This is a genomic window from Mycobacterium gordonae, assembly GCF_017086405.1.
In the GTDB taxonomy this organism is placed as follows: Bacteria; Actinomycetota; Actinomycetes; order Mycobacteriales; family Mycobacteriaceae; genus Mycobacterium; species Mycobacterium gordonae_D.
The window spans coordinates 6,101,998-6,159,668 of record NZ_CP070973.1 but is presented as its reverse complement, the minus strand read 5'-3'; the positions used below and the strand labels follow the sequence as shown (position 1 = coordinate 6,159,668).

Here is a 57,671-nt window from a genome sequence, read left to right as displayed (position 1 = left end):
CCCGGTCGCTCCACCTTCACGACGTCCGCGCCGAGGTCGCCCAGCGTCATCGTGCAGTACGGCCCGGCTAGCACCCGGGAGAAGTCCGCGACAAGTAACGATGAGAGAGGTTGATTTGCAGTGAAATTCATTGGCGGCCCAGCCAGGGTTTCATAACCGCGCTCCATTCTGCTCGCAACCCACGCTATCGGTGTGCGGTATCGAGCGTCTATCAGAAGCTTTTGTACAGAAGATTGTCTGAGGCGCAAATCAACACATCTGGAAAGTTTCTTCTGCCAGGTGCAACTGACCGTTCGGAACCTTGTGCTGGTCCGTGACGGTTGCCACGCCTAACGTTGAAGATGGTTGGATAGTCCTGTCGGTATGGCGGTGGCAAATACGATGTCGTTCCTCACTGTGTCGTCTCAGGTGGTGGCGGCAGCGGCCGCGGATCTGTCCTGGATCGGTTCAATTGTAAACGAAGCCAACGCAATTGCAGCCGAATCGACGACCGCGATCAGGGCTGCCGCTGCCGACGAAGTATCGACCGCGGTGGCCGCGTTGTTCGGTGTCCACGCCCGACAGTTCCACGCGGCCGGCGCGCGGGTGGCGGCTTCCTATGACATCTTCACGCAATGCCTCAGCGGCGGTGCACAGGCGTACGCGTCGGCCGAAACGGGCAGTGTCGCGCTGCTTCAGGAGTTGCTCAATGCCGTCAATGCACCGGCACAAGCGTTGTTGGGCCGCCCGCTGATCGGCGATGGTGCCGACGGGGAGCCCGGGACGGGTGCGGCCGGGGGAGCGGGCGGACTGCTGTTCGGCAACGGTGGTAACGGTGGGTCGGGCGGGAGCGGCCAGAACGGTGGCAGTGGCGGGGCGGCAGGCATATTCGGTAGAGGCGGCGCTGGTGGCGCCGGTGGTTCGTCCACCACAGGCGCCGGCGGCGCAGGTGGCCGGGGCGGGGCCGGCGCGGTGTTCGGCAGTGGCGGTGCCGGCGGCGGCGGTGGCAGCGGCCAGATCGACGGCGGGGCCGGCGGTCCCGGAGGGTTCGGTGGGCTGTTCGGCACGGGAGGCGCCGGCGGGATCGGTGGACTCGGGGTCACCGGCATCGGCGGATCGGGCGGGACGGGAGGGGTGACACCTCTATTCGGCCATGGCGCCGTCGGTGGCACCGGCGGTCTCGGCGTGACCGGTACCGGCGGTGCCGGCGGTGCCGGCGGCCACGGCGGCTGGATCTTCGGTACCGGCGGGTCAGGAGGTGCCGGCGGCGCGGGTCGCGTCGACGGCGGCGGCGGCGGGTCCGGGGCGGCCGCCGGCCTGCTGTACGGCGCGGGCGGGGTCGGGGGGACCGGCGGTACCGGGGGTGCGGCGGGCGGTGACGGCGGCGCCGGCGGTCGCGCCGGCTTGCTGGCGGGAACCGGTGGCGCCGGTGGGGCCGCCGGTGCCGGCCATCTCGAGGGCGGAACCAGCGGCGCTCTCGGCGGTACGGGCGGAGCCGGCGGTATGGCCGGCTTGCTCTATGGAACCGGCGGTGCGGGTGGTGCGGGCGGCATCGGTCATCTCCAAGGAGGGCCGGGCGGTGGCGGCGGTGATGCCGGCATCCTGTTCGGCGACGGCGGGGCAGGCGGAGCCGGTGGGGCCAGCGGCACCAGAGGGGGGACCGGCGGCGCCGGAGGTGACGCCGGGCTGCTCTACGGTTTCGGTGGCGACGGTGGCGTCGGCGGTTCGGGCGGGTTTGCCGCCCCCGGCGCCGGTGGCGCCGGGGGAGTGGGTGGCAGGGCCGGCCTGATCGGCCCGGGCGGGGACGGCGGTGACGGGGGGACCGCCGCATCAGGCGGCGGCGGGGTCGGCGGAGACGGCGGTGATGCGCGCCTGTTCGGCAACGGCGGCGACGGGGGCGACGCCGGCTACGGCCCGGCATTCGGTTGCGACGGCGGTGTCGGTGGAATCGGCGGGAAACTGCTCGGGTTGCGCGGCGCCAACGGACTGCCGACCCTCTAGCGGTGGTAGAGCCACTGGCGACGGGTCGCGCCGCCGAACCCTGAGAACGTGGTCAAGCGCGGTCGACCGGCCGCGCCACGGGCAGCCGGTCGGAGTGACCGCGTGCTACGGACGCCACTTCCCCTCGGCATCACCTGAAAAATCCCGAGTAGCTCCCGCTTCCGGAGTTGAAGAGGCCCGAGGAACTGCCGGTGCTGGAGTTGAAGAAACCAGATGAAGGACCGCCGGAGGAATTGAAGAATCCGGGCCGCTGCTGAAAGTCGAAGCCGAATGTGAAGGGGCCGAAGGTGCCGGTGCCGGGATAATCGAGAACTTCGTGGATGAGGTAATCGATGTTCGTCGGCGACAGCAGCGTGCTCTGATCGATCGTCCAGCCCCCGAAGAAGCCTTCCTTCACCTTCTGGTCTCCCGCGAAGATGACGTAGTGAATCTCGTCGATCGTGAACGACGCCTGGGTGATTTCTCCGATGGTGCCGGTAATCGGCACCGAGATGTCGCTGTGAATGTGGTAGCGGTAGGGGATCTCGGGAATTGTGATGTGGTAGCCGATTCTGGCCAGTCCCTCGTCATCGCCCTGCCACAAGAAGCCGTTGTTGTCACTGCCGGTGTTGAACGCGCCGGTGTTGACGTCACCACTGTTGGCAAAGCCAGTGTTGAAATTTCCACTGTTGAAGAAGCCGGTGTTGAAGTTGCCCGAGTTCAGCGCGCCGCTGTTGTGATCGCCGGGATTGACGCTTCCGGTATTGCCGGAGCCGGCGTTGTAGAGGCCGGTATTGGCGGTACCCGCGTTGGAGATTCCCATGTTGGAGATACCGGCGTTGAACAATCCGCTATTACTTCTACCGGTATTGCCGATGCCGATGTTGTTGGTGCCGGAGTTGAACAGGCCGAGGTTGCCGGTGCCGGAGTTGCCGATGCCGATGTTGTTGGTGCCGGAGTTGAACAGGCCGAGGTTGCCGGTGCCGGAATTCAGCGCGCCGAAGCCAATCTGGTTGTCTCCCGTGAGGCCGATGCCGATGTTTCCGGTGCCGGTGTTGCCGAAGCCGATATTGCCATCGCCGAAGTTGCCCAGACCCAGGTTGTGGCTGCCGGTGTTGCCCAATCCGATATTGCGCAGTCCCGCGGTGAGCAATGTGCCGGAGTTGCCGAACCCCAGGTTGTAGCTGCCGATATTGCCGCTGCCGACATTGAAGCTGCCGATGTTGCCGCTGCCGACGTCAAAGCTGCCGATGTTGCCGCTGCCGATATTGAAGCTGCCGATGTTGCCGCTGCCGAGATTCGCCAAGCCCGTGTTGACGCTGCCCAGATTCAGGGCACCGACGTTCGCCAGGCCGCCGTTGAGTGTTGTTCCCAGGGCGCCGTCGCGTAACAGTCCGGCCAGGTTGGCGCCGATATTGTCGATACCCGAGAGCTGCGCCGGCGTGGCGAACCCCAGAGGACTCGCGTTCGCCAACCCCGAGACGCTGTTGCCCCAGTTTTCCAGGCCCGACTGCAACGCCCCCACATTTCTCAGGCCCGAATTGCCCAGGCTTCCGAACGATATGTTCTGGAAACCGGAATTGTTGGCACCGGTGTTGAAGAAGCCTGACGAACTGCCGTCGCCGCTGTTCCAGAAGCCCGATGAATGCGGCGAAGAGTTGAAGAATCCAGGGGTTGCCGGAATGTCGAGGAGCGGAATGCGGATCGGGCCGAGGCCACCGGTTCCGGCGATCTCGATCACCGTCGAACCATCGGGGTTGCCGATGTTGAGCACCACCGCGGGATTGGATATGTCGAAGGCGATCTGGGAGAACTTGAAGGGGCCGATGAAGCCGAAGACCGCGCCGTCGAGTGTCTCGAAATAGACCGGGTCGGCACCAAAAGCCTGGATATTGGCGGGGGAGGAGGACACGGTGATGGGGATGTTGATCGGGATCTTGACGTCGAAGAATCCGGGTATTTCGGGGATCGTGATGGTGTAGTTGGCGCCGATCAGGCCCTGGGAGTCGGCTCGCCAGAGGACACCGTTGTTCATGTCCCCGGTGATGAACGCGCCGGTGTTGATATCGCCGGTGTTGGCTATGCCGGTGTTGTAGTTGCCGGTGTTGGCCACGCCGGTGTTGTAGTCGCCGGTGTTGGCGATGCCCGTGTTGGTGTGGCCGGTGTTGTAGGCGCCGGTGTTGTAACTGCCCGGGTTTGCCAAACCCGTGTTGAACCGCCCAGCGTTGAGCATCCCGGTATTGGCGATCCCGGTGTTGCCGACCCCGGTGTTGTTGCTCCCGGAATTGAAGAGCCCGAAGTTGCCGGTGCCGGAGTTGCCGATGCCGATGTTGTTGGTTCCGGAGTTGAACAGGCCGAGGTTGCCGGTGCCGGAATTCAGTGCGCCGAAGCCTATTTGGTTGTCGCCGGTCAGACCGATGCCGATGTTGCCGGTACCGGTGTTGCCCAGGCCGATGTTGCCCTCGCCGAAGTTGCCGAGGCCGAGGTTGTGGCTACCGGTGTTGGCCAGGCCGACGTTGCCCAGGGCCGCGCTGAGACCGGGTCCGGTATTGGCGAAGCCGACGTTGGAGGTGCCGATGTTGCCGCTGCCCAGGTTGAAGCTGCCGATGTTGCCGCTGCCGATGTTGAGGCTGCCGACATTTCCGTTGCCGATGTTTGCATCGCCGCTGTTGCCGAAACCGAGGTTCAGCTGACCGAGGTCGCCGAGGCCGACGTTGAAGACTGTTCGCCCCGCACCCTCGTGCAGGACACCGGTGAGATCTGTGCCGATGTTCGCCAGCCCGGAGAGATGCGCCGGAGCGGCAAAGCCGGCGGTCCCCGTGTTGAACAGGCCCGACACGGAGTTGCCCAGGTTGTACATGCCCGATTGCAGGGCTCCGAGGTTTGCGGCTCCGGAGTTGCCGAGGCCGCCTGTCGCGACGTTCTGCCAGCCCGAGTTGTTGGCGCCGAAATTGCCGAAGCCCGAGGAGCTTCCGGTGCCTTGATTGAAGAATCCCGACGACGGCCCGGTGGTCGAGTTGCCGAAACCCGGGGTTGCCGGAATGTCGATCAGCGGGATGCTGATGGGCCCGACGCCACTGGTGATGTCGATGTTGATCGTGGAACCGGGTCCGCCGATCAGGCCGGTCACTACGGGCAGGCGGCCGAGGATGGGTCTCGGAATGATGATCGGGCCCAGTCGGATGCCGAAAAGGCCGAGCACGTCGATAAAGAAGGGTGGCCAGGTGAACCCTTGGAAATCGATGCCCCCGAGATCGATGTCGATGGGGATGTTGACGGGCACGTTGAGGGTCATGTTCAGCAGCGGTATCTCAGGTATGAAGATGCCGGCGCGCAGGCCGATCAAGCCCTGGTAGTCCTGTTGCCAGAACAGGCCATTGGAGTAACTGCCGGTGTTGAACGCTCCGGTGTTGACATTGCCTGAGTTCGCCATGCCGGTGTTGAAGTTTCCTGAGTTGAACGAACCGGTGTTGTAGTTTCCGGTGTTCGCGATCCCGGTGTTGGTGTTGCCCGCGTTGCAGATGCCGGTGTTGTGATTGCCTGCGTTGAGCAGTCCGGTGTTGACGTTGCCGGAGTTGAAGAGGCCGGTGTTGTAGTTCCCGGCGTTACCGATCCCGGTGTTGCCGTCGCCCGAGTTGCCGATGCCGAAGTTGCCGGTGCCTGAATTGAACAAGCCGATGTTGTCGGTGCCCGAGTTGAACAGGCCGATGTTGCCGGAGCCGGAATTCAGGGCGCCGAAGCCGACCTGATGCGCTCCGGTGAGGCCGAAGCCGATGTTGCCGGTTCCGTTGTTGCCGAAGCCGACGTTGCCGGTTCCCGTGTTGCCTAACCCGACGTTGCCCTCACCGGCATTTGCGAACCCACTGTTGGCGGCGCCTAAGTTGCCCAGCCCGAGGTTGTCGCCGCCGAGATTGCCCAGGCCGATGTTGTGGGCGCCGAGATTGCCGAGACCGATGTTGAAGGAGCCGAGGTTGGCGCTGCCGACGTTGACGTTGCCGATGTTGCCGTTGCCCAGATTGAGGCTGCCCAGATTGGCGTTGCCGAGATTGGGTCCACCGTCGTTTGCGAACCCCACGTTGAAGTGCCAGGGGTTGTGCAGCACGCCCGACAGCCGGCTCCCGGTGTTCGCGATACCGGAAACATCGGCGGTGCTGGCGAAATTCAGCGTGCTGGTGTTGAGGATGCCGGAGACGGTGTTGCCGATGTTCGACATACCCGATACCAGTTCGCCGAGGTTCTTGACACCGGAAAGTCCGGCGCTGCCGGCGGCGATATTGAGGAAACCGGAGAGATTGCCTCCGGCGTTGCCGAAGCCCGATGTGCTGCCGGTGCCCGTGTTGAAGAACCCCGACGACGGACCGATCGTCGAGTTCCCGAAACCTGTGGTGGCAGGAGAGTCGAAGATCGGAATTCTGATCGGGCCGATGCCGCCGCTGCCGCCGATTTCCAGGACAGTTCCCGCTCCGCCGATGGTGCCGGCGATGCCGGGAAGGTCGAACCCGAGCGTCGGGATTCTGATGGGGCCGACCGTCAGCGCGCGCGTTTCCCCGGTACCGAGGATGTTGATGCTCGCGCTGTATTGCGGAAGCACGAAAGTCGGCACGACGATGGTGTCGAGCAGAAACTCGAACGGAATATTTATCGGTATTTTTATGTCGAGGTGCACCGGGATGGCGGTATTGGGAATCACCAGTCCGAGATCAATTCCGAACAAGCCCTGGTGATCTCCTCGCCAGAGGATCCCATTGGAGTAACTGCCACCGATCAAGGCGCCGGTGTTCACGTTGCCTGTGTTGGCCACGCCGGTGTTGTAGGCGCCGGTGTTGAAGCTGCCGGTGTTGTAATCGCCGGGATTGAAGTCGAGTGTGTTGAAGTTGCCCGCGTTGAAGCTGCCGCTGTTGTAGTTGCCGGTGTTGGCGATGCCGGTGTTGGCGATACCGGTGTTGAAGAATCCGGTGTTGGTGCTGCCGGTGTTGCCGATGCCGGTGTTGTAGTTGCCGGAGTTGAAGAAACCGAAATTGCCGGTGCCGGAGTTCCCGATGCCGACGTTGTTAGTGCCGGAGTTCAAGAGGCCGATGTTGCCGGTGCCGGAGTTGAGGGCGCCGATGCCGATCTGGTGGTCGCCGGTCAGGCCCACGCCGATATTGCCGGTGCCGGTGTTGCCGAAGCCGACGTTGTCGCTACCGAAGTTGCCGAACCCGACATTGTCAACGCCGGTATTGGCTAGGCCGATGTTGCCTAGACCCGCGGTCAGTGCGGGTCCGGCGTTGGCGAAGCCGATGTTTGAGTTGCCGATGTTGGCAAGACCGAGGTTGAAGTCGCCGATGTTGGCGCTGCCCAGGTTGAGGCTCCCGATGTTGCCGCTGCCGAAGTTGAGGTTGCCGATGTTGCCGCTGCCCAGGTTGAGGCCCCCGATGTTGGCGCTGCCGAGGTTGAGACCGCCGAGGTTCGCCGGTCCGGCGTTGACCACGGTGCCGTTGGCGCCGTCGCGCAGTAAACCCGCCAGGTCGGTGCCGACGTTCTGAAACCCGGAGAGGTCGGCCGGCGACGACGTTCCGAGCGGGCTCGCGTTGGCCCAACCCGAGATACTGTTGCCCAGGTTGGACATGCCGGATTGCAGTGCGCCGATATTGGCCAGACCGGAGTTTCCGAAGTCGATATTGCGGTAGCCCGAGTTGTTGGCGCCGATGTTGAAGAAGCCCGACGAGGTACCGGTGCCGCTGTTGAAGAACCCGGAGGACGGTAGAGCGGTCGAGTTTCCGAAACCAGGTTGGCCGCCGAAGCGGACGATCGTCCAATCGACGGGGCCGATGCTGGCGAATCCGGTGATGTCGATCGACGTCTTGGGTCCGCCGATGAGGCCGTGTGGAGCCGGTACCCCGGGCGGATAGCCGACCACCACTTGGGGAATCTCGAGTGCGTTGACGACACCGGTGAAAGCCGGCACCGGGCCGATGCCGACGGTGAAGCCGAACGGAATGTTGGAAATGACCATCCCGCTGTAGATGGCGTCGGTGACCGTGGAGGTGATCGGGATATTGATGGGAATGGTTCCCACCATGTGCAGAGGGATCTCGGGTATGCGGATGGTGTAGTCAGACCCGTTGAGACCCTCGGAATCGCCCCGCCAGAAGAATCCGTTGCTGGTCCTTCCGGTGTTGAAAGCGCCGGTGTTGATGTCGCCGGCGTTGGCGGTGCCGGTGTTGTAGTTGCCGGTGTTGGCCAGGCCGGTGTTGTAGTCGCCGGTGTTGGCGATGCCGGTGTTGGTGTGGCCGGTGTTGTAGGCGCCGGTGTTGCCTGCGCCGGGGTTACCCAGGCCGGTGTTCAGGGTGCCCGTGTTGAGCAGGCCGGTGTTCGTTACGCCGGTGTTGAGCAGGCCGCTGTTGCGCGCGCCGGAGTTGAACAGGCCGAAGTTGCCGGTGCCGGAGTTGCCGATGCCGATGTTGTTGGCCCCGGAGTTGAACAGGCCGATGTTGCCGGTGCCGGAGTTCAGCGCGCCGAACCCGACCTGGTGGTCGCCGGTCAGGCCGATCCCGAGGTTGTTGGTGCCGGTGTTGCCCAGACCGATATTGCCGTCACCGAAGTTGGCCAGACCGATGTTATGGCTGCCGGTGTTGGCCAGCCCGATGTTGGCCAGGCCGGGGCTCAGTAGCGGGCCGGTATTGGCGAAGCCGACGTTGGAGTCGCCGATGTTGGCGCTGCCGATATTGAAGTCGCCGATGTTGGCGCTGCCCAGGTTCAATTTGCCGAGGTTGGCATTGCCGAGATTGAGGTCGCCGATGTTGCCGAAGCCGGCGTTGAGTTGGCCGAGGTCGGCGAGGCCTGCGTTGAACAGGGTGCCGGTGGGACCGTGCAGGACACCGGCGAGGTTGGCGCCGATGCTGGCCACACCGGCGAGGCCGGCCGGTTGGTCAAGGCCGGTGGTGCCGGTGTTGTAGAAGCCGGATATCGAGTTGCCCAGGTTGACGACGCCTGATTGCAGCGCGCCAACGTTGCGTAGGCCCGAGTTGCCCAGCGCCGCGGTTGACACGTTCTGCCAGCCGGAGTTGCCGCTGCCGAGGTTGCCGAACCCCGAGGCGCTGCCGGCGCCGGTGTTGAAGAACCCCGATGACGGACCCGTGGTGGTGTTGCCGAAACCGGGGCCGCCCGGAATGTTCAGGATGGGTATCGTCCGACCTTCGAGGGCGCCGGCGAAAGTCATTGCGATCGCGGTGGTCGGTCCGCCGATATTGATCGTCACGACGGGCAGGGTGAGGGAGGACGTGGGAATGTTGAGCGGTCCCAGGTAGAAAAACCCATTCAGAAAAGACGTCTGCGAGTAGTAGTAGCCGGGGATGGTGACGGTATTTCCGCCGAATTGCTCTACCTCGTTGATCGGGATGCTGTAGTTGAAATTGATCGGCACCGTCGGAATAGAAATCGCCAGGTTGATTCCGACCTGGCCGTGGTTGTCGCCGGTGACGAACATTCCATTGTTGAAACTGCCCGAGTTGAAGGCGCCGGTGTTTAGGTCCCCCGAATTGAACCATCCGGTGTTGTAACTGCCGGTGTTGAAGTCGCCACTGTTGTGACTCCCGGTGTTGAAGCTGCCCGTGTTGACGTCGCCGGTGTTGCAGAGTCCGGTGTTGTAACTACCCGGATTGACGAAGCCGGAGTTGACGGCGCCGGCATTGAGAATCCCGGTGTTGTAGTTGCCGGCGCTGATGAGGCCGAGATTTCCGGTGCCGGGGTTGGCGAACCCCCAGTTTCCGCTGCCGGCATTACCGATACCGACGTTTCCGTTGCCGGAATTGAAAAAACCTAGGTTGTTCGTGCCGGAATTGAATAGGCCGACATTGCCGTTTCCGGAGTTCAGACCGCCGAACCCGATCTGATTCGCGCCGGTCAGTCCGATGCCGATGTTGCCGGTGCCGGTGTTGCCCAACCCGATGTTGGCCATGCCACTGTTGGCGATACCCAGGTTGTTCATCCCGGCGTTGCCAAAGCCGATATTGCGGTCGCCTAGGTTGGCTGGGCCGAAGTTGTCGTTGCCCCGGTTGCCGGTGCCGATGTTGTTGCTGCCGAGGTTGCCGCTGCCGAAGTTGCCGTTGCCCAAGTTGCCGCCGCCGAGGTTGTCCGCGCCGATATTGGCGAGACCTACTCTGCCGAACGTGCTCAGCGGGTTTGGCGAATCACTCGGTCCCAGCAGGCCCAGCAGGCTGTGCACCCTCCCGGCGTCCTGCAGTGCCGCGGCCGCCGCTGACGCCCCCGCGTGGTAGTCGAACATGGCGGCCACGTCCTGGGCCCACATCTGCTCGTAGTGGGCTTCGGCCGCGGCGATCGCGGCAGTGTTCTGGCCCAGGAAGTTTGAGCTCACCAGTGACACGATTCGGTCGCGGTTGACGGCGATGAGCGCCGGGTGCACCGTCGCTGCCTGCGCCGCTTCGAACGCGGCTGCCGCAAGCTGGGCCTGGGTGGCCGCCCGCTCAGCTTGTGCGGCAGCCGAATGCAACCAACCGAGGTATGGTGTGGCCGCGTCGGCCATGGCCGCCGACGCCGCACCCTGCCACGTCGACCCGGTCAACTCGGTGGTCACTACGGCAAAGGAGGCCGCAGCAGAACCCAGCCGGTCGGCCAGCCCCGCCCAGGCCCCCGCCGCCTGGCGTATCGTCTCTGTGCCGGCACCGAGATACATTCGCGCCGAGTTGATTTCGGGCGGGAGCACCGCAAAACTCATCACACCGTCCTCACCTGATCCGAGGTCCTCACCTGATCCGAGGCCGTGACCATGGGTCGAACCAGGAGTCCTGGTGAGCACTGACGCCGCCACGGAGCGGGTGGTCTTCGGTCTGCGTTGTCAGCGAAACACCTCGCCCGCAGGGGAATTCGTGGCGGGAGTTCGCTGGTACGGTCACGCTAGGCGGCATGCGATATCTGCGTCTAGCAGAAGGTTGCGAACAAACTCTTGCGACAGACGCAAGCGGAAGATGCAGACCTATGTTGCGCAGTGCGCAAGATAAGTTCAAAAAGCTTCTACTGGACGCGATGAATGACCGTGGATAGCGTCGGCTCGAACGCACGCACAACGAAGGCCGACTGATGCGAACACAACGCAGATTGCTTCCTGGTCGCCCGGGCCCGAGCCGCCCCGTGGCGAGTTACCTTGCGGTGCAGGCACCGTGGCGTGTTGCGACCGGTCCAGGGTGGTGATTTGCGTGGAACTGTACCAACTGCGCTATTTTCAGACTGTCGCCGAAGTCGGGACACTGCGCGACGCCGCGGAGAAGTTGGCGGTGTCCCAGTCGGCGGTCAGCCGGGCAGTTGCGTTGCTGGAGCACGAGATCGGCGTCGAACTGTTCACCCGGCGCGGTCGGGCCAACGAACTCAACAAGTTTGGGCAGGCTTTCTTGCGGGCGACCCTGGCCGCTCAGCGCAACCTCGAGACGGCGGTTGCCAAGGTGCGTCAGCTCGCTGGCGTCGACGGCGGCACGGTGACCCTGGGATTTCTGAATTCGCTCGGGGTGGCCACGGTGCCGCGGTTGATCCGCCGCCACCACGACCGTCATCCCGGTGCCCGGTTCGAGTTGCGCCAGCGGGCGGGGCCGGCCCTGATCAGTGAGCTGGCCAACGGGGTTATCGACGTGTGCCTGAGCTATCCGCTGCCGTTCGACGAATCGCCCGGCGTGAAATGGCATCCGCTGTTCACCGAACGGCTCTACGCCGTGGTCGACCGGACCCATCCGTTGGCCCACCGGGAGATCGTCGGTTTTCAGGAACTCGCCGACCAACCGTTCGTCGCCCTCGACCGGGACCACACGCTGCGCAGAATCTTCGACGACGCCTGCCAGCGCCATGGCGTCACCCCGGAGATCGCGTTCGAGGGCACCGATATCACCACCCTGCGCGGCTTGATTGGGGCTCGACTGGGCGTCGGCCTGCTGCCCAGGGCGGCTGTCCCGTCGCCCGACATCGTCGAAATCGCGGTCGACGACCACCAATTGGTTCGGCCGATCGCGGTCGGGTGGATGACCAACAGATATCTGCCGCCGTCAGCTGCCTCATTTCGTGACACCGCGATCGCTGCGTGTGGGCTGCCCGAGTGAACAGCCGACTCGTGCCAATTGCGTGGAACGCAACGGTGTGATCGCAACCTTCTGCTAGACGATGCCTCCCGCGCCGCTTAGCGTCGGCATACCGCCCGAGGCTGTTCGTCGAGTGGAGGTAGGTCGGTGTCGTTCGTCAGGGTGAATCCGGAGTTATTGGCCGCCGCCGCTTCAGATCTGGGTGGAATCGGGTCGACTGTGGGCAGGGCTTATACGGCGGCGGCCGGGCCGACCACATCGCTCGCCGTCGCGGGTGCTGATGAGGTATCTGCTGCGATCGCAACGTTTTTCGAGGATCACGGGCGCGAGTTCCAGGCAATGAGTCGGCAGGCGGCACAACTTCACGACCGGTTCGTCGCGGCACTGAGTGCGGGTGCGGGGGCCTACGCCGGTGCTGAGTCGTCAAGTGCCGGACCGCTGCAGGGTCTGCTAGATGCGGTGAACGCACCAACGCAGATCCTCCTGGGGCGCCCGCTGATTGGCGATGGGGCCGACGGGGTGCCAGGGACTGGGGCTGACGGGGGCGCGGGCGGGTTGTTGTTCGGTAACGGTGGTGACGGCGGGTCGGGCGCCCCGGGCCGCAACGGCGGGAGCGGCGGTGCGGCGGGACTGATCGGCAACGGAGGAGTGGGGGGAACCGGAGGCGTTGGCGCAGCCGGGGGCAATGGTGGAACCGGTGGCGGCTTCTGGGGCAATGGGGGATCGGGCGGGTCTGGCGGCGCCGGCGGAGTGGGTGGCCGGGGCGGGGTGGCAGGGCTGGTGGGCTCCGGTGGTGTTGGCGGCTACGGGGGCACCGGAGCGGCCGCCGGCAGTGGCGGTAACGGTGGGTTGCTCTACGGCAACGGCGGCAATGGGGGCACGGGCGGTGCCGGTGCGGCCGGCGGTCAGGGCGGCACCGGTGGGGGTCTGATCGGTAACGGTGGCGACGGAGGCCAGGGTGGGGCTGCTTTGGCGGGTATGCATGGCGGGACCGCCGGACGCGGCGGCGACGGCGGCAACGGCGGCGGCCTGATCGGCTCGGGCGGCGCCGGCGGCGTCGGCGGCGCCGGCCTGGCCGGTTCGGATGCCGTGAACCCGACGGCTGTGCCGAATTCCGCGGTCGGGACGCCGGGGCAGAGTTACCAGGGCAGCAATCCCGCTGCCGGCGGAAACGGCGGCCCTGGTGCCGCCGGTGTGGGGAGTGGCGAGAGCGGTGGCGCCGGTGGTCGGGGCGGCGATTCGACTGCGACGGACTACCTCTCGCCTGGAACAAGGGGTGGCGCCGGAGGTAACGGTGGCGATGGCGCAGCCGGTGGCGGCAACGGTGGCCCAGGGGGTGCCGGGGGGCTCGGCAGCACGAACGGCGTCGGCTCGTACGGCAACGGGGGCAACGGCGGCAACGGCGGCAACGGCGCCGGTCCCGGCGGTGCGGGTGGGGCAGGCGGTGCCGGTGGCGATGCCGTTGGGTCGCAGGGGGCCGCATACGCCGGCATTGGAGGTGGCGGTGGCAACGGCGCGTCGACCGACATGGTCGCCGGCGCTGGCGGCACTGGCGGCCCAGGCGGCAACGGAGGGCACGCCGGTCTGCTGATTGGCAATGGGGGTGCCGGCGGCGTCGGCGGGACGGGTGGTGTCGGCGGCACCGGCGCCGCGGGTGGTGCCGGCGGCGCCGGAGGGGCCGGTGGCACGGCCACTGGCGACTGGGCGGCCCATGGTTACCCCAATGGCGGTCCGACTACCTCTGGCGGTCAGGGCGGTAATGGCGGTGACTCGCTTTCCGCTGGCGGTGGTGGCGGCACCGGCGGCCTCGGGGGCAACGGCGGAAATGGTGGCCGGCTCTTCGGATTCGGTGGAGTCGGTGGGGATGCTGGCAATGGCGGAGCAGGTGGCGTTGGCGGGACCGGCGGAGCGGGAGGAGCCGGCGGGCAGGGTGGTAGCGCCGGGGTTGGCACCGCGGACGGGCTAGGCGGTGACGGTGGTCCGGGTGGAAACGGCGGGAACGGCGGGGATGGTGGGAGGGGCGGTTCGCCGGGGTCCACTGGCGGTTCCGGGGGTTCGGGTGGGTTGATCGGGCTGGCGGGCGAGGCCGGTAGCAGCGGCGTTGGTGGCGCCGGAGGCGCCGGAGGCCACGGCGGCGCCTACGGCCCGGGCGGCGGAGGCGGCACCGGGGTCTTTGCCGGCAGTCAGGGTGCCCTTGGCCTGCAGGGCGAAGACGGGGCGCGGGGGCAACACGGCTGACGAATACCTTGCATATTGCGCAAGGAAATGTTCGGAAAGTTCTGCTGGACGCGACTATCGCAGCTGCCTACCGTCTGTGCTGTGACCCGGACCACATCGCCCGCGGTCGGTTTCAGCTGTTGGGAGGCAAGTCAATGTCGTTTGTCAGCGTGGCGCCTGAAGTCGTAGCGGCGGTGGCCGGAGACCTCGCCGGTATCGGATCGGCGATCCAGGAGGCCAGCGCAACGGCGGCCGGCCCGACCACTCTGCTGGTTTCAGCGGGAGCCGATGAGGTGTCGACGGCCATCGCGGCGTTGTTCGGCGGCCATGCTCAGGGCTTCCAGGCGGCCAGCCGGCAGGCGGCGTTGTTCCACGACCGGTTTGTGGCCGCGTTGAGTGCGGGCGCCGACTCGTACGCCGGTGCCGAGGCTCTCAACGTCGGTCCACTTCAAGGACTTCTGAACGCGGTCAACGCGCCCACGCAGACGTTGCTGGGCCGTCCCTTGATCGGCAATGGTGCTGACGCGGCACCGGGCAGTGGCGCCGACGGCGGCGCTGGTGGGTTGCTGGTCGGGAATGGCGGGGCCGGCGGCTCCGGCGCCCCCGGGCAGAGCGGGGGCAACGGCGGGGCCGCCGGGCTGATCGGCAGCGGCGGTGTCGGCGGCGCCGGGGGCGCAAGTGCCGCCGGCGGTACTGGTGGCGCGGGGGGCCTGCTACTCGGCAACGGCGGCGCCGGCGGTGTGGGCGGAGTGGGCGCATACTCCCCAGACGGCATCGCCGGGCCGGGGGGCATGGGCGGCCGGGGCGGGGCCGGCGGGCTGGTCGGAATTGGCGGGGCAGGTGGTGCCGGTGGCACCGGCGGCTGGTCCGACGGCTTCTCAGGTACGGGCGGCGCCGGCGGGGGCGGTGGGTTCGGAGGCACCGCCGGGCTGATCGGAACTGGCGGGGCAGGTGGTGCTGGTGGCACCGGCGGCGGGTCTGGCGGCAGCGAAGGCACCGGTGGCGCCGGCGGGTCCGGTGCGGTCGGAGGCGCCGCCGGGCTGATCGGATCCGGTGGCGCCGGCGGGCTGGGCGGGTCCGGTGGATTCGGCATCCAGGGTGGCGATGGCGGCAATGGTGGCCAGGGCGGCGCCAACGGCCATCTCTACGGCAACGGCGGCATCGGCGGAAGCGGCGGTGGTGGCGGAGGCGGTTACTTCGCAGGCGGCGGCGGGACCGGCGGCGACGGGGGCGCGGCTCGGCTCTTCGGTGTCGGCGGTGCGGGCGGCACAGGCGGAGTCGGGGCATCCTCTCAAAACGGTGCTGCCGGACCCGGTGGAGCCGCCGGGGCCGGCGGTGACGGCGGTTTGTTGTGGGGTGCCGGCGGCGCCGGAGGGGTCGGTGGCGTCGGTGGTTTCGATCGTGACGGAAACGCGGCCGCATCCGGCTTCAGCGGTAACGGCGGGGCCGCGGGCTGGTGGGGACGTGGGGGCGACGGTGGAGCGGGAGCGCTGGGCTCGGCAGGCGGCAATGGCGGTCGCGGCGGCCTGTTCTTCGGCGACGGCGGAGCGGGCGGCCAGGGTGGGGCCGGTGCGAATGGCGGCCACGGCGGCAATGGCGGTCGGGTGCTCGGCGACGGTGGTGACGGCGGTCAGGGCGGATCGGCACAGGCCGGTATCAACGGCGGCGCAGCCGGGCAGGGCGGGGACGGTGGCAACGGCGCGACTTGGTTCGGTTCGGGCGGCGACGGCGGTCGCGGGGGCGCGGGTTTGGTCGGTGCGGCTGGTGTGAACCCGACATCAATTCCTAATTCGGCGACCGGCGCGGCCGGGGCGACTACCGGTAGTCCGTCCGAACCTGCAGCCACTCCCAATCCGGCCGGCAACGGGGGAGATGGACCGCAGGGAAGCGCCGGGCAGGACGGCGGCGCGGGCGGTGCCGGCGGCAGCATCTTCTCGCCGGGTGACCCGCAGAACATTGCGATTGGCGGCAACGGCGGCAAGGGCGGTGACGCCGTCGCCGGCGCTGGCGGGATCGGTGGTAACGGCGGTGCCGGCGGGGCGGGCGGGTACGCCCAGGCCGACGCTTTCGCCGCGATCGGGGGTAATGGCGGCAACGGCGGCAGTGGCGCCGGATCCGGCGGTGCAGGGGGAGCCGGAGGCACCGGCGGTTCGAGCGCAGGGGGGTCAACCGCTGCCGAAGGCTGGGCCTCCTCCGGTATTGGCGGCGATGGTGGGAACGGCGCCACGAGCGGCATCTCCGGCGCCAATGGCGGGACTGGAGGCGCTGGCGGTAACGGCGGCAACGCCGGCCTGCTCATCGGCAACGGCGGCGCCGGCGGGGCCGGGGGGATCGGCGGTGTCGGAGGTGCCGGCGCCGCCGGTGGTGCCGGCGGAGCGGGCGGATCCGGCGGCGTTGCCACTGGCACTTACGAGGCGTACGGATACCAACACGACAGCGACCATCGTTCAGGCGGTCTCGGCGGCAATGGTGGTGACTCGCTGTCCAGTGGCGGCAACGGCGGGTCCGGCGGTTCTGGCGGCCATGGGGGCAACGCGGGTCAGTGGCTCGGTTTCGGCGGCGCCGGGGGTGCCGCGGGTGCGGGCGGGGCCGGTGGTATCGGCGGGGCCGGCGGTGCCGGCGGGGCCGGCGGCCATGGCGGTAACGCCGTGAGCTCAGGAACTCCCTCCCAAGCATTCGGGGGCGACGGCGGTGGCGGCGGTGACGGCGGGGACGGCGGGAGCGGCGGCGACGGCGGCGCTCCTGGGCTCACCGGCGGTACCGGTGGGCGAGGCGGTCTGATCGGGCTTGCCGGTGGTCACGGAGCTGCCGGCATGGCCGGTGCGCCAGGTCCGGGCGGGCCCGGTGGAGCGTTCGGACTCGGCGGTGATGGCGGCACGGTGAGCACCGGGGGGAACCCCGGTGGCGCGGGTGCCGACGGCAAGGCGGGTGCTGACGGAAGTGCCGGCCAACCGGGCTGACGACCACTGTGGTGAACTGGCCTGCCATGTTCGACGCCCACTTTCACGTCATCGACCCGACCCATCCCCTGATCCCCAACGAAGGATTCGTGCCCGAGCCGTTCACCGTCACGGACTATCTCGACCGCGTCGCGGACTACGGGATCACCGGCGGGGCGGTCGTGTCGGGATCGTTTCAAGGGTTCGACCAGGGCTACCTGATCGCCGCTCTACAGCAGCTGGGGCCGGGTTGGGTCGGCGCCACCCAACTGGACCCGGACACCTCTGATGCCGACATCGTCCGCTTGGATCGAGCGGGCGTCCGTGCGGTCCGCTTCACGCTCGCCCGCGGAGGGACGTTGGACGTGGCGCTGGCGTTGCGCGTGCACGACTTGTGCGGCTGGCACACCGAGTTGTACGTCGACTCGGCGCGACTGCCGGAACTCGCTCCGCGCCTAGCCCGCCTACCCCGGGTGAGTATCGACCACCTGGGGCTGACCGCGGCCGGTCTGCCCCATCTGCTCGCCGCGGTCGGGCGCGGCGCGCGAGTCAAAGCGACTGGATTCGGTCGCTTACAACTTGATATCCCCGACGCGCTGCGTCGTATCGACGCCGTCGATCCCGGGGCTCTGCTGTTCGGCACCGACCTGCCTGGCACCCGGGCGCCCCGCGCATTCGCCCCAACAGACTTCGACCTGATCACCGACACTCTTGGCGACACCGCTCTGCAAAGGCTTAGTGCTAATGCTAAAGCCTGGTACCTGCCATGACGATGTATTCGGATGCCTTCAGCAATGTTTGCGAAAGGCGCAAAGGTGTGTTCCGAAAGTTCTGCTAGACCCGGTTGAGGCGCCTCCCTAGCGTCCTGTGTGACCGAGATCACGCGGTCGGTGGCCAGGGAGGTTGCAGTGTCATTTGTCGGTGTGTCGCCAGAGGTGCTGGCGGCGATGGCGTCGGATGTAGCGGGCATCGGCACAGCCGTGAGTCAGGCCCGGGCGGTGGCGTCGGCGTCCACCACGGGGTTGGCGGCTGCAGGAGCCGACGAGGTGTCAGCGGTGATCGCGGACCTATTCGCCGGCCATGGTCTCGAGTTTCAGACGGTGAGCCGGCAGGCGGCCCTGTTCCATGATCGGTTCGTCGCTGCCTTGGCGGCGAGCGCGGGCGCCTACGCCGGCGCCGAATCGCTCAACGTCGGGCCGTTGCAGGGTTTGCTGAATGTGGTCAACGCACCGACTCAGGCGTTGCTGGGGCGCCCGCTGATCGGCAACGGCGCCGACGGGGCGCCGGGAACTGGCGCCGCCGGCGGTGCCGGCGGGTTGTTGTTCGGTAACGGCGGCAACGGCGGATCTGGGACGGTCGGGCAGGCCGGTGGCAACGGCGGCGCAGCCGGACTGTTCGGCCAGGGTGGGGCCGGCGGCGCAGGCGGCGACGCTGCCGCCGGGGGCAATGGCGGCTCCGGCGGGTGGCTCTGGGGCAACGGCGGTACCGGTGGAGCCGGCGGGATCGGGTCGGCGGGCGGCAAAGGAGGTGCCGGTGGCTACGGCGGCTCCGCTGGTTGGTTCGGGACGGGCGGAGTCGGCGGGGCCGGCGGTATCGGAGCCGCCGGTGGACACGGCGGCAACGGGGGCCTGCTGTTCGGCAACGGCGGGACCGGCGGCGAAGGCGGCGCCGGAGGCGACGGGGGCCGTGGCGGCAACGGCGGCCAGCTGGTCGGCAACGGCGGGGACGGCGGCCAAGGCGGTTCGGGCATCGCCGGCTTTCAAGGCGGCGACGCCGGGCGCGGTGGCGACGGCGGCAACGCTGCGGCGCTCTTGGGGTCCGGCGGCAACGGCGGTCACGGCGGTGCCGGCCTGGCCGGCGCCGACGGCAACTTCGGGCCGCCGCTGGCCAACAACACCGCGCCGTCGGACGGCGCACCCGATGGCAGTCCGGACGCTCGCGTACCCGGTACCGCTAAAGGGCAGGACGGCCTGGCCGGCGCTTCAGGCGCCCCCAATCAGAGCGGTGGCGCCGGCGGCTCGGGTGGAGATGCCTACGGAACCGGCGAAGCTGTCGGCGGCAAAGGGGGTGACGGCGGCCAGCCCGGCACCGGAGCGACCAGCGGCCCCGGTGGCAACGGCGGTCCCGGCGGCGCCGGTGGGCTTGCGGATGCCAGCGACTTCGGCAGCCCGGCCACCGGCGGAGACGGAGGTGCAGGCGCACATGGTTATCACCCGGGTGGTGCTGGTGGAGCGGGTGGTGACGGGGGCTCCGCCACCGCCGGTTTCGGTGGAAATGCCGTTGGCGGAAACGGCGGCGCCGGCGGTTCGGGTATTGGCACCAAGACGGTCGCCGGCCACGGCGGCACGGGCGGGGCCGGCGGCAACGGCGGCAGCGCCGGGTTGCTGGTCGGCAACGGGGGTGCGGGCGGCGCCGGTGGCATCGGCGGGATCGGGGGTGCCGGAGCCGTTGGCGGTGCCGGAGGCGCAGGCGGTGACGGCGGCGCTGCCACCGGCGATATCACCGTGGGCGGCAACGGCGGTCAAGGGGGTAACGGCGGAGATGCCATGTCGCGAGGCGGCGACGGGGGTGGCGGTGGAGCGGGCGGCACCGGCGGCACCGGCGGCAAGCTCCTCGGCAACGGGGGTGCCGGTGGCAGCGCCGGAGCCGGCGGCGCCGGGGGAGCCGGAGGCGCGGGGGGTGCCGGCGGGGCAGGTGGTCTAGGCGGGACCGCGACGGGTGTCGCCAGCGCGGATGTCACCGGCGGGGATGGTGGTGTCGGCGGCAGCGGCGGCAACGGCGGCAACGGCGGCAACGGAGGCGCCGCCGGGCTTGCCGGCGCCGGCGGCCAGGGCGGCTTGATCGGGAGCCGGGGCGGCAACGGTTTCGCCGCCGGTGGCGGCGCGGGTGGTGCCGCCGGGGCCGGCGGCGATCTCGGAGCCGGGGGCGCGGGTGGCACGGCGGGCGACGACGGCCGGAACGGACGGGTGGGGGCCGACGGCACCGTCGGCCAGGCCGGTAAAGCCGGCCAGCACGGCTGACCACGTCCGCCGCAGCCTGCCTGCAGGTATCCGGGGCTCGGGGCCGCGCACTCCGTGGTGTGTGCCGCGTCCTCAGCCCACTATCTCCTGCGCAGCGGACTTCGCGCCGTCAGCACCGCCGCACATTCTTGATTGCAGCGCAACCATCCATTCGTAACCTTCTACTGGACCGAAAACGTTCTAATGTATATTGTTGCCTTGCGGGCCTAAATAGCGCACACGCGAAGTCGATGCGAATGCCTGCAACAAAGCTGGGCCATATTTGGCTCAACAGTCGGGCAGGAGCATCTCATGGATTTCACGGTATTTCCTCCGGAGATCAATTCCGCCCTGATATATGGCGGCGCCGGTGCCAGTCCCATGTATTTCGCGGCGGCGGCCTGGGAGGGGTTGGCCGCCGACCTGCGGGCATCGGCGACCTCCTTCGACTCGGTGATCGCCGGATTGATCGGTGGCCCGTGGGGTGGTTCGGCGTCCATATCGATGACCGCTGCGGCAGCGCCCTATGTGGGGTGGCTGACAGTGGTTGCGGGACAAGCGGAGTCGTCGGCAGCGCAGGCGCGGCTGGCCGCGACGACCTATGAAGCGGCGCTGGCCGCCACGGTGCATCCGGCCGCGGTGGCGTCGAACCGGGTGTCCTTGTTGTCGTTGATCGCCACAAACTTCCTTGGTCAGAACACACCGGCCATCGCGGCCACCGACTTCGATTACCTGGAGATGTGGGCGCAGGACGTTGCGGCGATGTTGGGATATCAGGCCGACGCATCCTCGGTAGCGGCGGCATTGCCTTCGTTCACCTTGCCGCCCTTGGATTTCGCCGCCTTGGAGCCCGGTGCCTCTGGGCAAATTGCAGGTGCGGTCTCGGCGTCGCAGTCGCTGTTGGCAGCCGTGCCGGTGTCGACATTGTCGTCGGCGGGGCAGGCTTTGATGACCCCGGCCGGCATGGCGATGTCTCCGATGATGAGCCTGTTCAGCAACGCGACCCGCGGTGGCGCGACTGGCCTGACCGCGGCCGAACCGCTGGAAGGCGCCACCAGATTCGACGGTGCGTCACTCCCCGCCGCGAAGCCGATGAGCTATGCGGGCCAGGCTGTTTCGGCGGGGCTCGGCCACGCGCGGATGTTGGGCCCGCTGTCGGTGCCACCGACGTGGGCCGGCCCGACGCCGGCGCGGGCGGCCGCGTCGGCGCTGTCGGGGCTGCATGGCGCTGCGATGGCTGCGGCGCCGGAGATGCCCGCTGCGGCGACCGGCGCCGGGGGGTTGCCGATGATGCCGATGCCGACGGGAGGAATGAGCGGTGCCGCGGGCGGAACGCCCGCAGGCATGGCGGTGCGTGGCGGTGGGGGATCACACGTGGTGCAGTCGCGGCCCAGCGTGGTGCCGCGGGTTGGGTTGGGGTAGTGGGCGATGGGTCGGGACCGCCCGACGGGCTGATTCGCGACGCAGGCAACTACCAGCAGATTTTGCGCAGCCAGGGGGGGAATTCGCGATGACGATGAGGTATCAGTTCGGGGATGCCGATGCGCAGGGAGCCGCGGTCGGAGCTCAGGCGCTTTCGCTGGAGGCGGCGCGTCAGGCGATGGTGCGAGATGCGTTGCTCGCTGGTGACTTTTGGGGGGGCGTCGGTTTGGTGTCATGCCAGGAGTTGATCAGGCAGATGGATGGAATTTCTCAGGAGGTGAACGCGCAGAACAACTCTGATAGTCAGAAAGGTTCCGGCCGCCCGGCAGACTAGGCCCGGACCGACGCCGCCGTGGGATCCAGCTGGTGCTGACCTGAGCGCCGACTGGCGCGGACAACACGTACCTGTCCGCGCCAGCCGTTATCGAGCGATTGGGAGCCGGAACTTTTCGGACGCCGCGTCGCCTGGCTTCATCCGTAAACGGGAATCTTTACCGGGCCCGGCGGGTAGATCCTGTCGCCCGGCGGCGGCATGGGCAGTTTCGTGGGAGGTGGCGCCGGCGGATTCGTCGGAGTGCCTGCCGGAGGCGGTGAGGCCGGTGTTTCGGGCGCCGCGGGGACCGATGCGCTGGGCGTCTTGGGTACCGGGACGGTGGGTGGCACACCAGGGATGAGGCTCAGTAGCTGCTGAATGGGTCCCAAGTTGGCCAGCGCCGCGGAGGCGTCGACGTGGTAGCCGAACATCGCAGTCACGTCCCGAATCCACATCTCTTCGTAGTCCGTCTCAAGCGCCGCGATCGCCGGGAGGTTGAGACCGAAGAAGTTCGTGTTAGCCAGTGCCCCAAGCATTGTCCGGTTGGCCGCGATCACGATCGGCTGCACGGTGGCGGTAAAGACCGTCTCGAAGGCGGTCGCCACAGCCGCGGCCTGGCTGGCTGCGGCTTCGGAGTGGGCGGCCGCCGTGGTGAGCCACGTTGCGTAGGGTGCCGCCGCTTCCGCCATCTTCATGGCCGCCGGGCCCTGCCACGGTCCACTGGTCAAGCTAGCCGTCACTGATTCAAATGACGTTGCAGCCGAATGCAACTCATCGGCCAGCTGGGCCCAGGAGGTCGCCGCGGCGAGCATGGGCCCGGGACCGGCGCCGGCATGTATCAAGGCGGAGTTGACTTCTGGCGGAAATACGGGATAGCTCACTTCCGGATCCTTTCCTGGCCGATACTTCGATCGTTGCCGGCGTGGTTTCGCCGGACGCCTTTTCCATCTGTGCCGGTGCGGTCGTCGACGGCGGCAACCGACCCGAACGGCAACAAGGAGTATGAATTAGCCGGTAAATGGCCCATGGCCGACAATGCGAAATGCGATGCTTGCATAACCAGACCTAAACGTCGGTCCAACGAAAATCACTAGAGCATCACAATACGCTGACCGAAAAATAATTGACCCGGCCGGCGAAAAAGAACGATCACATTATTTGGAATAGAGTGTTCGATATCGCGCATACACGCTCCCGCAAGCCTGCCTCCTGACTCCGCGACGGAAAGGTTCGAGGAGAGCGGGCATCGGCGCAATTGCCCCCGGCGGAACTACGAGGGTGTCGAGACGGTGTCCGCTCGCAGAATGGCCCGCTGCAGGTTGTCGGTGAGCCACGCCTGGAACTGATCGAGGGTGTAACCGGCGGTGCCGACCATCATCTCGTACACGGCGGGGCTGGCCAGCGCCCATGCGGTGTCGACGGCCGCTCGCCGGGAAGGCTGCAATACGTCCTCCGGGATGAGCGACAACAATTCTTCGAACGTTCCGCGCCGTAGGGTCTGGAGCTGTTGCCATTCCTCGGCAATCGCGCTGTCTACGGCGGCTCCGTCGCGATAAGCCTGCCATGCGATGGCGGAGCGCTGGGCGATGTCGCAGAACAATCTGGCGATCTGCGCCAGGGTCCCGGCGGGTGTGTCGGGACGTATTAGTGCCGCATAGTGTTTCGCCGATGGCGCGGCACCTGGCGTCAGGGTGCTTTCCAGGTAGGCGCGAAGCAACGCGCGCTTGCTGCCCCAGGCGAGGTAGAGCGTCTGGACGGTGACTCCCGCGCCTTCGGCAATGCGGTTGACGGTGGCCGCGACATAGCCGACACGAGTGAACTCCTGCGCCGCGGCCGCCAATAGCAGTCGGCGGGTTTCGGCGCGTGAGGCCGCCCCTGCTTCGCGCAGACGGGTCGTGTTGCGGGGCCGTTTGCTGTCCACCCGCCACAGCCTACCCGACATTATTTGAGTGGCAATCAAAAGCAATAGAGTAGTACTCTAGTTGGAGTGTGAGCAGGGTAGACCTGGTAAACCACGGTCGAATCCAGCGCAATTGGCACCGGATGACGATCGGTCGTCATCCCCACGACTCGGGAGGCTGTATGGAGCTCTATCAGCTGCGCTATTTCCAAACCGTCGCCGACGTCGGCACGCTCCGTGACGCAGCGGAGCTGCTGGCGGTCTCCCAGTCGTCGGTCAGTCGGGCCATCGCCATGCTGGAGTCGGAAATCGGAGTGGAGTTGTTCACCCGGCGCGGTAGGTCCAACGAACTCAATCGGTTTGGTCAAACGTTCTTGCGGGCGATTCGATCCGCGCAGCGCGGCCTCGAATCCGCCATCTCCGACGTGCGGCAACTTGCGGGGTTCGACGCGGGCACCGTGTCGCTGGGATTCCTTGTCTCGCTTGGCGTTGCCACCGTGCCGGGTTTGATAGGCCGTCATCGCCAGAGCTACCCGTGGTCCCGTTTCCTGCTACACCAGGGGCCCGGGCCGGCATTGGTCGAAGATCTGGCTAAGGGTGCGATCGATCTCTGCCTGGGCTATCCCATGGCTTTCGACGATTCTCCGGGAGTCACCTGGCACAAGCTGTTCACCCAGCAGCTTTACGCTGTGGTGGACCGCGAGCACCCCATGGCTCACCGGGAGGTCATCAGCTTCGAAGAGCTCGCCGGCCAGCCGTTTGTCACCCTGGACCGAAATCACACGCTGCGCAGAATGTTCGACGACGCGTGTACGCGCTATGGCATCGCGCCCACTATCGCTTTCGAAGGAAGCGACATCACCACTCTGCGCGGCTTGATCGGGGCCGGTCTGGGAATCGGCGTGCTGCCCAGGGCCGCAGCCCCGGATCCCGACAACGTCGAAATCCCCTTCGATGACCAGCAATTGGCCCGTCAGATCGCCATCGGCTGGATGACCAACAGGTATCTACCGCCGTCGGCTGCCGCCTTCCGCGACACTGTGATCGCGTCTCGCGGCCTGCCAACCCATGATTCGAGAAGCCCGCGCATGGCAGCGCTGGTTGAAAACCGCCGCGAAGGAAGGAGCTACGGTGACGACACAACATCCCGTTTACGACCGGCCCTGGAAGCGTCCAGGATCCGCTAAGTACGCCGCTGCGCGATTGCGTGGGATTCTGCGCCCACCGGTGCGTGTGGCGCCGGCACCTGTCGACCTTGTGCAGGATCACGACGTCTGTGTCGCCATGCGAGACGGTGTCATTTTGCGGGTCAACGTCTTTCGTCCGTCGGGCCAGGGGTCTTTCCCGGTTCTCCTGTCGGCGCACCCGTACGGCAAGGACAGATTACCCAAGCGCAGGGCGCGTCGGTGGAGTGTCAATCCGCAGTTCCGTGTCATGCGTCAAACCGGGTCGTTCGAAATTTCCGATCAAACCAGTTGGGAAGCGCCCGATCCGGTCTGGTGGAGCGCCCACGGGTACGTCTTCGTCAACGCCGACCTCCGTGGCGCCGGCAGCTCTGACGGGAGTGGGGCACTGTGTTCCGATCAAGAGGCCCAGGATGTCTTCGATCTCGTGGAGTGGGCCGGCGCTCAGCCGTGGTCCAACGGAAGCGTCGGCATGCTGGGAGTTTCATATCTCGCGATGGCCCAGTACAAGGCAGCCGCCCTGGCCCCGCCCAGCCTCAAGGCGATTTGTCCCTGGGAGGGACTTACCGACGCCTACCGGGATCTGTTCACGCCGGGCGGCGTGGTCGAGAACGGGTTCTCCAGAATCTGGACCACCGTTGTCAAACATGTCATGCGCACCACCGAAGACATCGGCGAGCAACGTAAGAAGCACCCCCTGCGCGACCAGTGGTGGCAGTCCCTGGTTCCCGACCTCGGCAAGATCGAGGTTCCGATGCTGGTCTGCGCCAGCTTTTCGGACAACAACCTGCATAGCCGCGGTTCCTTCCGGGCCTTCGAACAGGTCGGTGCGACGCACAAGTTCGCCTACACCCACCGCGGCGGAAAGTGGGCCACCTTCTACAGCGACGGCGCCCGTGCGGCTCAGCTGGCTTTCTTCGAGCGCTATCTCAAACACCTGGACGTCCCCAAGCCGCCTCCGGTCCGGCTGGAGGTGCGAGAGCGCGCCGATGTCGTTGCCCAGGTACGCGTCGAACAGGAGTGGCCGCTGGCGCGCACGCAATGGCGGGATCTCTATCTGTGCGAGGGCGGATTGCTCGACGCCCGACCGCCGACGGTTGACGGAGCTGTCAGCTTCCATACCCGCCGGCGCGCGGCGGCATTCACCTTCGTCGTGGACCGCGATCTCGAACTGACCGGCCCGATGAGCCTGGCGCTCTGGGTGTCAGTCGACGGAGCCGACGATGTGACGCTTTTCGCCGGTGTGGAGAAATGGTCCGGCCGGCAATGGATTCCGTTCGAGGGGTCGTACGGCTTCGGGCGGGACCGAATCACCACGGGATGGCAACGCGCGTCGTTGCGCGAAGTCGACGCGGAGCAGTCCTCCGCTTGTGAACCGGTCCATACTTTCAGCCGGCGACAACCGCTGTCGTCTGGTGAGATTGTCCCCGTCGACGTGGCGCTCGGACCATCCGCCACCGTTTTCCACCCGGGCGACCGTATTCGTCTTCTGGTCGCCGGTCGGCAGTTGGCACCACGCAATCCGCTCTTCGGATCGTTCCCCGCCCACTACGTACCCGGGCCGCCCGCGCGTTGCTCCTTGCACTGGGGAGTTCAGCGACCCGCCCGGCTGAGGGTGCCGGTCATTCCGTTCTAGGACAACGGTTTCAGGCTCGCTGAAAGGTGATGGCCCGCGCGCGCGGCCGCAACTTGGGCGCCGGGTGCAGCTGTACGCGCATCCGCGGATCGGCAGCCTTCCCGAGAGCGGTTAGGGCGGTCGGGCTGTAGGCGCGCAGATTGCTGATGAGGGCGTCATGAATGACCGCGCGCGCCGCCGGGAGAGGTCGCACGTTCCAGCCGATGACCGCTGCCAGGGCCAGCGGCATCAGGAGCAGGATCGGGGAGGGCCAACGGATGAGATCGACAACCAGGAACGTTGTCCCGACGCGGGTGGCATCGGCGATTGCCTTGACCGCGACCGACGGCGGCAGGTGATGAAACGAATAGGCGAAAACGACCAGATCGTATGAGTTTTCGGGGTCACTGATGTTGGTGGCGTCAACGACCTTCGTCGTCACGCGCGGGTCGCGACCAAGCGGGCCGGTGGCCAGCTTGTGCACCGAATGCGGATCCAGATCGGAGACGGTGAGCTCGGCGGTTGGGTGCAGCCGCAGAATCTGTTCGGAGAGCCGACCGTGACCGGCGCCCAATTCCAGAATGCGCGGCATGTCGATGCCCCCGACGAGATCGATCGCCTTCCGGGCGATCGTCTCGTGCGTGCCGTTGCGGGTGCCCATGTCATCCAGTGCGGCGATCACGTACTGCTTGGTCTCGTCAGCGACGTCGGAGCGATCGATGTATTCCGGCACGTCGGTCTGCAACTGGCGATCGAGCCATGATGCGGCGGGGCCGCCGCGCGGCATCGCGTCGATCGCATACGGGTAGTTCGCCGAGCGTGTCATTTGCTTCCTTCGGGTTTGGACGGTGAAAACCTCACGCTGAAAAAGGTTTTCGTCGCTGGTATCGCGGATCGCCGGCTGTCGGCAGGCTTGTTCGCAGGTCACCGGGCGACTTCGCGCGCACCATCGTCGGGCTGGTCAATCGTATGTAGTGAGCGCCACGGTCACCCTCGGGCGGTCCGGTTGCCGTTTACGGCTACCCGCCGGCACCGCCTGGGCCGCCTGCGCCGCCGGTACCGCCGTCGGGGAAGAGTCCGGCTGTCCCCACCCCACCGGACCCGCCCTGGCCACCGGGGTCGGAGGGGCTGGAGCCCCCGGTTCCACCGGTACCTCCGGTCCCGCCGGTGCCGCCCTGTTCCCACGGGGGGCCACCCATGCTGGTGCCGGCACCTCCGGTTCCACCCTGGCCGCCGCTGCCCCCCGCACCGCCGACGCGGCCGCCGCCTCCACCGGACCCGCCATCACCGCCAACCCCGCCGTGGGCGCCACCGGACAAGCCGACACCGCCGGTCCCGCCGGTCCCGCCCGTTCCGCCGGCTCCGCCGGTGTGGGTGCCTTGGCCACCTGCGCCGCCCTTGCCGCCGGCACCCCCGGGGCCACCGGGGCCGCCCCAGGGGACACCCGCACCGCCGGGCCCACCGCTACCTCCGACTCCACCGGCACTTCCGGTTTCGGACCCCGAACCCCCCGCGCCGCCGTTGCCGCCATTGCCGCCGGTACCGCCGTCGTTGTGATGGATGCCGTACGCTTCGGCCGCGCCGCCGCCGTTGCCCCCCTTACCACCCGAAGAGGTGGTGCCCGGCACGCCGCTGGCACCTTGCAGCGAGCCTTTCCCGCCCGTTCCGCCGGCACCCGCGTTGCCCGCATTGCCGCCGTTTCCGCCGTTGCCTCCGGGCTGGCCGGCATCCGAGGCGAGGTTGCCGGCGTGCCCGCCGTTACCTCCGTCGCCCGGAGTTCCACCCGCGCCACCGTCCCCGCCGGCACCCCCGGCCCCCTGGAGGCCGGCTCTACCGGCGGTCGCAGTCCCCCCTACGCCGCCATTTCCTCCGACTCCACCGGTCCCACCGTTGCCGCCGGCTCCGCCGTCCTGTCCGGTGCCGCCGGCACCGTTATTGGCCCCGTCAACGCCATGGGCGCCGTCAACGCCGTTGCCGCCCGCGCCACCGTCGCCGGCTTTGCCTCCAGCTCCGCCCAGGCCGCCGTTGCCGGCTTCGGATCCGCCCGCACCCCCAGCGCCTCCGTTCCCGCCGGCGCCACCGGGGCTGCCGTTGCCGCCACTATCGCCTGGATTGACGCCGTTGCTGCCCGCGGAGCCGGTTCCACCGGCTCCGCCGGCTCCACCGGTCCCGCCGTTGCCCACCCGTCCGCCGGCGCCGCCGGCGCCACCCGCGGCGCCATGACCGCCGGGGGTGGCGGCGTCGGCTCCGGTTCCCCCTGCCCCGCCGTTTCCGCCCGTGGTGGGGGTTGCCCCCGTTGCACCGGTGGCGGCGCCGGAGCCGCCGAGTCCCCCGGCGCCGCCGGCACCCGGATTGCCGCCTTGACCACCGTTGCCGCCCACCCCCTGGTTGTAGAACTGGTAGCCGTCACCGCCGCTGCCCCCGTCGCCTGCGACACCGCCCGCGCCCCCTGCGCCGCCCGCGCCGCCATGGCCACCGAGCGGGCCGAGCCGGATCTCACCAGCAGCCCCGCCGGCGCCGCCGTGCCCCCAGCTCCGCCGTCACCTCCCACGCCGCCGTCGGCACCCACCACGCCGAGACCGCCAATGCCACCCACGCCGCCCGATCCGCCGGTGCCACCAGCGCCTCCCATTCCGCCGTCGCCGAAGAGCAGACCGCCGGCACCGCCGGCTCCCCCGTCTCCGCCGGTTCCACCAGTGCCTCCGGAGTCACCGGTACCGAGTGTTTGACCGCCTGGCGCACCGGCCGCTCCGGCGCCCCCGGTACCGCCGGCGCCGCCGGCGCCCAGCAAGCCGGCATGACCGCCATTACCGCCTGCCCCGCCGACGGTGGCGGAGTTCGTCGAGGTGCCTCCCGTGCCGCCGGCCCCGCCGTTGCCCCACAGCCAACCGCTGTTGCCGCCTGCGCCGCCGGCGCCGCTGCCGGACCCGCCGGCACCGCCGGCACCGCCGTCGCCGAACCACATAGCGCGACCGCCGGTGCCGCCGAAACCTCCTCCGACCCCTCCACTGCCGCCTGCGCCGCCGTTGCCCCACAACCAGCCACCGGCGCCACCGGAACCCCCGGCAGCGCCGACACCACCCGTTCCGCCGACGCCGCCATTGCCGAGCAGCCCGGCCGCACCGCCCGCGCCGCCGCCGATTCCGGTGTTGTCTCCGGGCGCGCCGTTGCCGCCATTGCCGATCAGCAGCCCGCCGGCCCCGCCAGCCTGCCCAGGCGCGGTTCCCGTTGCGCCGTCACCGATTAGCGGACGCCCCAGCAGCGCCTGGGTCGGCGCGTTGATCACGCCTAGGACCTCGCGTTCCAGAGTCTGCAACGGCGAGGCGTTTGCGGCATCGGCGGCGGCGTAGGACGCTCCGACGGCATTCAGCGCCTCGACGAACCGTTCGTGGAACGCCGCGGTCTGCGCACTCAGAACCTGATAGGCCTGTCCATGCGCGCCAAACAACGCGGCGATGGCGGCGGAGACTTCGTCGGCGCCCGCGGCGGCAATGGCGGTAGTCCTCGCTACCGCCGAGGAATTGGCCTGGCTGATCGAGGTGCCGATGCCTGCCAAATCCACGGTCGCGGCCGCCACATACTCAGGCGCCACCTTGACGAATGACATCGATTTCCTTCCGCTGAAGTGCAATACGAAGAGTGCGTCCACGAAGTGCGAGAGCTTTTCCTGGTGTGCCAATACCCGCTGCTTGATGGGCGCTCTAGCAGCGTGCCCTCGATGAAGCGCAGCGTCTAGTAGAGTGTTTCACATCAATTCGCTTGCGCACCAGAACAATTCGATTCTTTCGACATGGTGGATGCGCTGAGTCGATGGATTCGGTGCGGTGACCGGGTCTGTAACCTGTCGTGATGGGTGATGACCGGGAAATTCGGCAGGGCGGTCAAACACTTCATTGCGATCCGCGCAAGGCTTGGCCCAGTCGTGGCGGCGGCCGGCCTGGCTTTACAGATATCACTTGAAATGTCACGCTGGGTCTGACCTCTCCGGTGCCACCGCGCCGGGCGCGGTTCGTCAAAGTCGCACTGAAGAGGGCAGTTCGGAGGGAGGTCGGTGACCGCCGCAAGCGATGACCTCTGGGAGGTGATGTCGACCGCGCGCACGATGAGGCGCTTCACCGGTCAGCCGGTGGACGACGCCACCTTGACCCGCTGCCTGGACTCGGCCAGGTGGGCGCCCTCCGGCGCCAACGCGCAGGCGTGGCGTTTCGTCGTGCTGCGCTCACCCGAGATGCGGGCGGTAGTGGCCAAGGCGGCGGCGCAGGCACTTGCGGTGATCGAGCCGGTGTACGGCATGAGCCGCCCCGCTCCTGACGACGACAGCCGCCAGGCTCGCAGTAACCGGGCAACCTATGAATTGCACGACCGGGCAGGGGAATTCACTTCCGTACTGTTCGCGCAGCGGCACTATCCGTCGGCGTCCGAGTTGTTGCTGGGCGGGTCGATCTTTCCGGCCATGCAGAACTTCCTGCTCGCCGCACGTGCGCAGGGCCTCGGTGCCTGCATGACCAGTTGGGCCTCCTATGGCGGCGAAGAACTGTTGCGGGAAGCCGTCGGCGTACCAGACGACTGGATGTTGGCCGGCCATATCGTGGTGGGCTGGCCGAAAGGTAGGCACGGGCCGCTGCGGCGCCGTCCGCTGGCCCACGCGGTGAACCTGGACCACTGGGACGGGGCCTTCCCGATCTGAAGCGAGCACCCTTGGCGCGAGCGTGCGCTGCGCTACGGCGACCCGTCACTGCCCGACGGGCATAAAGCGCACGTTCGCCGACGCGCCCTAGCTCCTCGACCGTGCGACGAACCACCTTGCCGCCCTGGCGATCGACTCCTCGACCGGCTCGGGCTGCCAACCGAGTTCGCGCTCGGCCTTGCTGTGGTCCAGCGGCGACATCAGGTCTGCCATCCGCGCGCCGACGTACGCCATGGGCAGGTCTCGGTTCAACACCCGCGCTGCGAGGTCGTTGACGTGGGCGGCCGCATACAACACGCCCATCGGAATCGGGATGCGCGGTGGCTGCCGGCCGACGGCGCGAGCCGCGATCGCATGGACTTCCTGAGTGCTCAGATACCGGTCAGAGATGATGTAGCGTTGCCCGGAGCGACCCTTCTCGGCTGCGAGAAGCATTGCCCGGGCTGCATCTTCGATCCCGACGACCTCGGAAGAGAAGCCCAGGTGGAACGGGAACCGGCCGGCCGCGACTCGGGCGAGCAGCGCGCCGTGCGGGGTCGGCGCCCAGTCACGCGGCCCGTAGGTGGTCGAGATGCACAACGCGACCGCGGACAGCCCTTGGTCCCACGCGTACCGCAGCACCAGATCCTCTGCAGCAATCCGAGATTGGATGTAGGCACCGCCGTCGTTCCAGTTGTGGGGATCGTCCTCGGTGACCGGCCGGTGCTGACTGATCGCCAGTGTTCCGCTGCTGCTGGTGAACACGAACTTCCGCAGCTCGGCGTTGACCGCCGCGTCGAGTACATGGCGCAGACCGTCGACGTTGGTGCGAAACAGCGGCGCCGGGTCGCGCAGCCACATCCGGGCATCGACTACGCAGTAGTAGACGACGTCGCAGCCCGCCATGGCATCTCGCAGGGCCGCGTCGTCGAACACCTCACCGTACTGGCGTTCCACTTCGAGATCGTCTAAACCCTTGGTAGAGCTGGTCTTCCGGATCATGACCCGCACGTCTTCGCCGGCCTGGACAAGTTGTCGGGTGACGTGGGAGCCCAGGAATCCGCTGGCGCCGATGACGAGTCTCTTCATCGTGCCTCAGTGGCCGAACCGGCGTGCCAGCGCGGCGCCCGCATTGCGCAGGCGGGGTGAAACGCGCACGGAGAAAAATGGATTGAAGACGTCCTCGCGTAACCGCGTCAGCGTCGAGGAACGGATGAACCAGCGTCCATCGACCTTCACGTACGTCTCATGGTAGTGCCCGCGTCCGATGAGGTTGAGGCCCGGGCCCAGCCGAACGACATCTTCCAGCGCCCAGATGCCAGTTGCCGTCGTCTCCGACGTCAACTCGATCTCCGGAGCGTGCACCTGATGCGCGGTGGGCTGGGACGGCTTGCCCAGCGCGCCGCGGACGAAGGCCACGAACTCGTCGGCCCCGCTGATCCGCTTGCCGCCCGACGACGAGGTGTCGCTGACGAAGTCGTCGGTGAAGAGCTGCCGCCAGTCCTCCCACCGCTTGGTGTCCAGGTGGCGGCAGTAGCGCGCCTTGAGTTGCTTGATCGCCTCGATCTCCCAGAGCGCGGCTGCGGTGTCCGTCATGGCGGCCCTCCGTAGTTCGTAGGCAGATTCTGAGATTACTACTTCCAACGACGAGAATGATATTCTCACCAGATAATCGTGACGGGAGGCGGCCCGGATGCTCTTGGAGTTCGATGCTGATCAGCGACTGTGGCAGGACACGGTGCGCGACGTCGTCACCAAACAGTGTCCGCCTGCTCTGGTGCGCGGCGTGGCCGAAGACGGTGCCGACACCGAGCCGCTGTGGAAGCTCTATCGCAAGCTTGGCTGGACCGACCTGAACGATCCGGCCAGCGCGGTGGAACTCGCGATCGTGCTGGAAGAACTGGGCCACGCCACCGACCCCACTCCGTTCCTGGCGACCATGAGCCAGTTCGCACCGCTGGCGGGACAGCGATTCGACCCGGACGTGTCCGGCGCGGCGGTGTACGACGGGGTCTCGGCCCGCCGTGACGCCGACGGCTGGGTGTTGGACGGCACCGCCCGTCATGTTCTCGACGGTGACCGGGCCGAGCGCGTCGCCGTGGTCACCGAGGCCGGGGTGTTCCTCACCGATGCCGGCCAGTTGTCCGCCCGGCGCGAATCAGTGTTCGACCCGGTGCTGCACGTGGCCGATTTGTCCTTCCACGATGTGCGGGTGCCCGACAGCGACCGGGTGAACGTCGACCGGGAGCGCGCGCACCACATCGCCCTGACCGGCATGGCCCTCACCATGGTCGGCGCCTGCCAGCGCATTCTGGACCTGGTGCTCGAGCACGCCCGCAGCCGACACCAATTCGGTGTTCCCATCGGTTCCTTCCAAGCCGTCCAGCACAAGGCGGCCGACATGCACGTCGCGGTGCAACGAGCCAGGGCGCTGGCCTATTTCGCCGCACTGACGATTTCCGCCGACGACCCACGCCGGCGTCTGGCCGCGGCGATGGCCAAGGCGTCGGCAGGGGAATGCCAGTCGCTGGTGTTCCGCCACGGGCTACAACTGCACGGGGCCATGGGATTCACCTGGGAGAACGATCTACAGTTCGCGCTCAAGCGCGCAAAGGCGGGTGAGCTGATGCTCGGGGGCGCCGCCGAACACCGGGCGCGAATCGCCGAGGAGTACCGTGCAGCTGACTTTTGACAGCGACATCGAGGAGTTCCGAGCGGAATTCGCGGCGTTCCTGGACGAAAACCTCCCTGCGGCGAGCGAAACTGTCGAGCGTCCCCGCTCTGTGTCGCATATGCCGGGCTGGGCGCGCCGTTGGCAGCGACTGCTGTTCGAGAGCGGCTGGCTGTTGCCGACCCAGCCCCCCGAGTTCGGCGGGCGCAATGCGACGGTGTTGCAGCAGTACGTGTATTTCGAGGAGCTGTGCCGGCGGCGCATCTACCACAGCCTCAATCCGCAGGGCGTGAATATTGTTGCGGCATCGCTTATCTCGTTCGGCAGCGAGGAGCAGAAGCGTCGCTGGGCGGTGCCGATTCTGCGCGCTGAGATCACCGCGTCGCTGGGCATGAGCGAACCGAGCGCCGGTTCCGACCTGGCGGCGCTGCGCACTCGCGCGGTGCTGGACGGCGACCACTTCATCGTCAACGGGCAAAAAGTATGGACCTCCGGCGCCCATGACGCCGACGTGCTGCTGACGTTCGTGCGGACTGACCCCGATGCGCCGAAACACAAGGGCATCAGTGCATTACTGATCCCCACCGACACCGAGGGTGTGGTGCGCCGGCCCTTCGCGTCGATCTGCGCCGACGACGATCTGGACTTCAACGAGGTGTTCTTCACCGACGCCACGGTGCCCGCGGCGAACCTAGTCGGCGAACTGAACCAGGGCTGGCGGGTGGCCAACGGCTCGCTGGGTCACGAACGCACCATGATGTGGCTTGGCTTCGCCGACCGCATGGACAACATGCTCGCCGACTTCCATCCCGCCGGTGACCTCGATCGTGACCGGTATGCCACCACGATCATGGACAAGCAGGCGCTGCGGTTGCTGGGTTCGGTGGCGCTGGCGCGAGCCTCCCGCGGGGAGGACGACACCTCGGCGATCTCCGTGCTGAAGTTGCTCGGCTCCGAGGCGGAGCTGCGGATCAGCGAGTACGCGCTGGAAGCCGCCGACGGTGATGGGCTCGTGCACCCGGGGCTCACCGGTCCGTATGCGCCGATGAACCTCGACGACTACTTCGCGAGCTGGTTCGAGCGTTACGCACGAAGCTTTTCCGGCACGATCGCCGGCGGAACGTCGGAGATTCAGCGCAACATCATCGCCCAGCGCGTCCTCGGTCTGCCGCGAGGCTGAGTTTGTCCGCAAGCAGACGCCAAAGCCTGCATTTTCGTGCCGAAGTGAGGCGCTTTGCCGTCTGCTCGCGCTAGGAAATCTCAGCGGCTTCCTTGCGCTCGGTGATGGGACGGGCGAGTTCCTGCTCGTCGCACGCCCGCTGCAGCTTGTCCAGCGTCTCGTCCAGCCCGGCGCCGACGCGCGGCCCGGGCGTGAAGGTGGCGGGCAGCTTGCGCATCCCCTGGATCACTCCGATGGTCTCGTAGTGCACGGTGCCGTCCGGATCGCACCGGTAATCCGGCATCCGGTCCAGCACCGCGTTCAGCATCGACTTGAACACCGTGCGCGCCACGTTCGACCCGATACAGCGGTGCACACCGATACCGAAGCTGAAGTGCCGGTTGCCCTTACGATCCAGGACCACCTCGTCGGGTGCCCCGAACACCGCCGGGTCACGGTTGGCCATCGCCCACGAGATCCACAGCCGCTCGCCCTCTTTGAATTGCGTGCCGTCGAGTTCGGTGTCGTCGGAGAAGGTGCGGCCGTCCCCGGGGGCCGGGGTGAAATAGCGCAGGAACTCCTCGGTCGCCGGGTCCAGCAGGATGTCGCGTTCACGGCGGAGCCGCTCGCGCTGATCAGGGTTCTCCGACAGCCATTCCAGCGAATGCGCAGTCAAGGCAGTGGTGGTGTCGAACCCCCCACCGATGATCAGACCCAAGTTGCCGAGGATCTCGAGATCGGGCGCCGGCTCCCCCTCGATCCTCATCTGCAGCAACGCATTCACCAATCCGGGGCGGGGATTCTCCCGAATCTCGATCATGTTGCTGACCATGTCCAGGCCCATCTGCCGGTGCATCTCGGTGACCCGCTCGATGTCCGGAGAGTGCTCCGGCGTGTACACCGCGGCATGGACCGGTTCGCTGTAGAGGTTCCACTTCCTCAGCGGGATGCCCAACATTGCCAGCGTCAGCACGGCCGGAACGACATTGGCCAGGTCGTCGACGAAATCAATACGGCCGCTCTGGATCTTCTCGTCGAGGCAGGCGCGAGTCACGTCGTCGATGAACGGCTCCCAGCGCTTGACCGCGGCGGGCGACAGGTACGGGTTGAGCACCGTGCGATAGGTGCGGTGCTCGGGGTCGTCCATTTCCAGGATGCCGCCCCGCACCATGCTGACCCGGCGGGCGGTCGGAATCGAAATACCTTTGTAGCCATGGCGTTCGCCCCGGATGTCATGATCGTTGGAGACGGCCGGACACCGGGCCAACTCGAACACTTCGTGGCTGCCGGCCGCGACCCAGTGCCCGCCGTAGGTGTCGGTCCACGCCATCGGGCAGCGGGCGTGCATCTCCTCGGTGATCGTCTTGAACTGCGACCGGTACTCCGCTGAGTGGCGGTCGAAGTGGTAACTGTTCTTTTTCCGGTCGTCGGCAACGACGTCATCAACGCTCAAAGCGTTGTCCCCCTTGGTGTTCAATCGCTCACGCTGATGGCCTGCTCGGGGCAGGATTGCGCGGCCTCACGGACCTGATCGACCTGATCGTCCGGGACCACCTCGCTGACCGCCGCCGAGCTGCCGTCGATGTCGCTCAGCTGGAACGAATCCGGTGCGATCATCGCGCACAAGGTGTGCCCCTGGCAGCGTTCCGGATCAACCCAGACCTTCATGGAACCTCCATCGATCAGGTGTTTCGACCGCCGTTGACACCCAGTATCTGACCGGTGATATAGCTGGCTTCGTCGGAAGACAGGAAAGCGCATGCCGCGGCGATGTCCTCGGGCTTGCCGATGCGGCGCACCGGTGTGCGGGCGATGTTTTGTTCGACGTCGCCCAGGAACCCCTGAGTCTCGGCGTTGCGCAGCATTGGGGTGTCGATGAAGCCGGGGGGGACGGCGTTGACCGTGATGCCACTGGGTCCGTACTCGAGTGCCAACGACTTGGTCAGTCCGTTGACCGCCGACTTGGCGGCGACGTAGTGCGACATGCGGGCAACGCCGGAGTGCGTGCTCGACGACGAGATGTTGACGATTCGTCCCCACCCCGCCTCCAGCATGTCCGGCAGCACCGCCTGAGTCATGTGGAACACCCCGTGCAGGTTGACGTCGATCACCCGCTGCCAGTCCTCGAACGTGATGTTGGCGAAGCGCTGGAAGCCGTCGAGTCCGGCCGCGTTGACCAGGATCGTCACCGGTCCCAGGCGCTCGCGAATGCCCGACAGCGCGGCCTCGATCTGCGAGCGATCGGTGACGTCGGCGGTGTAGCACAGGTCGTCGTCGGAGGGTTTGAGGTCAATGGTGGCGACGTTGCGACCGTCCGCCCGCAGGCGCTGTGCGACGGCCAGTCCGATGCCCGACCCGCCACCGGTCACTACCGCCGTCCTCATGACCGTTCTACCCGGCCGGTTGCGTCGCCGATCTCATACACGAAGAATCTCCCTTGCGATTATGAGAATCGTACTCTCACGCCGAAGTGGGGTGCAAGCAAGCCGCCAAACCGCCTCAGTCCTGCGGCAAGAGGCTACAACGACGTGTCGCTGAGCGGTCGCTTAGCCCATGGGCCGGCAAATCGGAGCGAGGCGCTTTCTTGTGTTCTCAGATGCCGAATGTAAGATTCGCCGAAGACGAGAATGAAATTATCGTGACCGTCACCACATTAACCGCGAGGGGCCCTATGTCAGTGCAGGACACGGGGAAGAACCACGTCGGTGATCGTCCGACCGGTGGCTGCGGCGAGTCCGGCAACAACCCTGACCGGCGATTGCTGATCGACGGCCGGCTGGTGACAACGGCGAACACGTTTCCCACCATTAACCCCGCCTCCGGTGAGGTGCTGGGATATGCGCCCGACGCCGGCGTTGACGTGGCGCAGCAGGCCATCGCGGCGGCGCGGCGGGCCTTCGACACCACCAGCTGGTCCACCGACGTCGAGTTCCGCATCCGTTGTCTGGATCAGTTGCACCGGGCGTTGCTCGACCATGCCGAGGAGTTGCGCGAGCTGACCATCGCCGAAGTCGGTGCCACCCGTGCGCTGACCCACGGCGCGCAATTAGACGAGCCAATCGGCATCGTCCGGTTCTACGCCGACTTGTTGCGTACCTATGAATTTTCCGATGACCTCGGCGAGACGGAGTCGCGTGGCATGCGCCACCACCGCTGGGTGGAAAAAGAAGCCGCGGGCGTGGTCGCGGCGATCATCGCCTACAACTACCCGAACCAGCTCGCGCTGGCCAAGCTGCCTCCCGCGCTCGCCGCCGGCTGCACCGTCGTACTCAAGGGCGCGCCGGACACGCCCTTGATCACCCTGGCCCTGGGCGAGCTGATCGCCAACCACACCGACATCCCGCCCGGCGTCGTCAACGTGCTCAGCTCGTCGGACCCGGCGGTGGGCGAAGCGCTGACCACCAGTCCCGACGTTGACGTGGTGACCTTCACCGGATCCACGGCGGTCGGGCGCAAGATCATGGCCGCCGCCAGCGACACCGTCAAGCGCGTCTTCCTGGAGCTGGGCGGCAAGTCCGCGGTGATCATGCTCGACGACGCCGACTTCGCCGGCGCGGCCATGTTCGCCGCGTTCAGCATGGTCACCCACGCCGGCCAGGGCTGCGCGCTAACCTCGCGGCTGCTGGTTCCCAAGAAGCACCACGACGAGATCGTCGAGCTGATCGCGCAAAACTTCGCCAAGGTCCGCCACGGTGACCCGGCCGATCCGAAAACCTTTATGGGACCGCTGATCAACGAGCGTCAGCGCGACAAGGTCGACGGCATGGTCGCGCGGGCCGTCGCCGCGGGTGCCACGCTGGTCACCGGAGGCAAGCGGTTGGAGCCCGGCTTCTGCTACGCACCGACCCTGCTCACCAACGTCGATCCGGACAGCGAGATCGCCCAGGACGAGGTGTTCGGGCCGGTCTTGGTGGTGATCGGGTACGACGATGACGACGACGCGGTGCGCATCGCCAACAACTCGATCTACGGTCTGGCCGGCGCGGTCTTCAGCCGCGACCAGGACCGTGCCCTGTCGGTGGCACGCCGGATTCGCGCCGGCTCGTTTTCGGTCAACGGCGGCAACTACTTCGGCGCGGACAGCCCGTTCGGCGGGTTCAAGCAGTCCGGAGTTGGTCGGGAGATGGGCGTCGCCGGACTCGAAGAGTTCTTGGAAAATAAGACGTTTGCCATGCCGGCCGCTCAGGGGGTAGGCGCGTGAAACCACTCGAAGGCATCCGCGTCCTGGAAGTCGCCATGTACGGGTTCGTCCCGTCGGCGGGGGCCGTGCTGCGCGAATGGGGAGCCGACGTCATCAAGGTCGAGCACGCGGTGACCGGTGACCCGCAGCGGGGGCTTCGCCAGACCGGCATGTTGCGCGTCGAGGGCGACCCCAACCCCAATATCGAACACGCCAACCGCGGCAAGCGCAGCATCGGCCTGGACATGTCGGTTCCGGAAGGCAAGGAGGTGCTCTACGAACTCGCCCGTCGCGCCGATGTGTTCCTGACCAGCTTCCTGCCCGACCATCGGCAGAAGTTCGGCATCGATGTCGACGACATACGGGCGATCAACCCGAAGATCGTCTACGCTCGCGGGAGCGCGCTCGGGCCACGCGGCAATGAAGCCACCAAGGGTGGCTACGACATGACCGCCTTCTGGTGTCGAGCCGGAACCGCGGCCACCATCACCCCGATGGGCTATGAGGGCATGATCAATCCGCCTGGGCCGGCGTATGGCGACACCATCTCCGGCACCAACCTGGCCGGTGGCATCGCCGCGGCTCTCCTCAAACGTGAGCGCACCGGCGAACCGTCGGTCGTCGACGTGTCGCTGCTGGGTAGCGGTCTGTGGTCGCTCGGGCATACCGTGGCGCTGACCAAGCACCTGGGTCAGCTGATGCAGGCGCCGCCTCCAGGCATTCATGGTTCGCCGGTCAACCCCCTGGTGGGGGTCTACCCCACGTCCGACGGACGCTACATCTCCCTGGTGATGATGCAGCCCGGCAAGTTCTGGGCCGATGTGTGCCGGCACATCGACTGTCCGGAACTGATCGACGACCCGCGTTTCGCGAACGGCGAGACGATCGCCGCCAATACCGCGGAAGCAGTGGAAATCTTGACCAAAGTCTTCGCAACCCGCACTCTTTCGGAGTGGAGCGAACGCTTTGCGACGCTCGCAGGACCATGGGCGCCGGTGCAGGACACCCTGCAAGCGGCCGACGACGCGCAGATCCGGGCGAACGAATACCTAGTGCGCGCAGGCGAACTCGAACTGGTCGCCAACCCGGTCCAGTTCGACGTCACCGCACCGCAGACCGGCCCGGCTCCCGGCTTCGCCGAGCAGACCGATGAGATCCTGCAGGAACTGGGCCTGGACTGGGACCGCATCATCGAACTCAAGACCGCGGGCGCGGTCACCTAGGACTTGGGGTGGCAAGGATGTTCGCGCAGATAACGGTTGTGCGATTTCGGTTCCTACGGGCTGCGGTATGAGTCATAATCGCCGAACGCTTCCAGACTTGGCGCGCGGGCCGCTGACACTGTCTGGAACGGCAGCTCACGCAACCGAATGGAGAAAACCGGCGTGAGGTTGATAGCGCGTATGGAGGGCGTCGGTACGTCGCAGTCACGGCCGATGATGGCATTCGTTAACCGGGACCTGTTCGCGCACAACACGATCCGGAAAGGATCTCAGAGCCATGGCCAGTAAGGGAGCGGAGCGCTGGACCCCGGGCATCGTGCTGGGTCGTGGTTCCAAACCCATGGAAGCCGTGGGAGCGCTGTTCGCGATGTCGGCCGATGCCATCAAGTTCGCGTTCCGCCGGCCCGTCCAGTGGCGTGAGTTCCTGGAGCAGTCGTGGTTCGTCGCCCGCGTCGCGCTCGCGCCAACGTTGTTGGTGGCCATCCCGTTCACCGTTTTGGTTAGCTTCACGCTGAACATCCTGTTGCGGGAACTCGGCGCCGCGGACCTCTCTGGTGCAGGTGCCGCGTTCGGTGCGGTCACGCAGGTCGGACCTCTAGTGACGGTGCTGATCGTGGCCGGTGCCGGGGCCACGGCAATGTGCGCCGACCTGGGATCGCGAACGATCCGCGAAGAGATCGACGCGATGGAGGTCTTGGGCATCAACCCGATTCAGCGGTTGGTGACGCCTCGCATGCTGGCTTCCGGACTGGTGGCGCTGCTGCTCAACAGCCTGGTCGTGATCATCGGGATTCTCGGCGGCTACATCTTTTCGGTGTTCGTCCAGGACGTGAACCCCGGTGCGTTCGCCGCGGGTATCACCTTATTGACCGGCGTGCCCGAGGTGATCATTTCCTGTGTCAAGGCAGCGCTTTTCGGCCTGATCGCCGGGCTGGTGGCCTGTTACCGGGGGTTGACGATCACCGGCGGCGGGGCGAAGGCGGTCGGCAACGCCGTCAACGAGACGGTCGTGTACGCGTTCATGTCGCTGTTCGTGGTCAATGTGGTTGTGACCGCAATCGGCATCCGGATGTCGGCGAAGTAGGTATTCATGAGAACGGAGGTGTAAGCACTCATCGTGGCGCTGAGAGCCGTCTATCCGCGTCTGACGCGGCAACTCCAGCGACCGGTCGGCAGTCTGGGCCGAATCGGCGATCACACGCTGTTCTACGGCAAGGCGCTTGGCGGGATCCCCTTCGCGGTGACCCGATACGGGCGCGAGATCATTCGTCTGATCGCTGAAATAAGCATGGGTGCGGGCACGTTGGCGATGATCGGCGGCACGCTGGTGATCGTCGGCTTCCTCACCCTGGCCGCCGGCGGCACGCTGGCGGTCCAGGGGTACAGCTCGCTGGGCAACATCGGCATCGAGGCTCTGACCGGGTTCCTCGCGGCGTTCATCAACGTCCGCATCGCGGCGCCGATTGTGGCGGGTATCGGCTTGGCGGCCACCTTCGGCGCCGGAGTGACGGCCCAGCTGGGCGCCATGCGCATCAACGAGGAGATCGACGCGCTGGAATCAATGGCGATCCGGCCGGTTTCGTATCTGGTCAGCACCCGCATCGTCGCCGGGATGCTGGCCATCACGCCGCTGTACAGCATCGCGGTCAGCCTGTCGTTTCTGGCCAGCCAGTTCACCACGGTGATCCTGTTCGGCCAGTCGGGCGGCTTATATCAGCACTACTTCACGACCTTCCTCAACCCTATCGACTTGTTGTGGTCGTTCCTGCAGGCCGTGTTGATGGCGATCACCATTCTCCTGATCCACACGTACTACGGCTTTTTCGCGTCGGGCGGGCCAGCTGGTGTCGGCGTCGCCACCGGCAACGCGGTGCGGACCTCGCTGATCGTGGTGGTCTCGGTGACCTTGCTGATCTCGCTGTCCATCTACGGTTCCAACGGCAACTTCAACCTGTCGGGCTAGGGGAGGTGAAAGCGTTCAGTGACATCACATGTGCCGGCGGGCCGGCATAGCCCCAGCACCAGAGGACGATCGCACCACCACGGTCGGCCCAAGCCGCGCCCTTACGTGCGCCCGCTGATGGGCCTGGCCACCGTCGTCGTCATTCTCGCGATCGTCGCCGTCTCCATCGGGTTGTTCAACAGTGAGTTCACCGAGAGCGTGCCCGTGACCGTGGTGTCGCCGCGCGCCGGCCTGGTGATGAACCCGGAAGCCAAAGTGAAGATGCGCGGGGTCATGGTGGGCAAGGTCGAGTCCATCGAGGAACGCCCGAACGGTCAGGCGGTTTTGCACCTGGCGATGCAGCCGTCGGCAATGCGTCTCATTCCGCGCAACGTTCTCGTCGACATCGCCTCCACGACGGTCTTCGGCGCCAAGTTCGTCGAGCTGGTACCGCCCGACCAGCCTTCGCAGCAGAGCCTGCAACCGCATCAGGTACTCGAAGGCAAGGGCGTGACCGTCGAGGTGAACACGGTCTTCCAACAGCTCACCAACCTGCTGTCCAACATCGATCCCGCCAAGCTTAACGAAACGCTCGGCGCGATCGCCTCGGCGATGAACGGCCGCGGGCACAAGATCGGGCAGGCGCTGTCCGACCTCGATGCCTTTCTGGCCAAGCAGGATCCGGCGCTGCCCGCGCTGAACCATGACCTCTCGGTGCTGCCCGTGGTGAGCAACGCCTACGCCGACGCGGCGCCGGACCTGATCGGCTCCGCCGAGAACGCGATCAGGATCAGCAAGTCGGTCGTTGAAGAGCAACAGAACCTGGACGCGTTCCTGATCAGCTCGATCGGTTTGGCCGACATCGGCAATGAGGTGATCGGCGGGAACCGGCAGGCGCTGACCGATGTGCTGCACCTGCTGTTGCCGACGACCAACCTCACCAACGAGTATCACCAGGCGCTGTGGTGCGGTCTGGCCGGTTCTCTGGTGAATCTCCATTCGCCGAACCTGCCCGAACCGATGATCAAGGTGTTGGTCTACATCGGATTCGGCGCCGAGCGTTACCGCTATCCGAGCAACCTGCCCAAGGTGGCTGCAACCGGAGGGCCGCAGTGTCAGACGCTTCCGGTGGTGCCCTTCGACGTCGCGCCGCCGTTCGTGGTGGCTGACGTGGGCGCCAACCCGATGGAGTACGGGAACCAGCAGCTGTTGCTGAACTCCGACGCCCTCAAGCAACTGCTGTACGGGCCGATCGACGGACCGCCGCGCAACACGATGCAAATTGGACAACCCGGATGAGCAACTCACGCGGGATGATCATCAAGTTCGGCGCCTTCGCGCTGGTCATGGTGCTGCTGACGATTTCGCTGTTCTTCATCTTCGGCCAGTACCAAACCGGTTCCACCACGGAGTATTCCGCGCTCTTCACCGATGTGTCGCGCCTGAAAGAGGGGCAGACCGTGCGGGTGGCCGGTGTCCGGGTGGGTACGGTGAACAGCGTCGAATTGCGAGCGGACAAAAAGGTTCTGGTGAAGTTCGACGCCAACCACGACGTGGTGCTCACCGGCGGCACCCGCGCCGTCATCCGCTACCTCAACCTCGTCGGCGACCGCTACCTCGAACTGCTCGACGGCCCGGGCAACACCAAGCCACTGCCGGGCGGTTCGGAGATCCCGATCGACCGCACCGCACCGGCCCTGGACCTCGACCTGCTGCTGGGCGGGTTGAAGCCGGTCACCAAGGGCCTCAAGGCCGAAGACGTCAACGCGCTGAGCGCGTCGCTGATCGAGGTGTTCCAGGGCGAGGGCGGTACCCTCCAGTCGTTGTTGTCCAAGACGTCGTCGTTCTCGAACACGTTGGCCGACAACCGCGAAACGGTGCAGGCCCTGATCGACAACCTCAACACCGTGGTCGGCACCGTCGACGCGGAAGGCACCAAGTTCTCCGGCGCGATCGACCGGCTGGAGCGCCTGATCAGCGGCCTGTCTTCGGACCGTGACACGATCGGCACCGCAATCACCGCGCTGGACAACGGGACAGCGTCGATCGCGGATCTGCTTACCCGCGCCCGCCCGCCGTTGTCCGGCACGATCGATCAGCTCAACCGGCTGGCACCGTTGCTGGACAACGACAAGAACCTCCTCGACATTTCGCTCAAGAAGCTGCCGAACAACTACCGCAAGCTGACCAGGCTGGGCGCCTACGGCGCGTGGTTCCCCTACTACCTGTGTGGACTTGCGCTGCGGGTCTCCGATCTGCAGTACCGAACGGTCGAGGTGGGCGTCACCCACCAGGTCACCGGAAGGTGTGCGGAACCCGATGCTTAAGTACCGCGGAGCGCGCCTCATTCGCGCCGGATTCATCGGCGTCGTGTTGATAGTGCTGGTCATTGCCGTCGGGCTGTCACCCGACCAATTGCTGCAGCGCGCCACCACCGTCCGCTACCAGGCGGTGTTCGCCGATGCCGGAGGCCTGGTGACCGGCAATGACGTGACGGTCTCGGGGATCAAGGTCGGCAGCGTGTCGGGCATGTCGCTGCAGGGCGGGGACGTGCTGGTGACGTTCACCGTCAAAGGGGCGGTGCAACTCGGGTCGGCCAGCACCGCGCACATCCGCACCGGGTCGCTACTGGGCCAGCGGGTGTTGACCGTCGAGTCGACCGGCAGCGGTAACATGCGTCCGATGGCGGTCATCCCGCTGTCGCGAACCTCCTCGCCCTACTCGCTGTCCGAGGCCGTCGGTGATTTGGCGACCGACATCGCCGGGACCAACACCAACACCCTCAACCAGTCCCTGGACACGCTATCGAACACGCTGAATCAGATTGCGCCGCAACTGGGTCCGACGTTCGACGGGGTGACCCGGCTTTCGTCGACCCTCAACGAACGCAATCAGACCCTGAGTCAGTTGCTCAAGGGCGCAGCCGATGTCACGCACATCCTCTCGGAGCGCAGTAACCAGCTGAACACCCTGATCCTCAACGCCGACGACTTGCTCTCGACGCTGGTGGAGCGGAGGCAGGCGATCGTGCGACTGCTCGCCAGCACCTCCGCGGTGGCCAAGCAGCTCTCCGGGCTGGTGCACGACAACGAGGCAAAGCTGGCGCCGACGCTGACCAAGCTGAACTCCGTGACCGCGATGCTGGAAGACAACCGCGACAACCTCGCCAAAGCGATCCCGGGTTTGGCCAAATTCGAGTTGACTCAGGGTGAGACCGTGTCCAGCGGCTTCTACTACAACCCGTTCATCCCGAACATCTTCACGCTGCAGTTCTTCCAGTGGTTGTTCGACTACGCCTTCGGCTTCCGTGCTTACGGTGCCCCGGGCCAACCGCCGGACAACGCCGGCCCGCGGGCCTTGCTGCCGTTCCCGTTCAACCAGAACCCGGGAGGGTCGCGATGATGCGGCGCAAGGGTTTCAAGCTGGCCCTGGCTGTCCTGCTGGCGGTGCTGCTCGTGGTCGGCGCGGGGGTCGCCATCCGCAACACGTTCTTCCGGCCCACCACGATCATCGCCTACTTCCACACTGCCACCGCCATCTATCCCGGTGACGATGTGCGCGTCTCTGGTCTGAAGGTCGGCACCATCGAATCGATCAAGCCGGCCGGAACTCAGGCCAAGATGGTGATGCACGTCGACCACGGCATCTCCATTCCGGCAGATGCGAAAGCCGTTATCGTCGCGCAAAATTTGGTGGCGGCACGTTATGTCCAGCTCACGCCCGCCTACCGCTCCACCGGCGCCGTCATGGCCGACGGCGCTGTGATACCCGTCAACCGGACGGCGACACCGGTGGAGTGGGACGAGATCAAGGACCAATTGATGCGGTTGGCAACCGATTTCGGCCCCAACAGCAAGGTGTCGACGCCGTCGGTGGCGCGGTTCATCGACGCCGCCGCCAACGCACTCGGCGGCAACGGCGACAAGCTGCGCCAGACGTTGGGCCAATTGTCTGCGCTGGGACGGATTTTCGCCAACGGCAGCGGCAACCTCGTCGACATCATCAAGAATCTGCAGACATTCGTCGGCGCCCTGCGCGACAGTAATGTCCAGCTCGTCCAGTTCAACGACCGACTGGCCAGCCTCACCAGCGTGCTCGACGACAACAAGTCCACCCTGGACGCGGCGCTGACGGACCTTTCGAGTGCGGTCGGAGAAGTGCAGCGGTTTATTGCGGGCAGCCGCGACCAGACCGCGGAGCAGATCACCCGGTTGGCCGACCTCACCCAGATTCTCGTCGACAACAAGATGGCACTGCAGAACGTGCTGCACGTGGCGCCGAACGCACTTGCCAACGCCTACAACGACTATGACCCCGACGTTGGCAACGTACGCGGCGGCGTCGGCCTACAGAATCTCAGCAATCCGACGAACGCCTTCTGCTCGCAGATCGGCGCGCTGGAGAACGTCACCTCGGTCGAGACCGGCAAGCTGTGCGGCCTGTACCTCAGTCCCGCACTGAAGGTGTTCAACCCGCTGACCTTTTTCAACTTCAACTACTTCCCGATTCCGGTGAACCCCTTCCTGGCACCGGCATTCGATCCGAAGAACGTCGTCTACACCGAGCAACGACTGGCCCCGGGCGGCGAAGGGCCGAAGCCGACCGCGCCCGAGTTGCCGCCCGCTGTATCGGCGTACACCGGGTTGCCAGGCGACGTTCCCGAAGCACCGCCTCCGCCGGGACCGCCGGCGCGGATACCGGGAGCCGCGATGCCCGAGCCGCCGCCGCCGAGTGTGCCGCCGGCGCCGGCGCCGGCGCCGCAGAGCGTGCCGGAGCTGCTGCTGCCCGCCGAAAGGCCGCAACCATGACAGCCACGATGCGGCGCCTACGCCTGATACTGGGCATCGGTCTGTGCGTCATGCTCACCTCGACCGGCTGCGCGTTCAGCGGCCTGAACTCCCTGCCACTGCCGGGGGCGGTAGGGCGCGGCCCCGGCTCGACCAGCTATCACGTCGAAATCGCCAATGTCGGAACGCTGGAAGCCAATTCGCCGGTGATGATCAACGATGTCATCGTCGGCAGCATCCGGAGATTATCCGTGCGGGGCTGGCACGCCGATGTCGAGGTATCCGTGCGGCCTCATGTGGTGATTCCGGCCAACGCGGTGGCCAGCGTCGGCCAGACCAGTTTGCTGGGATCGATGCACCTGCAACTGAATACGCCGCTGGGCCAGGCCCCGACCGGCCGCCTGCAACCGGGCGCCACCATCCCGCTCAACCGGTCGTCGACGTATCCGTCGACCGAGCAGACGCTGTCCTCGCTGTCGGTAGTCCTCAACGCCGGCGGGCTAGGCCAGATCGGGGACATCATCAACAACTTCAACGCCGCCCTGTCCGGCCGCGCGGGCGACGTTCGCGATCTGCTGCACCGTCTGGACCGGTTCGTCGGCACCTTTGACGCTCAGCGCGACAACATCGTCGCGTCGGTCCAGGCGCTGAACCGGCTTTCCGGCACACTGGCCGGACAGCGCGACGTGATCACCCAGGCGCTGAACAAGATTCCGCCGGCGCTCGACGTGCTCAACAGAGAGCGTCCCCGCCTCACCACCGCGCTTAACAAGCTCGGAACGTTCAGCAACACGGCAACCCGACTGGTCAATGACGCGGGCGACGACCTGGTGAACAACCTCAAGAACCTCGAGCCCACGATCAGCGCGCTGGCCGACGTGGGGCCAGATCTCGATGCGGCCCTTGCCTACGCGCCGACGTTCCCGTTCACCCAGGGCTTCATCGACCGCTACGTCCGGGGCGACTATGTCAACGGGTACTTCATCATCGACCTGACCAACGCGGCGTTGCGCAGGAGCATCCTGCGCGGCACCCACTGGGAACGGCTGGGGGCCGAGAGCGTCCCGGCGGCCGGCGAACCCGAGTACCTGCAGTTCCGGTACGGTGCGCCCGGTGCTCCCGGCTCGTACCTTCCCGGTCCGCCGCCGGCGGCTCCTGGACCGCCCCAGGCCGCGCCCGGACCGCCGCCCTCGACGGCGCCGGCGACCGATCAGAGCGCAACGCTGCCAAACGGGTTGCCGCCCGCTGTCGCGCCGGCGGGGGGGAGTGGTTAGATGCTGACCCGCTTCATCCGAATCCAGTTGGCGATCTTCGCGATTGTGGGCGTCATCGGCCTGTTCGTGATGGTCATCTACTATGTGCAGGCGCCGACGCTGCTCGGGATCGGCAAGATGACGGTCACGCTGGAACTGCGTGAGACCGGAAACCTCTACCGCTTCAGCAATGTCACGTATCGCGGCATACAGATCGGCAAGGTCACCGGCGTGGAGCTGACCCCTCGCGGCGCGAAAGCCACGATGCGGCTGGACACTTCGCCGAAGATCCCGGCGGATCTGGATGCGGAGGTGCGCAGCATCTCGGCGGTGGGCGAGCAGTACGTCGACCTACGGCCACGAACCGACTCGGGCCCCTTTCTGCACGACGGCTCGGTGATCGCGGCGAAGGACACCAAGATTCCGCAGCCGATCGGTCCTGTACTTGATCAGACCAGCGCGCTGCTCAACAGCATCCCGCAGGGCAAGCTGACGCAGCTGCTCGACGAGTCGTTCAAGGCATTCAACGGCGCCAGTTACGATTTCGGCTCGCTGTTCGACTCCTCAGCACAAATCTCCGGTGACCTCAATGGGGTCTCCGACCGGGCGCGCAGCCTGACCGAGGATACCGGGCCGCTGCTGGACAGTCAGGCGCAGACGGCCGGCTCGATCCGCCGGTGGGCCCACAGCCTGGCCGGATTCACCGGCCAACTGGCGACCAACGATCCGCAGGTGCGCACGCTGCTGGAAGACGGGCCGGAAGCGCTCAACGAGGCCTCCCGGTTGCTGGACCAGATCAAGCCGACGCTGCCGGTGCTGCTGGCCAACCTCACCACCATCGGCCAGATCGGCGTGACCTATCACGCATCCCTTGAGCAGGTGCTGGTGATACTGCCGCCGTTCACCGCCGCCATTCAGTCGTTTCTGGGCACCAAGAGCCCGACCGGATTGGCCACGGGCGCGTTCAATCTCATCCTCAGCGACCCGCCCGCGTGTACGGTCGGCTTCCTGCCACCGAGCCAATGGCGATCACCGGCCGACACCACCACCATCGACACGCCTGACGGGTTGTACTGCAAGCTCCCGCAGGACTCACCGATCGGGGTGCGCGGTGCCCGCAACTATCCCTGCATGGGACATCCCGGAAAGCGGGCGCCCACGGTCGAAATCTGCGATAGCGACAAGCCGTTCATGCCACTGGCCATGAGACAGCACGCATTCGGCACCTACCCGTTGGACCCGAACCTGCTCGCGCAGGGCATCCCGCCCGACGACCGGGTCAACCAGAACCGCGAACGGATCTTCGGGCCGGTCGACGGAACACCGCTGCCGCCTGGGGTGGTGCCGCCTCCCGCGGGAGCATCGGTGGCGCCCGGAATCACCCCGCAGGCGCCGATGGGCCAGGTGACTTCCATTGCACCGCTGGACCAGGCTGAAAACCCGGCCCCGGCCGCGGCAACGCCCGGCGCATCCCCCTCCGCGGCTCCGAGTGCGTTCGGGCGCAACGAATCCCCGGGTCCCTCGGTGGCGTTCGCTCAATACAATCCGGAGAACGGCAGCTACGTGGCTCCCGATGGGCAGGTCTACCGTCAGACGGATCTCGTCGCTTCCAAGGCGCCGAAGACGTGGAAGGACATGTTCGCCATCTGATGTGGGTGGCTTCAGCCGATCCTATCCAGCCGGAACGGTTGCTCGATGTACAGCGGGGCGTTCGTGCCGCAGGCACCGCTGGCGCCGGCGATATGCTCCCGTCCGGCCAGAACCGCTGAACCAAGCACGTTTTCACCGGTTTCCGGGTTAGCGGGATAGAAATAAAACACCTCGTGGCCGGTGAACGTGGTGCCGTCGTCGCAGGTCTCCCAGTTCGGGACGTCGCGCTTGACGTACCAGTTGAGCCCGTCGTGCATGGTCATCGGGGCCGTCCAGCCCTGGTCGCTCACCACTTGGCCGCTGCAGTCCTGCGCGGTCGAACACGACGAGCTGATCGTCCAGGTGCTCTGCACCACTGCTTCGTCGTGATACACGGTTCGGGTCCGCGCATAGTCGCCGATCAGGGTGGCGGTAAATCTGCCGTTGATGGCCGGGTTGTAGGCCGCGGCCGGCGGGGCCGTATGGAGCATGACCGCCACGCCGCCCACCGCGAGGGTGGCGCTGACCGTCGCACTTACTGAACGCATCACCCGCTGCTCCTCGACGCGCCGCATTCGGAGAAATTCACCTGCGGTCGAACGTTCACAGCGAATGCAGATATGAGCTCACATGCTCTCGAATTTCTCAATAAGCCATGAACTGTTGACCTTTTTCAACGTTACCCGAAGGCTGCTCGATGTCACCACCGGATCCGGTTTTTCCTTGCTTGCCGTCTTTTGTTTTACGAAAACCAGTACGACGGCCGAATTCGGATTCAGCTCGGCGACCGCGGCCCTGATCACGGTGGCGGTGGTGGTGACTTGCGCACGCTGGGTCGACGGTCCCACGATCTGGTCGGCGAACTGCTGGTAATAGCGCAGATAATTCTCGGTGATCCTGGATTTGGCGTTGTCCATATCGCGCCCGAGCGTGGCGGGCGAATAGGACAGCAACGCCACGGTGCCTTCGCTGGCGGCCTTGACGACCTCGCGGGTGACCGCGCGGTCGGTGTCCATGTCCGATCGGTACACGAAGAAGAAATAGCCGGCGCTGAAACCGGTGGTGCCGACAACCAGAAGCGTCAACACGATAGCCCGCCACCGCGACAGACAGCGATGCAGCCAGCGCCGTTCGGTGCGCGCATCCGTCACGGGACGAACTCGATCTTGGAGATTTTGAGCTGGCTGCCCTCGCGCTCCACGTCGACGACCACTCGCCAGGTGCGCATCTCCGGCTTCGGCTGGTCGGTCTTGCTGATCTCCGACTTCGCCGCTACCAGTACGACTGCCGAATCCTCCGTCATCGACTGCACGCCGACCGCTTGCACCGCGGCTTTCGCGACGACTTTGGACTGTTCCAAAGCGCGGACCATATCCTCGGCGCCCATCAATACGCCGGCCTTGAATTGGCCGGTTGTCTGGTCGGCGAAACGTTGCATGTCCGCTCTCGCCTTGGTCGGGTCGATCGACATCATCAGCACGACGGCGTTGCGGGCGGCGGTGGCGAATTCCGTGGAACGTTGGGTTTGCTGCACTACTTGGTGGTGGTGCCACACCAAATAGCCGCTGCCGGCCGACGCCGCACTCGAGATCAGAATCGCGGCCGCGGCGATGAGGGTCTTTCGGCCGGGCCGGCGTGGTCGCCATCGGCGTAACCGGGACGGGCCCGTTTCGGCGTCGTCGGTCTCTGGGGGAGACGATGCCTCCTCGGCTTGCCGGCGCAGTTCGCGCGCACGGGTACGGGCGGCCTCGGCGCGAGCCTCCACCTGGGCGAGGTCGTCTGACTCGAGGTCATCCACGCCGGCCTCCGACGCGGATGCTTCAGCCGACGTTTCGCGTGGCGGCATGAATCACCTCCTCACCCCGCACGAGAGAGTCACATTATCACCGACCGGCGTTGGCGCTCCCGCGCATCGGTTCGAGGTGCCAGGCGCCCTCCGCGCCCTCTCCGAATGAGAGAATTTTCTTACCATCTATCGCCAACGTAATGAATTTTCTTTCCAGCTGTGGCAAATTAAGATGGTGCGATTCATTGTGGCAGCGGTTGCCGCAGTGCTCGGCGCAGGTATGGTGGCGCCGCCGCGGGCCGCGGCAGATCCGGTTGGGTGCGATTACCCGGACTGCACGCCAGGGATCGCCGGACACCAGGTGCTCGGAGCGCCCTGCGACAACACCACTTACTACGTCTTCGGCACCGCCGACTACTACGTGTCCTTCGCGACCGAGCCCGGACGGTTGATGTTCTGCGGTTCACCCAGGCGGTATGAGCCACGCTGGTTCCGGTCGCCGCCGATGGTCGGCGTCAAGAATGAGAACTCCTCGTGCAGCGAGTACCCGGAGTACTACGTCGCGCAGGCGCCGGACGGTTTGTTCCTGGTCTGCGATTCCCATGACGGCAAGAAGGTCTGGGAGCGCGGCGACACCTGAGCAGACGTCACGGCCGGTTGTTGGGAATCTCGGGCCAATCCTGAAAGGGGCTGGGGCCGAAGTAATCACGATTGTGGATCGTGCCGTCCATGTCCCGGTGGTGCGCGTCGTGGCACGTGGTCGGGTCGAACTGCGGCCCCCAGTTGGCGCTGAAGGGCTGGCCCGGGCACCAGTGGTATCCCACCCACGGCCAGGGAACGTCGTCGTCAGCGAGGGCCGTGGCCGTGCCGGCCAGCCCGAAGCCGGTCGTGACCATGATCGCCACGGCGGTGAGGCGCCTGACACTGTCCATATGAGAACGGTATCCGAGTGGCACGCTCGTGAAAACGGAACGGCGGGAATAAGTTTTGTCAATCCCCGTCGAAGAGTCGGCGGGTGATCCGCAGCAACTGGGCGCGCAGCGTGTCGTCGTCGATGTCGGCTACGAGTGGGTGCAGCACGCCGACCGCGATCGCACCCGACAACATCGCCGCCGACACCCGCGCGTCCTCGGCGGCGTCGTCGACCAGTACTCCGTAGAGGCGCTGGATGAAGCGCTGGAACGGTTGGTGATCGGCCAGCAGGCGGACGATGACGGGGTCGAACTGCAAAGTGCTTGCCGCGCCGCGTCGTTGCACGGCGACATCGATCACCCGTTTGAGGAGGACGTCGCGGGCCTCGGTCCGGTGGCCGTATGCTTCCGCAGCTTCCAAGGCTTCCTCGAGACCGCCCAATTCCCGCTCGGTGAGTGCGATGACGATCTGTTCCTTCGTTCGGTATTGGTGATAGACAGCCGCTTTCGTCACCCCGATGGCATCGGCGATCATCTGCAGGGATGTTCCGCCGACGCCGTGCTCGCCGATCAGCTTCAGTGCCGCATCCAAGACGCGCGTCTGCGCGGCGCTGTGCGTGATGAACCGGAACCGGCTCTGGGGCGTCGCCTCGACCACACCAGGCAGCGTAGCCGATCGGCTATTGACCCGGAATAGCCGATCGGCTAGCTTCGGTGTGTCGGGCCGACCTTGACCGCACGATGCCGTGCGTCGGAAGGATTCACTAATGACAGACATCGGCACGACTCATGATCCGGCACCGCAGCGAGTCGGGTTGCGCCGTACCGATGGTGAGTTGATCCTGCTCTGGACACTGCCCGTCACCGTCGTCATTTGGATCGCCGCCTTCGTCCTGTTCCCAGGGTTCAACCCGCCGATGTCACCCACCATGTCGGCCGACCAGGTTGCCGCGTTCTACCGCGATCCGGCGCATCTGCCCGAAATCCGCTACAGCATGATCCTCTTCAACTGGTTCGGCGTGTGCCTCGTGCCCATTCTGGCGCTGATCGTGATGCAGATCCGGCGGATGGCGCATCGCACGCCGATCTTCTCCTACGCGATGTTGGGTTGCGTGGCCGGCGGTCCGACGTTGTTTCTCATCGCCAACGTCTGCTGGCTGCTGGCCGCGTTCCGCCCGGAACGGAGTCCGGAGCTGACGCAGTTGCTGAACGACTTCGCGTGGATCACCTTCACCATCCTGGTTCCGTTTCTGATCGGCCAGAGCGTGATCCTTTCTGTGGCAATCTATTTCGACAATCAGCCGCTACCGGTTTTCCGCCGGTGGGTCGCCCACTTCAACCTTCTCGTCGCTGCGGCGCTGGTGCCGGCTGCCTTTGCTGGTGTGTCCTTGTCCGGCCCGCTGGCGTGGGACGGTGTGTTGTCGTTCTGGGTTAAGAATGTCGCCATCGGCGTGTGGATCGTCGTGATGGGCGTGGCCCTGGGCCGGGCCGTGTATCGAGAGCGCGCTGAGAAACTCACGGCCGCCATGGAAGTGGTCGTTCCGTGAGTATCGTGTCGAGCTGGCGGCACAACCCCAAGCGTGAGCTGTGGCTGGCCTGGTGGACGCTCTTGGTCTTCTACAACCTCTTCTTTCCCGTGTTCTTCATCGTGGCTCAGGTGCAGCCCCCTCCGCAGCCCACCTGGGATTTGCCGACGCAGATGCATTGGTTTCACGAACGCCGCCTCGGGATACCGATCGGCTTCGGCCTCATCTTCGCCATCACCGGGATGACCGCGGTCAACAACGCCCTCATCGCGTACTCCATGCGACGGATGTCGGTCAGCCGCATCTTCGGATACTCCTATCTGATCATCTATTCGCTCAGCGCTGTTCCCGGTCTGTTGCTGCTCTGCATCGCGTTGATCGTCGGTACGCTACGGCCCGATCGCGATCCCAATGTGCTCGGTTGGCTCTATGACTTCGCGTTCCTGTCTTTCGACGGGACCATGGGCGTGTTTCTGATCGGCTCGCTGATCTGGATGGTGGCGATCCTGATCGACAGGAACCGGGTGTTCCCCAAGTGGTTCGGTTACCTCAACCTGTGCAATGCGCTCACCGAGGTCGTTGTGGCGCCCTGCTGGATCTTCGGGCGCGGCGTATTGGCCTGGAACGGTCAGATCGCCTGGTGGCTGGACATGGTCGTATTCGGGGTCTACCAAATCACGTTCATCGTCATGCTCAATCAGATGATCCGGCGCGAGGACTTCGGTACCGGTCCGCTGCCTGACCTGCCGCGCAAACGGGCCATTGCTTCATGAGTGAGCTGACCGGCAAAGGCAACCGTGCCCCGTTCGTGCCGGGACAGCCGGACATGTGGGCATTCGTCTTATTCGAAACATCGGTCTTCACCGCGTATTTCGGCTTCTACCTGTTCTATCGCGCCCGCAGCCCGGAGCTGTTCCTGCAATCTCAGGCGCACCTGGCCCTGCGCGTCGGCGTGCTCAACACGCTGGTGCTGCTGCTCAGTTCCTGGTCGGTGGCGCGATGCGTGCAGTCCGCCCGCGCCGGCGCCTATCGGGCGGCGCTTCGGGACGTGATCGTCACCGCGGCGCTCGCCGCGCTCTTCTTGCTGTTCAAGGTGTTCGAATGGGCCCGGTTGGTGCGGACAGGTCATGGCTTCGGCAGCAAGGAAGACAGCAACGACTTCTTCACGTACTACTTCTTCCTCACCGGCATCCACTTCGTGCACCTGCTGATCGGATTCGTCGCCCTCGGTGTCATCGGCTACCGGCTCCGTGGTGTCCGGCGCGGGACCGGGGAATCCCAGGTGATCATCGAAACGTCCGCGACCTACTGGCACACAGTCGATTTCCTGTGGGTATTGATCTTCGCGCTGCTGTACGTGGTGAGGTGAGTCGTGAAATTGAACAAGAGGCTGCTCTTCGTCTGGGTCGTGCTGGCTGCCCTGACGGTGAGCTACCTGTGGATCGATCACTCGGCTGGCGGGTCGCTGCGATCCAACGTGGTAGTCACATCAAGCGTCATCGCCATCGCACTCATCAAGGTGCGCATCATCTTTCGGGAGTTCATGGAAGTTCGGCAAGCGCCTGCCCTGCTCTGCCGGCTGACCGACGCATGGGTGCTGCTGATCGCCGCCGGATTGTTCGGCAGCTACTTCGTGGGGCTGGCCGTGCGTTGACGGCCCTACTGCGGCGTGAACGTGAGATGCAGTTGGTTGAGTCCGCGCAGGATGTAGGTCGGCTCGTAGGTGTAACGGCGAGCGTCGGCCGGACCGTGGTGGGCTTCGTTGATTCCGATCGCGGCCATCCGGTCCAGGATGCGTTCGATGGACACCCGGCCCTCCACGCGAGCCAGCGGACCGCCCGGGCAGGAGTGCACCCCACGTGCGAAAGCCATGTGCTCCCTGACGTTCCTGCGGTCGATCCGGAATTCGTGCGGGTTGTCGAAGCGGCGTGGATCGCGGTTTGCCGCACCGGGTAACACCATCACCACGGTGCCGGCGGGAATGTCGACCCCGCCCACCCGGGTGGCCCGGCGGGCCAGTCGGGAGTCACTCTTGACCGGGCTCTCCATGCGCAGCGATTCCTCGATGAACCCGGGTATCAGGCTACGGTCGTCGCGGAGCTGCTGCTGGATGTCCTGCCGCTCGCCGATCACCTGTAACGCTGCGCTGAGCAGCTTGGCCGTCGTCTCCTGTCCGGCGGCGAAAAGGAAAGTGGCGGAACGGACTACGTCGATCACCTCGGGCGTCGATCCGTCCGGGTACTTCGCGGTGGCCAGCGCGGTCAGCACGTCGTCGCGCGGATGCGCGCGCCGGTCCTCGATGTATCCGGAGAACTTGTCGTCGAGGAACTCCAGCGGGTTGATGCCTACTGACTCGTGATCGAGCGCCCCCACGCGGCCCGGCCGATCGGCGCCCAGCACGATCCGGAATTCCTTATGGTCCTCTTCGGGAACCCCCAGTAGGTCGGCAATAACCAACGTGGCGAACGGCTTTGAGTACTCTCCAATGAACTCGCATGCACCGTTGACCAGGAACTCGTCGAGCTGACGGTCGGCGAGGCGCCACATGAACTCCTCGTTCTGCCTGAGTCTGCTCGGTGTCAGCAACCGGCTCAGGATCGACCGCGCCCGGCTGTGATCGGGCGGATCCATGGTCACCATGTGCTCATACATCGGGAAGCTCTGGCGGTGCGCGTCGATCTGAGCGTTGATGTCGTCACCCTCGGGGGTGAACGGCAGCGGCGGGAAGGGCCCACCCAGTGCGACGCAGTTCGAGAAGGAGTCGGTGTCTTTGTAGACCGCGGTGGCCTCTTCGTGCCCGGTGACGGCCACGACCCCGTAGTGGGGGAGCCGCAGTACCGGGTTGCGGCTACGCAGGTAATCGAAGTACGGATACGGATCGGGGACCAGCGTCGGATCGGTGAAGAAGTCGATGGTGTCGTAGTCGCTCATGTCGTACAAGCCTCCTGGAGCCGGCCCGGTGTGGTGCCGATGCTGAATCAACGACGAGCGTTGGCGTCGCCCGAGTGAGATGCTCTGCTGAGCACTTGCTTAGCATGGCAGTAATGTCAGGGTCAAGGTGGCCTGGACCCGGTGGCAGTGACCGGTGGCTACCATCGGCCTGACTGGCTGGCGAGCGCGGAGAGTATGGAGTGGCGAGATGACATCGGCGCGCAGAATCGGGGCACCCGACGCGAAGAATCGCGGCCTGCTGCTTGACGCGGCCGAGCGGCTGATGCTCGAAGAAGGTTACGCCGCAGTGACTTCGCGGCGGCTGGCCAATGAGGCGGGACTCAAGCCGCAGCTGGTGCATTACTACTTCCGCACCATGGAAGAGTTGTTCCTGGCCG

General features: G+C 66.3%; 45 protein-coding genes and 1 pseudogene (2 of these 46 only partly in view). 29 read left to right on the top strand and 17 right to left on the bottom strand.

What is annotated here, in order from left to right:
* Positions 1 to 131 carry the start of a CaiB/BaiF CoA transferase family protein gene (locus JX552_RS26320; RefSeq protein ID WP_205874724.1) on the bottom strand. 1,048 nt of this gene lie to the left of the window's left edge, so 131 of the gene's 1,179 nt are visible here — the first part of the coding sequence; it begins with the start codon at positions 129 to 131; the stop codon falls past the left edge of the window.
* Positions 132 to 381: 250 nt separating this feature from the next.
* Between JX552_RS26320 and JX552_RS26315 the strand changes: the two genes are divergently transcribed.
* Positions 382 to 1,980, top strand: a complete 1,599-nt coding sequence (locus tag JX552_RS26315) for a PE family protein (protein WP_205874723.1) — start codon at positions 382 to 384, stop codon at positions 1,978 to 1,980.
* A gap of 130 nt (positions 1,981 to 2,110) precedes the next feature.
* Here JX552_RS26315 and JX552_RS26310 read toward each other — a convergent pair whose 3' ends face one another.
* Positions 2,111 to 10,675: a PPE domain-containing protein gene (locus JX552_RS26310; RefSeq protein ID WP_205874722.1), complete on the bottom strand. Its 8,565-nt coding sequence runs from the start codon at positions 10,673 to 10,675 to the stop codon at positions 2,111 to 2,113.
* Between the two features lie 478 nt (positions 10,676 to 11,153).
* Here JX552_RS26310 and JX552_RS26305 point away from each other — a divergent pair, with 478 nt between their 5' ends.
* The 7 genes from JX552_RS26305 (at position 11,154) to JX552_RS26275 (ending at position 21,931) form a co-directional block, all read left to right on the top strand.
* On the top strand, positions 11,154 to 12,041 hold the full coding sequence (locus JX552_RS26305) for a LysR family transcriptional regulator (protein ID WP_205874721.1): 888 nt from the start codon (positions 11,154 to 11,156) through the stop codon (positions 12,039 to 12,041).
* 126 nt (positions 12,042 to 12,167) lie between these two features.
* Positions 12,168 to 14,258, top strand: a complete 2,091-nt coding sequence (locus JX552_RS26300) for a PE family protein (protein WP_205874720.1) — start codon at positions 12,168 to 12,170, stop codon at positions 14,256 to 14,258.
* A 134-nt stretch (positions 14,259 to 14,392) separates the two neighbouring features.
* Positions 14,393 to 17,197: a PE family protein gene (locus JX552_RS26295; RefSeq protein ID WP_205874719.1), complete on the top strand. Its 2,805-nt coding sequence runs from the start codon at positions 14,393 to 14,395 to the stop codon at positions 17,195 to 17,197.
* Positions 17,198 to 17,223: 26 nt separating this feature from the next.
* Positions 17,224 to 17,946 carry an amidohydrolase family protein gene (locus JX552_RS26290; protein WP_205878699.1) on the top strand — a complete coding sequence of 241 codons (723 nt, stop codon included), beginning with the start codon at positions 17,224 to 17,226 and terminating at the stop codon, positions 17,944 to 17,946.
* Positions 17,947 to 18,084: 138 nt separating this feature from the next.
* Positions 18,085 to 20,196 carry a PE family protein gene (locus JX552_RS26285; protein ID WP_205874718.1) on the top strand — a complete coding sequence of 704 codons (2,112 nt, stop codon included), beginning with the start codon at positions 18,085 to 18,087 and terminating at the stop codon, positions 20,194 to 20,196.
* 291 nt (positions 20,197 to 20,487) lie between these two features.
* On the top strand, positions 20,488 to 21,597 hold the full coding sequence (locus tag JX552_RS26280) for a PPE family protein (protein ID WP_205874717.1): 1,110 nt from the start codon (positions 20,488 to 20,490) through the stop codon (positions 21,595 to 21,597).
* Positions 21,598 to 21,685: 88 nt separating this feature from the next.
* Entirely contained in the window at positions 21,686 to 21,931 is a 246-nt protein-coding gene (locus JX552_RS26275; protein WP_205874716.1) for a type VII secretion protein EsxI, read from the top strand.
* A gap of 137 nt (positions 21,932 to 22,068) precedes the next feature.
* Here JX552_RS26275 and JX552_RS26270 read toward each other — a convergent pair whose 3' ends face one another.
* Complete coding sequence (locus JX552_RS26270) at positions 22,069 to 22,791, bottom strand: PPE family protein (RefSeq protein ID WP_205874715.1); 723 nt, start codon at positions 22,789 to 22,791, stop codon at positions 22,069 to 22,071.
* A gap of 389 nt (positions 22,792 to 23,180) precedes the next feature.
* Positions 23,181 to 23,831, bottom strand: coding sequence for a TetR/AcrR family transcriptional regulator (locus JX552_RS26265; protein ID WP_241010736.1), 651 nt, complete (start codon positions 23,829 to 23,831; stop codon positions 23,181 to 23,183).
* A 161-nt stretch (positions 23,832 to 23,992) separates the two neighbouring features.
* Here JX552_RS26265 and JX552_RS26260 point away from each other — a divergent pair, with 161 nt between their 5' ends.
* Together JX552_RS26260 and JX552_RS26255 are read left to right on the top strand one after the other, a co-directional pair.
* Positions 23,993 to 24,997 carry a LysR substrate-binding domain-containing protein gene (locus JX552_RS26260; RefSeq protein WP_205874713.1) on the top strand — a complete coding sequence of 335 codons (1,005 nt, stop codon included), beginning with the start codon at positions 23,993 to 23,995 and terminating at the stop codon, positions 24,995 to 24,997.
* Positions 24,998 to 25,094: 97 nt separating this feature from the next.
* Positions 25,095 to 26,630: a CocE/NonD family hydrolase gene (locus JX552_RS26255; RefSeq protein WP_431196011.1), complete on the top strand. Its 1,536-nt coding sequence runs from the start codon at positions 25,095 to 25,097 to the stop codon at positions 26,628 to 26,630.
* A gap of 10 nt (positions 26,631 to 26,640) precedes the next feature.
* On the opposite strand, the gene JX552_RS26250 is transcribed toward JX552_RS26255, so the two are convergent.
* Together JX552_RS26250 and JX552_RS26245 are read right to left on the bottom strand one after the other, a co-directional pair.
* Positions 26,641 to 27,435, bottom strand: a complete 795-nt coding sequence (locus JX552_RS26250) for a class I SAM-dependent methyltransferase (RefSeq protein ID WP_205874711.1) — start codon at positions 27,433 to 27,435, stop codon at positions 26,641 to 26,643.
* 193 nt (positions 27,436 to 27,628) lie between these two features.
* Positions 27,629 to 30,216, bottom strand: a pseudogene (locus tag JX552_RS26245) (PE family protein).
* 477 nt (positions 30,217 to 30,693) lie between these two features.
* On the opposite strand from JX552_RS26245, the gene JX552_RS26240 reads away from it, so the two are divergent.
* The gene (locus JX552_RS26240; protein WP_205878698.1) at positions 30,694 to 31,296 is read left to right on the top strand and encodes a nitroreductase family protein; all 603 of its coding nucleotides are present in this window, start codon (positions 30,694 to 30,696) and stop codon (positions 31,294 to 31,296) included.
* An 87-nt stretch (positions 31,297 to 31,383) separates the two neighbouring features.
* Here the strand turns inward: JX552_RS26240 and JX552_RS26235 are convergent, their stop codons facing one another.
* Positions 31,384 to 32,364 (bottom strand): NAD-dependent epimerase/dehydratase family protein, encoded by a 981-nt coding sequence (locus tag JX552_RS26235; protein WP_205874710.1) that lies wholly within the window; start codon positions 32,362 to 32,364, stop codon positions 31,384 to 31,386.
* Positions 32,365 to 32,370: 6 nt separating this feature from the next.
* Positions 32,371 to 32,871, bottom strand: a complete 501-nt coding sequence (locus JX552_RS26230) for a nuclear transport factor 2 family protein (RefSeq protein ID WP_205874709.1) — start codon at positions 32,869 to 32,871, stop codon at positions 32,371 to 32,373.
* Between the two features lie 97 nt (positions 32,872 to 32,968).
* On the opposite strand from JX552_RS26230, the gene JX552_RS26225 reads away from it, so the two are divergent.
* Together JX552_RS26225 and JX552_RS26220 are read left to right on the top strand one after the other, a co-directional pair.
* On the top strand, positions 32,969 to 33,967 hold the full coding sequence (locus tag JX552_RS26225) for an acyl-CoA dehydrogenase family protein (protein ID WP_205874708.1): 999 nt from the start codon (positions 32,969 to 32,971) through the stop codon (positions 33,965 to 33,967).
* Entirely contained in the window at positions 33,951 to 35,126 is a 1,176-nt protein-coding gene (locus JX552_RS26220) for an acyl-CoA dehydrogenase family protein (RefSeq protein ID WP_205874707.1), read from the top strand. The genes JX552_RS26225 and JX552_RS26220 overlap by 17 nt, the downstream gene beginning before the upstream one ends.
* A 70-nt stretch (positions 35,127 to 35,196) precedes the next feature.
* Here the strand turns inward: JX552_RS26220 and JX552_RS26215 are convergent, their stop codons facing one another.
* Genes JX552_RS26215 through JX552_RS26205 form a run of 3 tightly spaced genes read right to left on the bottom strand, consistent with a single transcriptional unit; the run spans position 35,197 to position 37,489 of the window.
* The gene (locus JX552_RS26215; RefSeq protein ID WP_205878697.1) at positions 35,197 to 36,558 is read right to left on the bottom strand and encodes a cytochrome P450; all 1,362 of its coding nucleotides are present in this window, start codon (positions 36,556 to 36,558) and stop codon (positions 35,197 to 35,199) included.
* Between the two features lie 20 nt (positions 36,559 to 36,578).
* Positions 36,579 to 36,773, bottom strand: a complete 195-nt coding sequence (locus JX552_RS26210) for a ferredoxin (RefSeq protein ID WP_205874706.1) — start codon at positions 36,771 to 36,773, stop codon at positions 36,579 to 36,581.
* Positions 36,774 to 36,787: 14 nt separating this feature from the next.
* Positions 36,788 to 37,489, bottom strand: a complete 702-nt coding sequence (locus JX552_RS26205; protein WP_205874705.1) for an SDR family NAD(P)-dependent oxidoreductase — start codon at positions 37,487 to 37,489, stop codon at positions 36,788 to 36,790.
* A gap of 287 nt (positions 37,490 to 37,776) precedes the next feature.
* Between JX552_RS26205 and JX552_RS26200 the strand changes: the two genes are divergently transcribed.
* The 10 genes from JX552_RS26200 (at position 37,777) to JX552_RS26155 (ending at position 50,140) form a co-directional block, all read left to right on the top strand.
* The gene (locus JX552_RS26200; protein WP_205874704.1) at positions 37,777 to 39,306 is read left to right on the top strand and encodes an aldehyde dehydrogenase family protein; all 1,530 of its coding nucleotides are present in this window, start codon (positions 37,777 to 37,779) and stop codon (positions 39,304 to 39,306) included.
* A complete protein-coding gene (locus tag JX552_RS26195; RefSeq protein ID WP_205874703.1) occupies positions 39,303 to 40,508 on the top strand; it encodes a CaiB/BaiF CoA transferase family protein in 1,206 nt (401 codons plus the stop codon). The genes JX552_RS26200 and JX552_RS26195 overlap by 4 nt, the downstream gene beginning before the upstream one ends.
* 277 nt (positions 40,509 to 40,785) lie before the next feature.
* Positions 40,786 to 41,592 carry an MlaE family ABC transporter permease gene (locus tag JX552_RS26190; protein ID WP_055580562.1) on the top strand — a complete coding sequence of 269 codons (807 nt, stop codon included), beginning with the start codon at positions 40,786 to 40,788 and terminating at the stop codon, positions 41,590 to 41,592.
* A gap of 33 nt (positions 41,593 to 41,625) precedes the next feature.
* On the top strand, positions 41,626 to 42,471 hold the full coding sequence (locus JX552_RS26185) for an ABC transporter permease (RefSeq protein ID WP_205874702.1): 846 nt from the start codon (positions 41,626 to 41,628) through the stop codon (positions 42,469 to 42,471).
* A gap of 18 nt (positions 42,472 to 42,489) precedes the next feature.
* Entirely contained in the window at positions 42,490 to 43,749 is a 1,260-nt protein-coding gene (locus JX552_RS26180) for an MCE family protein (protein ID WP_205874701.1), read from the top strand.
* The gene (locus tag JX552_RS26175) at positions 43,746 to 44,777 is read left to right on the top strand and encodes an MCE family protein (RefSeq protein WP_205874700.1); all 1,032 of its coding nucleotides are present in this window, start codon (positions 43,746 to 43,748) and stop codon (positions 44,775 to 44,777) included. Before JX552_RS26180 ends, JX552_RS26175 begins: the two co-directional genes overlap by 4 nt.
* Positions 44,770 to 45,852, top strand: a complete 1,083-nt coding sequence (locus tag JX552_RS26170) for an MCE family protein (RefSeq protein ID WP_205874699.1) — start codon at positions 44,770 to 44,772, stop codon at positions 45,850 to 45,852. The genes JX552_RS26175 and JX552_RS26170 overlap by 8 nt, the downstream gene beginning before the upstream one ends.
* Positions 45,849 to 47,258 (top strand): MCE family protein, encoded by a 1,410-nt coding sequence (locus tag JX552_RS26165; RefSeq protein ID WP_205874698.1) that lies wholly within the window; start codon positions 45,849 to 45,851, stop codon positions 47,256 to 47,258. Before JX552_RS26170 ends, JX552_RS26165 begins: the two co-directional genes overlap by 4 nt.
* Complete coding sequence (locus tag JX552_RS26160; RefSeq protein ID WP_241010735.1) at positions 47,255 to 48,511, top strand: MCE family protein; 1,257 nt, start codon at positions 47,255 to 47,257, stop codon at positions 48,509 to 48,511. The genes JX552_RS26165 and JX552_RS26160 overlap by 4 nt, the downstream gene beginning before the upstream one ends.
* Entirely contained in the window at positions 48,512 to 50,140 is a 1,629-nt protein-coding gene (locus tag JX552_RS26155; RefSeq protein ID WP_205874697.1) for an MCE family protein, read from the top strand.
* A gap of 11 nt (positions 50,141 to 50,151) precedes the next feature.
* Here JX552_RS26155 and JX552_RS26150 read toward each other — a convergent pair whose 3' ends face one another.
* Genes JX552_RS26150 through JX552_RS26140 form a run of 3 tightly spaced genes read right to left on the bottom strand, consistent with a single transcriptional unit; the run spans position 50,152 to position 51,965 of the window.
* Positions 50,152 to 50,694 (bottom strand): Rv2253/PknI dimerization domain-containing protein, encoded by a 543-nt coding sequence (locus JX552_RS26150; RefSeq protein ID WP_241010734.1) that lies wholly within the window; start codon positions 50,692 to 50,694, stop codon positions 50,152 to 50,154.
* Between the two features lie 51 nt (positions 50,695 to 50,745).
* Positions 50,746 to 51,270, bottom strand: coding sequence for a twin-arginine translocation pathway signal (locus JX552_RS26145; RefSeq protein ID WP_205874696.1), 525 nt, complete (start codon positions 51,268 to 51,270; stop codon positions 50,746 to 50,748).
* On the bottom strand, positions 51,267 to 51,965 hold the full coding sequence (locus JX552_RS26140; protein WP_205874695.1) for a hypothetical protein: 699 nt from the start codon (positions 51,963 to 51,965) through the stop codon (positions 51,267 to 51,269). The genes JX552_RS26145 and JX552_RS26140 overlap by 4 nt, the downstream gene beginning before the upstream one ends.
* 172 nt (positions 51,966 to 52,137) lie before the next feature.
* Here JX552_RS26140 and JX552_RS26135 point away from each other — a divergent pair, with 172 nt between their 5' ends.
* Positions 52,138 to 52,545 (top strand): hypothetical protein, encoded by a 408-nt coding sequence (locus JX552_RS26135; protein WP_205874694.1) that lies wholly within the window; start codon positions 52,138 to 52,140, stop codon positions 52,543 to 52,545.
* A gap of 7 nt (positions 52,546 to 52,552) precedes the next feature.
* On the opposite strand, the gene JX552_RS26130 is transcribed toward JX552_RS26135, so the two are convergent.
* The gene (locus JX552_RS26130) at positions 52,553 to 52,837 is read right to left on the bottom strand and encodes an Mtp family mycobacterial-type pilin (RefSeq protein WP_431195894.1); all 285 of its coding nucleotides are present in this window, start codon (positions 52,835 to 52,837) and stop codon (positions 52,553 to 52,555) included.
* A 58-nt stretch (positions 52,838 to 52,895) separates the two neighbouring features.
* The gene (locus JX552_RS26125; protein ID WP_241011215.1) at positions 52,896 to 53,408 is read right to left on the bottom strand and encodes a TetR/AcrR family transcriptional regulator; all 513 of its coding nucleotides are present in this window, start codon (positions 53,406 to 53,408) and stop codon (positions 52,896 to 52,898) included.
* Between the two features lie 175 nt (positions 53,409 to 53,583).
* Between JX552_RS26125 and JX552_RS26120 the strand changes: the two genes are divergently transcribed.
* The 4 genes from JX552_RS26120 to JX552_RS26105 are packed head-to-tail and all read left to right on the top strand — an operon-like array spanning position 53,584 to position 55,996.
* The gene (locus tag JX552_RS26120; RefSeq protein ID WP_205874692.1) at positions 53,584 to 54,363 is read left to right on the top strand and encodes a hypothetical protein; all 780 of its coding nucleotides are present in this window, start codon (positions 53,584 to 53,586) and stop codon (positions 54,361 to 54,363) included.
* Entirely contained in the window at positions 54,360 to 55,115 is a 756-nt protein-coding gene (locus JX552_RS26115) for a hypothetical protein (RefSeq protein ID WP_205874691.1), read from the top strand. The genes JX552_RS26120 and JX552_RS26115 overlap by 4 nt, the downstream gene beginning before the upstream one ends.
* Entirely contained in the window at positions 55,112 to 55,711 is a 600-nt protein-coding gene (locus tag JX552_RS26110; protein WP_205874690.1) for a cytochrome c oxidase subunit 3, read from the top strand. The genes JX552_RS26115 and JX552_RS26110 overlap by 4 nt, the downstream gene beginning before the upstream one ends.
* Before the next feature lie 3 nt (positions 55,712 to 55,714).
* Positions 55,715 to 55,996, top strand: a complete 282-nt coding sequence (locus JX552_RS26105; protein ID WP_205874689.1) for a cytochrome C oxidase subunit IV family protein — start codon at positions 55,715 to 55,717, stop codon at positions 55,994 to 55,996.
* A 5-nt stretch (positions 55,997 to 56,001) separates the two neighbouring features.
* On the opposite strand, the gene JX552_RS26100 is transcribed toward JX552_RS26105, so the two are convergent.
* Positions 56,002 to 57,273 (bottom strand): cytochrome P450, encoded by a 1,272-nt coding sequence (locus tag JX552_RS26100; RefSeq protein ID WP_205874688.1) that lies wholly within the window; start codon positions 57,271 to 57,273, stop codon positions 56,002 to 56,004.
* Positions 57,274 to 57,481: 208 nt separating this feature from the next.
* Here JX552_RS26100 and JX552_RS26095 point away from each other — a divergent pair, with 208 nt between their 5' ends.
* A protein-coding gene (locus tag JX552_RS26095; protein ID WP_205874687.1) for a TetR/AcrR family transcriptional regulator crosses the window boundary here: on the top strand, positions 57,482 to 57,671 show its beginning. Its footprint extends 506 nt past the window's final position; 190 of the gene's 696 nt are visible here — the first part of the coding sequence; it begins with the start codon at positions 57,482 to 57,484; its stop codon lies off the right edge, out of view.

What these genes read in the sequence shown, in the direction of transcription:
- JX552_RS26315 (WP_205874723.1), top strand. Translation starts at nt 382, where the DNA reads ATGTCGTTCCTCACTGTGTCGTCTCAGGTGGTGGCGGCAGCGGCCGCG.
- JX552_RS26310 (WP_205874722.1), bottom strand. Translation starts at nt 10,675, where the DNA reads ATGAGTTTTGCGGTGCTCCCGCCCGAAATCAACTCGGCGCGAATGTAT.
- JX552_RS26295 (WP_205874719.1), top strand. Translation starts at nt 14,393, where the DNA reads ATGTCGTTTGTCAGCGTGGCGCCTGAAGTCGTAGCGGCGGTGGCCGGA.
- JX552_RS26290 (WP_205878699.1), top strand. Translation starts at nt 17,224, where the DNA reads ATGTTCGACGCCCACTTTCACGTCATCGACCCGACCCATCCCCTGATC.
- JX552_RS26280 (WP_205874717.1), top strand. Translation starts at nt 20,488, where the DNA reads ATGGATTTCACGGTATTTCCTCCGGAGATCAATTCCGCCCTGATATAT.
- JX552_RS26275 (WP_205874716.1), top strand. Translation starts at nt 21,686, where the DNA reads ATGACGATGAGGTATCAGTTCGGGGATGCCGATGCGCAGGGAGCCGCG.
- JX552_RS26260 (WP_205874713.1), top strand. Translation starts at nt 23,993, where the DNA reads ATGGAGCTCTATCAGCTGCGCTATTTCCAAACCGTCGCCGACGTCGGC.
- JX552_RS26255 (WP_431196011.1), top strand. Translation starts at nt 25,095, where the DNA reads ATGCGAGACGGTGTCATTTTGCGGGTCAACGTCTTTCGTCCGTCGGGC.
- JX552_RS26250 (WP_205874711.1), bottom strand. Translation starts at nt 27,435, where the DNA reads ATGACACGCTCGGCGAACTACCCGTATGCGATCGACGCGATGCCGCGC.
- JX552_RS26240 (WP_205878698.1), top strand. Translation starts at nt 30,694, where the DNA reads ATGTCGACCGCGCGCACGATGAGGCGCTTCACCGGTCAGCCGGTGGAC.
- JX552_RS26235 (WP_205874710.1), bottom strand. Translation starts at nt 32,364, where the DNA reads ATGAAGAGACTCGTCATCGGCGCCAGCGGATTCCTGGGCTCCCACGTC.
- JX552_RS26230 (WP_205874709.1), bottom strand. Translation starts at nt 32,871, where the DNA reads ATGACGGACACCGCAGCCGCGCTCTGGGAGATCGAGGCGATCAAGCAA.
- JX552_RS26225 (WP_205874708.1), top strand. Translation starts at nt 32,969, where the DNA reads ATGCTCTTGGAGTTCGATGCTGATCAGCGACTGTGGCAGGACACGGTG.
- JX552_RS26210 (WP_205874706.1), bottom strand. Translation starts at nt 36,773, where the DNA reads ATGAAGGTCTGGGTTGATCCGGAACGCTGCCAGGGGCACACCTTGTGC.
- JX552_RS26205 (WP_205874705.1), bottom strand. Translation starts at nt 37,489, where the DNA reads ATGAGGACGGCGGTAGTGACCGGTGGCGGGTCGGGCATCGGACTGGCC.
- JX552_RS26200 (WP_205874704.1), top strand. Translation starts at nt 37,777, where the DNA reads ATGTCAGTGCAGGACACGGGGAAGAACCACGTCGGTGATCGTCCGACC.
- JX552_RS26190 (WP_055580562.1), top strand. Translation starts at nt 40,786, where the DNA reads ATGGCCAGTAAGGGAGCGGAGCGCTGGACCCCGGGCATCGTGCTGGGT.
- JX552_RS26175 (WP_205874700.1), top strand. Translation starts at nt 43,746, where the DNA reads ATGAGCAACTCACGCGGGATGATCATCAAGTTCGGCGCCTTCGCGCTG.
- JX552_RS26170 (WP_205874699.1), top strand. Translation starts at nt 44,770, where the DNA reads ATGCTTAAGTACCGCGGAGCGCGCCTCATTCGCGCCGGATTCATCGGC.
- JX552_RS26165 (WP_205874698.1), top strand. Translation starts at nt 45,849, where the DNA reads ATGATGCGGCGCAAGGGTTTCAAGCTGGCCCTGGCTGTCCTGCTGGCG.
- JX552_RS26160 (WP_241010735.1), top strand. Translation starts at nt 47,255, where the DNA reads ATGACAGCCACGATGCGGCGCCTACGCCTGATACTGGGCATCGGTCTG.
- JX552_RS26155 (WP_205874697.1), top strand. Translation starts at nt 48,512, where the DNA reads ATGCTGACCCGCTTCATCCGAATCCAGTTGGCGATCTTCGCGATTGTG.
- JX552_RS26150 (WP_241010734.1), bottom strand. Translation starts at nt 50,694, where the DNA reads ATGCGGCGCGTCGAGGAGCAGCGGGTGATGCGTTCAGTAAGTGCGACG.
- JX552_RS26140 (WP_205874695.1), bottom strand. Translation starts at nt 51,965, where the DNA reads ATGCCGCCACGCGAAACGTCGGCTGAAGCATCCGCGTCGGAGGCCGGC.
- JX552_RS26135 (WP_205874694.1), top strand. Translation starts at nt 52,138, where the DNA reads ATGGTGCGATTCATTGTGGCAGCGGTTGCCGCAGTGCTCGGCGCAGGT.
- JX552_RS26130 (WP_431195894.1), bottom strand. Translation starts at nt 52,837, where the DNA reads ATGGACAGTGTCAGGCGCCTCACCGCCGTGGCGATCATGGTCACGACC.
- JX552_RS26120 (WP_205874692.1), top strand. Translation starts at nt 53,584, where the DNA reads ATGACAGACATCGGCACGACTCATGATCCGGCACCGCAGCGAGTCGGG.
- JX552_RS26110 (WP_205874690.1), top strand. Translation starts at nt 55,112, where the DNA reads ATGAGTGAGCTGACCGGCAAAGGCAACCGTGCCCCGTTCGTGCCGGGA.
- JX552_RS26100 (WP_205874688.1), bottom strand. Translation starts at nt 57,273, where the DNA reads ATGAGCGACTACGACACCATCGACTTCTTCACCGATCCGACGCTGGTC.